The organism is Bacillus cihuensis, from assembly GCF_000504145.1.
Lineage (GTDB): Bacteria > Bacillota > Bacilli > Bacillales > DSM-1321 > Peribacillus > Peribacillus huizhouensis.
Genome location: NZ_KI632500.1, coordinates 1 through 57,671, shown reverse-complemented (window position 1 = coordinate 57,671; position 57,671 = coordinate 1). Strand labels below are relative to the sequence as shown.

Genomic DNA, 57,671 nt, shown 5'->3' with positions numbered 1-57,671 from the left:
AAATCCGCTCCCTCAATCAATCAGAAAGTGGAATACTATTGGATGGCTAGAGGAATTAAAATCTAGTAAATATTTTTTGAGTCTTCAAGAATTAAATCCTGAAATGGTTTATGGAATCTCGAGAACTGAATTATTAGAAGCTGAGTTCATTTACAGATTAGATCATTTTGAACATTACTATGATGTTGCTTTTATATTTGGAGAAGAAGGAGCGGTATCTACATATCAACGTCTAAGATCGCATCATATACGAACAACCGGTCAGTCGAGGTATGGAGAAAAAATAGACCGTATAATCGTTATCTATTCAGAGTATGAACAAGCAGAAGCAGATATTTATGGAGCGGATTGGACGAATGTATGGATCAGTGACAAAGAGGTTTTGAAAAGAAAACAACCGATACAAAAGATGTTACGAGTCAAATCACCCTTTAAAAAGGAGTTGAGTCAATTTGAATAAAAGCTCAGCTTGGAAGCACCGATTGCCGCTCTATATCGTTACTTTTTTATTTTTGGTGACCTTATATAGTATGTTCTATTCGTGGTCTAAAGTGACATCAATGATTGCCACCCAAATAAGAGGGGAGAATGTAACATATGCTTCTTTTTTATTCGGTAGCAATCTGACCCCCTCACTCATTATTTGTATTCTATTAGCCATTATTAATGTCATAAGTTGGCTAATGAGTACACGAATCAAGTTCTATCAAAAGAAGGCCATGCGAGTTATTACTTTTTATGTAACTTTATTTAGTATTATTGGGAGCCTAGCTGCCTACGGAATGGGACAAGCAAGGTTACGTATAATTCCATTTTTTGAAGAACGACTGAACAATGTAATCGAAACAAGCGGATTTTTTGAATCAATCGTATTTGAACAGACGAATGGATTTTTCTTAATGGTGCTAACATTACCAATCATTTTATTGGGCTTTATTGCACTTTTCTTATTAGGCAAATATATTCAACATGATCAAGAGTTAAATAAAGCTTTTTTTGAATTCCAATGGGCAGGAAAATGGCAACAAAAACTTTCAAAACTTGAAAACAAAGAAATGTGGCCAGACCTAGAATTGGGACTTAATTCAAAAACAAAAGAAATGGTAACTATACCAGGAAGAGACCGCACACTGAATACTAGTATAGTAGGTTCGATAGGAACAGGGAAAACGGCCGCGCTTGGTTTGCCTACACTAAAAATGGATTTAGATCATGTGACGAGTTTCATAAATGATTATCCTTCAATTTACCAAAGAGAGGATTTTCATACCGAAGAGGTTGAAGGAAGATATATGAGCGGTATTTCAGTAATTGAACCTTCAAATGACCTCTGTATGAAAACCTTTCAACTAGTTAAGGCACATGGAATTCCCGATGAGGCGATTACGTACATTAATCCACTCGACCCGGATTCTCCATCCATCAATGCTATGCGCGGCCCCGTCGATAAAGTTGCTGAAGTCTTTGCCTTAGTTATTGCTGGTTTGAACGATTCCAAAGATGGAGGGAATTTCTTTTTTGAACAAGCGCAAAGAAACCATCTCAAGCATTATATCTATCTATTAAAATTGCATGATGAAGAAAAAGACGTAGAATTAGATGATCTATTAAAAATGTACGACAATCCACAGATTGTACATGAAATGCACAAGAAACTACGAAAAAGAATCCCTAAAGATATCAATGTTTATGAGAATAGAGATGAGCGGAACTATTGGAACATTGTTAAGGGTATAGATGATTGGTTTACACAAAATCTACTACCAAAACAAAATAGACAGGGAATCGCGGAAAGAAATGCTGATGGTGAAATTTTATATTACGATGCGATAGAAGAACATGTACGAGGATTACGAAATATCTTAAACGATATTGGAGCTAACATTCTGCTTCGTCGAGTACTATTTGGTAAAAGTGATTTTGACTTCGATCTTCACATGTCTGTGGGGGGAGTCCTTTTGGTCAATACTGCAAAGGGTGAGTTAGGAAATCTACATCGAGTTCTAGGGAAAATAGTTTTAATGAATCTTCAAAATGCAAGTTTTCGTAGACCACCTATGGTTTCATCTTTTCATCATATCCTGGTTGATGAAGCACCGGACTATTTATACAATGCTTTTAAAGGGTTCCCAGCTCAATCTAGGAAGTACAAAGTAATTATTACCTTGTTATATCAAACCATTGCACAATTAGCTGAACAATTTGGGGAATATTACATGACTACCATTATCGGTACAATGCGGAATCGTATGGTATATGGGGATGTACCTAGCTATGACGCTAAATATTTCTCTGAAATGTTTGGTGAGAAATATGTATATTCAGAAGGACAATCTGAAATGTCTGTTTCTCCGCTTCAAGAAAATCCTGTATCCCGCTCAGGTTCTTCCTATTCGAAAACTAAAGAGCAAGCAATGAGCACAGGCGATATTATAGACCAGGAAGCATTCCAATGTGCTGTAAAAGTTGTTGTAAATAATAAACCGATGCCTGTAGTTCAAATTAATGCCAACTTTGTACCTAAAGAAGAGTTCTTAGAATCAAAACACAAAGTAAATCCTGATAGTTTAGATGTTTGGATAGAGCAGCGGCGCTTATTCTTAGAAAAAGGTAAAGAGGTTCAGAGTACAGAAAATAAAGAGAGCCAGATTAAAAGCATAGAAGAAACTGAGGTTTTACAAGTAGAAGATTATATAGTTGAACAAAATAATACATTCGCCATTGAACAATCTTTGGAACGTGCTATAACTTTTAAAGCAGAACCGCATCCACGTGATCCTGTCATTTATACAGCTGCAGAACCACAACCGGTCATAACAATAACTAAAAATGACAACGTGGTATCTCCTGAAAAAGAAAGAGATCTCGAAGATTGGCAGACTGCTTTAAAAACACCCATTTCAAAAGTAGAAAATTCTAATCAAAATGATGAACTTATCGATATAGGAGTAGTAGAAAAACAAAAAGAATCAGAATCAAAAGAAAGTCCATATAAACAAAGTGATATGTCTCCTGAGCAACAAAAAGGCCTGATTGATACTATTTTTGAAGAGATGTAAGCTTTCAATTACATATAAAATATGAGAAAACACTTGCACATAGCTGAATGGATTTGTAAAATGTAGCTATTGAACACGAATCTAATTTTAATATCTAATAGGGAACACCCCTAAAGTTCGGCTCTATCTGGAGCTGTCTTTTAGGCGGTGTTCTTTTTTTGTAGATTCGACAAAAATGGTTTTTAAGAGTCGTAAATATACAATACGGAAGGTGTGGTTTATACATGAAATCATGGAATGACCAAGAGGAATTAGAGGATTTAGCGAGAAAGGCTAGAATAGGAGAAATCGTTCAAGGTGTGGTTCGAAGTTCATCTTTCATGAAGATTCCAGTAATAAGAGGTAATGGACAAACTCAAATGGTTGAGGAAGAAACACTAATTATCGCTTTACCTGGAGGGATTACTGGTTATTGCCCAGCTTCTGAATTCTGGGATCGAGATTATAGTTCCATGGTTAGATTCATTGGAACAACTCAAAACTTTATTATCACAAGATTAGATCAACCTACACAGATGGCACTATTATCAGAAAAACAAGCGGGTAAACAAATTCGAGATAGTTTTTGGGATGATTTAATCGAATTAGATAAAAACGACAGCCTGCAAGATGAAACGTATGATGCAATTGTCGTGGGATATAATCAACAAAAAGGTGTCGTTCATTTGCGTATTAACAATCAAGATGCTTATATGTATCGTAGTGAATGGTCTTGGTCAGAACGACCAATCGTTGATGCACAGAACGGTGAAAAAATACAAGTTAAAATTATTCAAATTGAACCAAACGAGAAATTAGTTCGTACTTCCCGTAAACTAGCACAGCCAGATCCATTTGATTTTATTACTAAATTGAAAGTCGGTCAGCTCATAGCAGGTAGAGTAGAAGCAGTACATCCAGTTCATGGCTTATTTGTTGAAGTAGAAAATGGAGTTGTACTTAAAGCTGGAAAAGTACGAGCATTAGAAGAACCAGAAAAAGGTGACTTTGTCACATGTCGTGTCCGCTCCATTAATGCTGAAGAACGAAAAGGTAAACTAATGATTATTAACTACCCGCGCGGGAAGCGGAAGAAAAAAGACTTAGGTTCCTTTTTGTTTGAATAATGATAGAGCCAACTGAAGAATTGCTCACCAATGCAATTCAGCTGTTCCCGAGAGAGGATAAGACCTTATGTTTTTGGGACCATCCTAACTTTAAGTCCAGTGTCGCACTTCCCGATGACTATTTTGCAATTACGCGTGCTGAACAGGGGTTAGAAATGATTCATCAAGGGCGTTTAAAAGAGGATTCTTTGATGGTTATGAAAATCGTTGGTGATGCAATATGTGCAAATGAAAATCAGTTACGGCGCTACTTAAGTAAGAGGCAGTCAGCCTCAAAAACGAGTTCGACCCTTAAAAGTTTAAGAAAATATGGGTTTGTTGAACGGCATAAAAGCCATCTTGCTTTTGAAGAGGATGATGAAATTTCTTACAAACCACCCGCTCCCTTTACACTAGGGATTGGGGGGTATAAGTTGATGAATCATTTATACCCTGAGCATTCCTTCACACAACCAGAACAGTGGAGCAAAAATTCATTAGCCATTCAAAGGTATGTAGCTATGAATGAAATGCGCTGTTTATCAGTAGAAGCTGGTGTACTAAGAGGTTGGAGTTGGAATCCTTATATCGGGGGCAGCGCTAAGTATAGAAGTCCATTAGCTGTTGCAAAGCTTGAATCTCCTCAAGGTGAGATACAGCTACTCATGGAACGTCCACAAATGGCACAAAACTTCATCGGTTATTACCGTACAAAACTTGAAGTGTACCGCTATTTATATGAACGTGACAAATATTTTAAAATAGATGGCTTTTCGAAAGCTAATCTTCAAATAGTATGCTTGTATGTTTCGTCTAGTAGCATGGCTAAATTTATTCAAGAAGAAATTCGTCTACATACTTTCCCGTTTGATATTTGGTTATTGTCCAATGAATGGATTTCAGAAGAAAAGGGTATGTCTGAAGCTTTTTGTACTGTTAACCAAGATGGATTGAAGAGAATACGCATTCCGTTTTTGGCACCTAAACAAATGTAAAAAAAGTATAAAATATATAGATATAAATATACAATAAAGAAATTGACATACTATGACTTTCCATGATAACGTTAGTTCAACACTCTTTTTCAATAGTTTTTTGACTTTTGAATAAGAAAAAAGGGAAATGCGGAAACATTTCCCTTCCCAATTGAAAACTTAATGAACCATAAATGGGAATACCCCAGAAGAGTAGAAAGCCTTAACGGTCTCTACTTTTCTGGGGTATTTTTGCTTTTTCTGAGATAAATAGAAAGGTGGAACGCAAGTGCGTGTTTTACTTGCAGTAGGTGAGCCAAATTTAGCAGATATTTTACGTAAGTTTCTAGTAGAAGCAAGTTTTGATGTTAGTAATAATGATATTCTCCATAGAGATTACTTAAAGGAAATCATGGAGGCTGAAAAACCTAATATATTGATTCTTCATGATACTTATTTACCTAGTAATTCACATTCTGAAGATATAAAAGACCTAGAAATGTTACAACTTATTGAGTCATGGAGAATAACCTACAACGATAAAATACGGGTTGTTTATCTATGTGAAAGAGATCGTCGTGATCCTTTCTTAGGACAGCTAGTCGCCAGGAATGTATTAGATATTTTTAATGAACGTCAAATTTCAGCTTCATCATTCGTTGAACAGTTAAATCATCCCGCTCAGTTTGCTAATGTACAAAAGTTTGGAGTAGGAGAAGTCACCGTCGAATTTGAAGAAATCAAGGAAGAACAGGACAAAGAACAGGAGACCGAACATTCGACTTTAGTTAAAAATGCTCTTCATAATGTGTCTCAACAACTTTCTGGTCACTTGAAAGATTTCAAAAACAAACGAATTGAGAAAAAACTAAAACAGACCGCTGATAAGGAAAGCAAGGAAAAAATGGAGGAAGCTGAAGCTGCTGTTGCGCTTGTCGAAACTCATGAATCAGAGCGGGAGCCAGCTGAAACCTATGAAGAAACTCCACCCATAGACGAACCTGGATCAAGGAGTAGTCGTAATAAGCAAAGAATAAGAATGCCTTCTTTTAATAGTGAAGATATATTAGACCTCATGCCTATACCTAAAGAGATCTACGTTCAAAATCGTGTTGTAGGAACGATGGTAATAGGGGTAGCAGGTGTGAAACCTCATATAGGGGCTACTCACATTGCTCAAAGTATAGCGAGCTACTTATCTTCTACAAAACATTCGGTTGCACTTGTTGAATGGAATGAGTCAAAAGATTTTGACCGTATTCACTCTTTATATGAAGGAGAGAGTCAGTACATAAATCATGTTAAAGCATTTGAGCTTAAAGGAATTGAACATTATAAGTATCGCAATTCCATGAATTTAGGTGAGATTTTCTCGAAATATGAATATGTGGTACTAGATATAGGTGAATTATCAGATTCCTTTTTTATCGAGGAATTTTTACGAGCCCATTTAAAATTCGTTATTACTTCACCATTTGAATGGAAACAACATTGGCTTGAAGAGTTTCGTACATCAATCCCTAAAACGGATGGTCTAACCTATTTGGTCCCATTTGCAAACAAAGAAAGTATTCGAGACTTAAAGAATAGGTTCCCTTCTGAGGAATTTAAAATGTTTCCCGCTGTACCTAATCCTTATGAACTTGATACGGAAGCGGATGATGCCATTGAAGAATTCTTAGATGGTTATCTGAAAGAACAAAAGACCATGTTTTCCAAATCAATGATTGTTATCGCAAGTATTGCAAGTATTGCAGTGACTGCTATTATTGCAGCTTTTCTGTTTTGAATAAGTGAAATACAAAGATTTTAACATGCAGCCTAAACAAGGAGGAAAGAAGATTGAATATACGGTTAAGAACAAAAAAGCTTATTATAGCAGGTCTTTGGGGAGCTTTAGGAATGCTTATCATAGCTTCGGTAGTTGGGGCAATCTGGTATCAATCGTCTCAAAAAAAGGAATTAGCATTACGTGCTCAATATGATAAAAAGATTCAAGAATATGAAGAATGGGCAGATGCGAATGTAGAAGCTTATTCTGTGAAAGATGATATTCGCGCTGGTACAAAGATCACGCAAGATATGATTCAAGAAGTAGTTGTCCCTAACCGGGCCGCTTCAAAAGATTTAATCGCCAGCAAAATTTTATTAGCAAGTGGACTTTATGCAAAAGTCGATTTAAAAGCAAATAGCGTTTTAACTAATGCAACGACTTATAGAGAAGAAATGCTAGAAAAAGATGTAAGGGAAATTGAATATAATTTTGTTGTTTTACCTACAAAACTAAAAAAAGAAGCATTCGTTGATCTACGAATTCAATTCCCGAATGGAGATGACTACATTCTTTTATCTAAAAAACAGGTTAAAGACTTAACTGATTCGACAGTATGGATGAATTTAAATGAAGGCGAAATTCTGATGATGTCCTCGGCTATCGTAGATGCCTATATGGAAGAAGCTAAAATTTATGCAGTTGAATATGTAGATGGATATGTACAGGAAAATTCTAATGTCACTTATCCAGTAAAAGCAAATGTACGTGAACTCATTACTGAAAGCCCAAATATTGTAAGCATTGCAGAATTAAATCTTGAAAAACAAAATCGAAAACGATTAGAGGACCAATTACATAAAATGGACGCAACAACTAAACAAGAGTTACGTCAAAATGAAAAAGCTGATAGATCTGAAACCAATACTGATGGACAAGAGCAAACTAAAGTAACAACTGAAGAAGACATATTTACACAGGCTGAAGGAGGTAAGGAAAAATGAAGCAACAAAAACACTATATTCTTATGTTAGGTACTCGAGATAAAACGGATTTTGGAATGTACTTATCCCATGTTTTTTCTGGACTTGATAAAAAGGTTTTGTTGGTAGATTCCACCGAAAAGCAGTTGTACAGAGACGGGTATACGACACTTGGAAAAGATCGATATTTATACGATTTTCAAGGAGTTGATATTTTAACCGGTGTTAAGGATTGGAACAGTATAAATACCTTACTTGAAAAAGAAGATGAAAAACTGTCCACTTATGATGTTGTTCTTGTTGATGTAGATAACCTACAGAACTCTCTTGCTGATTGGTCAGGTATAAACACTCAACTTTATGTAGGTGACTACGAAAGGATGAATATGCAAAAGGATAAGCAACTCTTAACTCGTTATATTGATGAAACAGGTAATAACGAATTCTTCCATATTAGTTACTATGTTAGAAATAAATTAGAACCTGATTTTTTTGACGAATTAACTGGATATCGAATTCAATGGAAATCTCTACCGATAGAAATTGAATTTGATGAAGTAGATTTACAACTAAGAATTATCATGCAGCATAATCTACAAATTCCTTTTAAACGTTTATCAAATGGTTATAAAGAGGCGCTAACTTCTATCGTCACAGCTATTTATGGTTTACACAAAAAAGAAGTTATGAGTGTATTCAACCATTCCTTTATGAGAATACCTCGTAAATTGTTAACTGCAGAATAATCAGAAAGGGGAGTTTTTTTTGAGTACGATTGTATCTTGGAGTCCAGTACATGGACAAGGAGCTAATACTACTAATACAGTGGCACTTGCTTCTGCCATGGCATTTGATAATTCATATAAAGCATTATTAACTTATACACAATTTGACAACTCTCCATTAGAGTCAATATTTAATGAGGACAAAGAAGGACAGTTTGATGATAAAGGGTTCGGAGCATTAGGTCGTTTAGTTAAAAGTAATTTATTAAAAGAAGATGCAATTATAGATTATACCGACACAATCATTCGTAATCGTCTTGACTTTCTACCGGGAAATCAACGAAACATAGAGGAAGAATACCATGAAAAAGTGTGGCGTAGTGTTTTAGCAATTGCCAAAAGTTCTTATGAATTAACTTGGGTTGACGCATACAGCGGTAAAAGAAACTTCATAACATCTACTTTACTCAGTGAAGCAGACTTAGTGATTGTAAATCTACCGCAAAATGCACATGTTTTAGATTTGTTCTTTAATGGCGATCTTATTCCTGAAGAATTACTTTTTACTCGTTATATGATCATTATTGGTCAATATGATGAGAAAAGTAGTTTGTCTTTAAAGAATATCAAGCGTAAATATCGTGTTAAAGTGCCCATTTATAGTATTCCCTATTTTACGGCCTATAAAGATGCTTTTAATAACCAAAGAACACAAGAGTTTTTCTATCGGGCTGTAAAAAGTGTTAAAAAAGATTATTCTTATCATTTTATGAATGAAGTACGGATGATCAATAAGCAAATAAAAAAAGAACTTCAGCTAGATAAAGCAGAAAAAGAAGATGAGGATTGGTCATGACACAGGAAGTGAATATCGTTCTAAGTCTCCTATTAATAGGATCTGTGATATTTTTCATTGTAATTCGCTTGTTGAGTCAAAAAAAGGTGACAAAGTCAGATGAAGTACTGGAACAAGAAACATTTCAACTGGATAAAGTCCATTCCTTTGTGAAAAAGAAAATAAATGAAATGACAAGTGTGAATCTTTACAATTTAGGGCTAGCTGAAGAAGCATTTATACGTCAAACCCGTAGATTGAATGAATTAAAAGAATCCTTAAAAATGTGTAATACAGGGGATATCAACAGCAAGACTTATGTAAAAGAGTTTTTATATGATTTATTGAAGGAGCAGTATGGATTCAATGAACAAAACGTAAATATCACAATACCATTCGATCAGCCACAGAACATGTCTGTTCGTGAAATGTTTGATACGCTGCTGTTTATTTATCAAAAATCTTATAAATTCAATGCTCTTTCTATGTTCATGACAGAAAATCACTTAGATGAAGAAAAAGAGGATGGAGGGTTTCGTGTCACTGCAGACGAAATTCGGCAGATTTATAAGAAAAAGGTTAAGAATTTAACATTTGAAGACAAGCTCAGAATTATTACTCAACGGATTTATGCTCAATATAAAGGGTTTGGAGTTATAGACGAAATCCGAGATATGAAAATTGATGGTGTTTCTGGAGGAGTATCTGGTCTCCCTAAACGCCTTGAAAACTTCGATGATGAAGAACTACTGGTTGACCGTTTAAAATTGCAAAAACAATCATTTGATAGCGTTTGGTTCATGTTTAAAGGGAAAACCATTCATTTATCATTCCTTTCATTCGAACATGAAGCAGAACTAAGACGAGTTGTGCAAAATGTTTACAAGTATAATCATCCAGGTCAATTATCAGAAAGCCGGCCATACCTAATCAATGAAATGTTTGACGGTTCACGTGTCGTAGTTGTTCGTCCGAAATTTGCAGAGTCCTGGGCATTTTTCATAAGAAAGTTTGATACAGCTACTATTGAAATCGAAAAGTTGCTGATTCATGAAAATAAAAACCTTCCTATACGCCTAATGTCTTTTTTAATGGCGGGAAATCGAATTACTGCCATCACAGGTTCTCAGGGTTCAGGGAAAACCACCTTACTTATGGCACTCATTCAATACATTCATAAATCACTTACACTACGGATCCAAGAGACTTCTTTTGAATTGAATTTACGACGTCTATATCCAGACCGAAACATTTTAAGTTTTCAAGAAACTGATATAGTAAGCGGCCAAGAAGGATTGGACTTGCAAAAGAAAACGGATGGTGCTGTGAACATTGTTGGAGAGGTAGCTACTGATGAGGTAGCCGCTTTGATGATTCAAAGTTCTCAAGTCGCTTCTCTCTTCACACTATTCTCTCATCACTCTAAGACATTAAGTGATTTAATTTATTCTATACGTAACAGTTTGTTAAAGACAGGAATGTTTTCTAACGAATCCATTGCAGAGCAACAAGTAGTGAGCGTATTAGAATTTGATATTCATATTGAACGTGATTACGATGGGACCCGGTATATTCAACGAATTACAGAATGTATTCCTGTTAATACCGATGAAAGTGAATTAGCGCTACCTGCACTTAACGAACTATCAAAGGAAGAAATGTTTTATGAAGCAGCTACTACCTATTTCAGGCAAGCAACGAAACGTCGCCAATTCCGTGAGCGAAATATTGTGGAATTTATAGACGGTCGTTATGAAGCTGTAAATCCTATCAGCAAAGAACGGCAAGAGGATATGCTAAGAAATTTACCTATCGCATTACAAAGTGATTTCCGCTCTTTCATAAACGAGTATTGGGGGGCTAGCGAATGATAGAAGTGGTTTTGCTAGCCTTTATCATACTAGCAATCTTATTTTACGCAGCATATATGATTTTAGAAATGCGTTCACCCAGTGATAATGCTCAGAAATACATTGATAAACCAAAGAGTGATTTTAAATCTCTTTATAATGTACAAGCTCAAAAGGCTTACGTCCTTTTTTTAAGAATTCCTATTTTGAAGAAGCTAGTTAAGACCATTCGTAGAAAGATGGAGACCGTTGCGAGTGTAGATGAATATTCGCTACGTCGTGAAATTATGACAACTATTTTCACGATTACCATCTTATGTGCTGTTATCCTTACAGGTTTTGCTGTATTTGCACCCGATTGGAACATCATGGTTTGGGTACTGATTGGTTTAGCGTTCTTAAGCTCCGTACTAATCGATCTATTTGTTTATCGAGTAGAGGAACGACTTTTAGTACAGACAAAAGAATATTTAGGTCACCTTCGCTATTTTTATCAGCAAACAAAAATGGTTGATGAGTCCGCTTATGAAGCCATGCAGATGTCAGGCCCTGTTATGAAAAAACAAGCGGACCGTATGTATGAAATATTACTGTCACATGAGCCTAACAAAGCTTTACAGGAATATGAAGACGTGGCTCCTAATCGGTTTTTAAAAGTCATAGCAGGACTATTAGTGTTAATTAAAGAGCAGGGGGATGTAGAAACGGATAAAGGTTCTGCATTCCTACGTGGATTAACGAGTATGACCCAAGAATTAAATGATGAGATCCTTTTTAGAAATAAATTACGCTATAAGTTAAAAGGACTTACTGTAGTAGCCATTATACCCATGTTCTTTGCATTACCCATCAAGTACTGGGCAAGCACATATTTTCCTTCTTTAGGCGCTTTTTACGATAGTTGGTTTGGTGTTTTCTCTCAAATAATCGTCTATGCATCTGTATTTATTTCTTTCCTTTTAATTCGGAAAATGAAAGAAGTAACTGAACCAAAATACCATGCTACTGTAAAGAGAAACTCTTGGGAAGAAAGGCTTTTAAAATATAAACCAATTTCTAAGTTTATTAATTTACTAGTTCCACACTATTATCAAAAGACGCATTATAAACTGACCAAATTGATTAAAGAAGCCAATTCGCCCATGAAAATTGAATGGCTTTACTTACAAAGAGTTCTTTTAGCATTGTTAAGCGCTGCTTTTATGATAAGCACGACCTTTATCATTCATTTCAATGAAAAAAACGATGTTTTGTATAAATCTACTCCTGCTTCCTTTTATATCGGAAAGCAAGCTGAGGATGATATAGCTAGAAATGAAGCATTAACTGCTTTCGACCGCGAAATTTTGTTAAAGACATCGGAATGGAAAGCTCCAGATCAATCAGATGTTCAAAAACTTGTAGCGACACAGATGGGCTTAGAAAAGGATGACCAAGAAGTAGAAACGATCACTAAACGTATCATGATTAAGTTTTCTAAAATAGAAAATGCTTTCGTGAAATGGTGGGAAGTCCTTTTGGCGATGGTTGTAGCGCTATTTTCTTATCAGTTGCCAGTTTGGATTCTTTACTTCCATCGGTTCATGCGCAAGAAAGAAATGGAAAATGAGGTTAATCAGTTTTACATTCTTATCGGTGTTTTACGTGAATTTGACCGGATGAGTGTTGAAACGATTTTAATATGGATGGAACGCTTTTCAGTCGTATTTAGGGAGCCGCTTAGAGAATGTCTACAGGAATTCGATAGTGGTCCAGAAGAGACATTAAAGAACATGAAGGACAAGGTTTCATTCGAACCGTTTAATCAAATTATCTCAAGGTTAGAACTCTCTGTTGTGCGTATCTCTATTAAGCAAGCATTCAATGATTCTGAAGTTGAAAGAGACTATTACATTGCACAACGTAAAGAGATCAATGAAAGGTCAATTGAAGAAAAGTCCTGGTTTGGAGAAGTATTAGGGTTAGCGCCTGTATACATACTCATTGGTCTATATTTAATTGCACCATTCCTTTACATCAGTATTACCGAGTCAGGAGACTTGTTGATGCAAATACAGTAATAAAAAAATCCCAAAGAGGAAAAGGAGAATGTTTACATGGATGCAGCAAAAAAAGCGTTATTTTTTGGAGCAGGGTTATTTTTAACGATTGGACTGATTACATTATTCGTTATGGTTTACGGAAGTGCGACAGAAGCTTCAAAATCTGCTCAAACCGAGTTTTCAGGTTTGCAAGCTGAGTTAAAAGATCAAAAGTATTTGGTTTATGATAATACTAAAGTTTCTGGTTCACAAGTTGTTAATGCCGTTCGTAAATTCAAATCTGAAGGTGAAGCTGGTAATATTGGTGTTTACATTGAAACTGGAAAAAACGGTAATGGTACAGGTACTTGGTATTACAGTAATGCATCTTCAGTTAATAATTTAGCAAAAGCTTCTGTGGATACAAGTAATTTAAGTGATGAAACAAATTCCAATTATGTTAATCCAAGCGGAATGTTTAACGCTACCATCGTACGTGATAGTAACAATGCCATTCGCGCAATTAAATTTGTTCAAGAGAAAAAATAATTTTTGAAGGAGGCGGAGCGGGTTTCCCGCTCCGATTGTATATGAACGTGCCACAAAGAGCCATTGGCTTATTTTTTTCATTGACAATCTTAATTTCTGGAATAGGTTTTAGCATTCCTCAATTACAAGATATATCAAAGGGTCTTGACCAAATAAAAAACCCTTATAAACCGATTGTTGAGGTCACAGAAATACCAAAAGCACCCTTATATTCTGGTTCACAGGTGATTGGTCAGCTTATCGATATAGGTACCAATAAAGCACCTATTCAGGTAGATGATGTAACCTTTTTAAATGACAGTGATGTTAAAAATAATCAAAATATAGTTGATTTACCCTCTTCTTATTTACAACAGATCGAGAGAAATCCTGATGGTACGATAAAGAAAATTATATTTACGAAAGAGGTTTAGATAAATGGGTAATCCAATATCAAAAATAGTTGCCTTTTTAATCGCCATTTTGTTGATAGTTTGGTTACCCATCTATCAATCTTTTGAGAAACAAGACTCCATAGCATATCACCATGCCTATCAATCGGTTACTACTTTTGTAGATAATGTACGCAACAAGGGATATATCACACCTGACATGTATGAAGATTTTCAATCGTCGTTAGAAATTGGGTCTTATTTATATGATATAGAAATGACGCACGAAGAAAAGGTTTATACACCTGTACATACCGATCCAGCCCAATCTTCTACATTTACTGGAGATTTCTTAGTCCAATACGACGAATATTATGAGTCTCAAATTCTTGAAACCTTATTTCCCGATACCACAGAGGATAAAGATTCAAATGTTAGAATCTATTATTTACATGTTGGAGACCGATTTAAAGTAAATATATCAAATAAGGTCAAAACTAAATCTTCTATGATGCGAGAATTTTTCACATTCGGAAAAACGGGAAATGAAGCAATCCTTGAGATTCCATATGGAGGCATGGTTCTAAATGAAGATTACTGACTTTGCGATAGTCTTCATCATTTTAATGGTGCCGCTCTTCTTTTTAATTCAATGGAAAGATGAAGGAGTTACGAAGACTGTACAATTAACTAATCAATATAATTCTGCATTAACAGCTGGAGTTCAAGATGGAGCATTTACTATGAGGATGAATTCAGATGCTAATTTCGAAAGTGGATATGGAACATTTAAGTTCAACCATGTAAATAAAGAAGAAGCCCTTTCCTCTTTCTTTGAAACGCTTAATTTGAACTTTGGTGCAGCTGAACCCATTGGACAAGATGTTCTCTCTAGATACGTCCCTGTCATTGGCGTAATTGACTATGATGGCTTGCATATTAATGCTTTTGATAAATACGAGAATGAACATGGCACAACTACTTGGAAACGTGTTTGGCTGCCGGAAATTCCTTTTACTTATCATGATTCTACTGGTAATATCATTAAATTTTCGATAGATGAATATGTACAAGTTTATGATCAAGCGTTACAAAAATGGGTTTCAGGGCCAAGACTAGAGATTGCTCCCCAAGTAACGATTCCCCTTTTAACAGCACCCAACTTTGAGGTCATTCGCCGTCAGGTCATTGTGAATACTTTACAAGATCAATTGGCGTATTATATAAATGAGCATAATACCTATACAAGAAAACTAGGGATCAATTATACATTTGCTTTACCTACGATTTCGCAAGAAGATTGGAATAACAGTGTTTCAGACATTAGCTTTTTTGCTTTTATTCAAGGAGTTCCCTTAGAACGAGACTCTATATATAATAATTATTCCTTTGCAGGCAGTCGTTTAACTAAAACAACAAACTTTTTTGGTAGTGTTGTAGACGGAAGAAAGATTTATTATAGAGAGAATAAGAATTGTGGGACTACCTATCCGATTGATGAAATATTTTCTAGTGCAAAGCAAGCTGCAAAGAAAGGATACTCTTATAAATCCTGTTCAAGAAATTGACGTTTTAAGTCAGTTTGATATAATAAGAGTACATTCTAATTTGCATTTACAAGAGGACCACCCTCAAATGCAGAACACATTGTTGTTCTGTCTTTGAGGGTGGTTCTTTTTTTGTATGGATAAAGGGGGAGAGATTATTCTTTTGTTTTTATTGCATTTCATAATATAATATTATATTATATGAGTAAGGATACTTGTTCTTTTAGGTAATCATACTCAGCTGAATGCCGATAAAAGAAAAGAAGAACAAATACATGAGGAGGATTTAATATGAAAAAAAATTCATCAATCTTTTTAGCAGCTATGGTGGCTTCAACGATTACACCTGCTGTAGTTGCACCAATCCAAGCAGAAGCGGCTGTCAAAGACTTTACGGATGTACCACCTACTCATTGGGCATACCAAATGATTAATGAAATGAAAGAAAAAGGAATCATCAATGGCTATAAGGATAATACATTTAAGCCTAATGCTACGATCTCAAGGGAACATGTAGCACTACTATTATCAAAGTCGTTGGATTTACCTGCAATTAAACCAGCTGTATCGTTTTCTGATGTTCCTAAATCATCGCCTTACTATGATGCAATCACAACAGTTCAGCGTGCAGGAATCTTTGATGGAGGTTCTTCAGGAAAGTTCAAACCAAAAGAACCTATAACGCGAGCTCAATTGGCTAAAGTCTTGGTTTTAGCTTTTGATTTAAAGGCCAAATCTAATACCACTTTCAAAGATATACCTTCTAATCACTGGGCTAGTGATTACATCAAAGCCTTAGCGTCTAACGGAGTCACAGTTGGGAATAACGGAAATTTCTTACCAAATGACCCTGTAACAAGAGCGCATTATGCTGTATTTTTACATCGATCTATTAATCTAGACCCGGACTATGTAGCGCCACCTGTTGTAAAGCCAGAGACGCCAAATGTTCCTCCAGTAACAGGAGAGGTTGTAAAACATGATCCTACTGCTACATATGAGCAATTGTTGAAAAAATACGGCAAGCAAGAAATTGTTTACCGAGAGGTAGTTCCAGCTCTAGACAGAGATAGATTCTTTGTAATAGATTTACTTCAAGATTTTTATGACATTAACAACGCAGCAGGTGTAGATCCAAAAATACTAATAGGCGAACAGTTTCAATTCCCTGCCTACAAAAATTCAATTGTGGATGGGTATATTGTTAATGCGATTTTTGCAATACCAAACACATTCCCAGTAAGTGAACTAGTGTCAATTACAGGAACATCGTTTTTGAATCATTCACAAACAACCGAGAATTTGAATGACGGAATTGTACCACCAAGAAAGTCTTTAACTTATGTTCCTAGCTATGAAAATAGTCAGTATGATCTGTTTGAAGATAAAGTATTCTCTTATCAACCAACTCAAAGCGGTCAAATTTTAGTTGACCTCCATATTAATTCGAAAAATGTTGTAGTTAATACAAAAGATAAAGTGAACACACAGGTACTAAGCAAAGCACCTGTATTATCTTCTAATTCATTTTTAGTGGATTCATCACTGTTTAAATCATTTGGAGACGTTATAGCATCTTCTACCAAATTAAAAATGACAGTAAATAATAATGTTTTAGAAATTACACCTAATAGCAAGCAAGCTTTATTAAACGGTAAATCTATCACTCTACCTTATACTCCAACTTATGCTAATGGAATCTATTATGTAGGAGTAGAAGAAACTGGAGAACTACTTGGACTACAAGTAAGAAAAATGTTAGATTTCCAGAAAATTCATATTGGTAACTTCTCTTTAGGCGGAGATATTGATCTATAAACAGAGGGAGGTATCTAATGAACAATACGATTTACAAAACAAGCAGAAAACCATATTTGATTATGGTTCTGCTTACCCTTTTAACGTCGCTATTCATCGGCTATCCGACTGCAATGGCGGAAACAGTCGATCCGCAATTTTCTAAAAAGAACTATGTACCAAGTAAAGACCCTGTAAGCCCAGGTATACTATGGCCAGGGTTTATTACGACAATCAATACGAACGGATGGGGATATCAATCCCCCTCTTGGTCTTCACCGACAGTGGATCAATATGAAGGGCAACAGGTACAATTCCCTACGAATGACCCGTTTATGGCTGGTGATGGAACAACGAGAAATTATTTCTTTTCCCGTTACATGTACGTGAAAGTGGCTGAAGTAGTAGCAGACGGTACTTGGAAAACGCCACATAATTTATCCAGTAACTCACCAAAGCAAAACCATATTGTAGGGGATGGTCTCATGATGGTAGGACGTCCAAATTCTACATTTTATAGGACAGGAAGAACGATGTTTAATTTAAACAAAGTTACTAATTGGGCGAATGCTTTTAATGGAAATCCCGAGTATGTTGCTAATAATTCAACCACTCATTTAATTAGAGCGTCCGATGTTCGACCGAAATACATTAATAAAAACGGTACTTTTGACCAATTCGTTTATATTAGGGATTTGGTTGCGCTTTCTGGAGGGAAAGTATGGATAATGCCCGAATCTGAAACTGACGTCAATGGTGATGGCATTCAAGACTACAATATTGCTGAAGTAGAGATTACTGAAAAGCCATTTATCGTTCGTGCCCAAATTAAGCAAAATGGTAGTGTGAAGGGCGGATTAGATCGAAACGGAGCAACCTCCCCACCATCAACAAATTCTGCCTTAGTTTCTTTAGAAAAAAATACTGCAAGCACTTTAGAAGTTCAGCTTAGTGAATATGCTTATGATACAGATGCTCAAAGTTGGACGATTGATATTAGTGGACCCGTGACCGATCGTATTCAAGGCAGTGTTAATACCGGGACAAGTAACGGCAGAAAATATGGAACGAGACATATTTTATCCGTTCCAATTAAGTCATCGATTATGTCCACTCCTGGTACTTATACAATGAAAATAAATTCTAAGGATGGCGTAATGCGGAGTTCCACTCAAGTAACGCTTGTTTTCACAGTAGGAGATGGGGGAAGTACAGAAACCCCGCCACCAACACCTATTGGAGGTTCGTGTCCAAGAATCATTCAAGAGGGCCCTAACGGAGGTACAGTAGCCCAAACCTTAACTATCCCATCACCAAGCGGTTCTATTTCATCTGATAATGGAATTTTTGATGTCGTTAAAGGGATTCCTTCATCCGAATACTTAAAAATATATGCACAGAGTCATGAATATTTGGTAGACCAGAACTTTTTTCAAAAAACAGGGAAGGTCATATATACAGTCAAGGCTCAAAAGGTATTTACGCTAACATGGCAAGAAGTAGTTCCGGTTGAAAACGAGGAGCCTATTATCGTTCCTTATACAGAAACTGAGACAAAAGAGGTAACGGTTCAAGTTGAAAGGCCTTATAGCTTTTGGCAAATTGGTAAGTATACCATTCATCAATTAGAGGATGCTACGTTCTCAAATTATGCTTTGCCTGGGGGAGCGGTAACCGTTCCTGCTTATACTAATGTCACAGCTTCTGGAAATTTTGTTGCAGATATTAATCAACACGTTTTTCCAGCTTCATGTGAGAATATCAATTTACCGACTCAAACAATCAATGGAGGAAATTCAAAGCCGAGCACCCCTGATATTACGGGAGAAGCACAAGCTAAAGCGAATAGTAGTGTCGGACAAAATAATGTTAAAAATGATAATGCGGTTTTTAAAGGAACGACTATAATGAGCGATACTGTAGCTACAACAAACGGTCCAACTCCATCAAGTGTACCTTTACCTGGATACACTTCTATGTCTGAAGGTGGACTTTTGATAGATGCAGCTAAGACAAATTATTACCAATCTCCGAGTTCTGGGAATCTACGTTACAGCCAAGTAGTGAATATTAATGGAAGTGGTGGAGATAGATCTTTCCCGTTCTCTGTTAACCCAGTAACTGTCCATACACCAGTAGTAAGTTATGCGAAAGCTACGGATGATAAAGCTCATGATCAACGGACAGAGCCTCCATACAGGAGTGAACCAACGAATGCTGATACAGAGCGGCATGCATTTGTCTTAAATCGACCATTTACAGTAACACTTCCTACAACAGGAACACACAGAGCAATTCCTGGTTATGGGACAAAGGATTATGCAAAATATACCCGCTTAAAACAAGTTATGTTTCCATTTGATGTGTATAGCAAGGATAAGGTAACTTTTTATCCAGCAAATACATGGATAGAGATTCCGGTAGCTCAGAATTCTTCCGAATTTTATCTTCCATCATGGGTTCCTGAAGGAGCGTATACAACTTACTATCGGGTATTCGCAATTAATGCTCCTAGTTCAAACTTTGGAACAGAAGTGGAAGCGAACGTAAACATTCCTAATTCAGCTTTCAATATCTCACCTGCAGGTACTCGTTCAGCTGCACATGTTGCTACTGATACGATTGCTGTAGATGTAGTTGGAAGACTATATGATTTTAGGGTAACGGATATTTCGGATTATCGTTGGGAGAGTGTTTTTCGCGAAAATCTAGGAATGGCTAAACATAGCGGAAATGCGTTTTGGGTAGGGAAAAACGATTTAGAAGGTGCACCACGTGGAAATCAAAGCCCATTTGCATTACCTATCCGACAAGGAAGCCATCCTGATGGTTATAAAAACGTTGCCGTTAAAACCGGTTATCATTTCAAATTTGATTTAAAAACAATGGGGGATATGTATGGGAATAACGATGGCATTCGAATCACACCTACATTCCAGTTCGTTAGTAAAGATGGGGAAACAAAACAAGATGTAGATTTATATTATCATTCTAAAAACGAACAATTCATCAAAGTTGGCGGTAGTGCAGATATTGCTACTCGTTCAACAGTTTTAAATGAAAGATTACGTAATGTACCTGATAAACAGCTGCTAAACAATGCTGATTACTACTATAGACATGGTTCAAATTATGGTATGAATCCATCTTCCGTTTTTGAATCAACGTTTATCGAGCAATATATCAACGACTTTACGAAAAGAGAAACCTTAATGGGAGCGTATAGTTGGTTGACATTACCATGGCAATTAAGGACATTCATCGGTCCAGAGAAATCTGACGTTCCTTCAAATGCAATGGTTCCTCAATCAGATGCCATTGCCAGTGAACAACAATGGTATGGTGAATATTCTATCCCAGCTGATGTATATGCAGTTGAGAAAGGAACGAATATTGCCAATTATGGTCGGGTTAATAAATTGAAGGACTCTTCTTCTATTTTCTTAAAAGATGGTTATATTATTGTAAATTTTAATATTGAAACCATTCAAAAGGGAAATACAGACCAACCATACTTACAATATATTAATACCCATTATCCCCAAGCAAACCAATGGAAGCGAGAAGGATTTGAGTACAGTTTTGTAGATCCATACGGACATACGTTTAATTTAGAAGACGGGGATGTCATTTTCTATCATTCGGATGAATCAAGTTATGATGACTTCCAATCTTCCGTAACACATTAAAAAAAGAGGTGAAAAATCTTCACCTCTTTTTTGGGGTACTTTATATTCAATATTAAATCCACTGATGGGATAATTAATAGAGTATATAGAACATTTCTCTTGCGGTGCCCTTAGAAGGAGACTCTCCCTTTTTACCTTTGAAATCAGGTTGAACCGTCTATTAAAAAGATGTACTGGAATTTCCTATCTCTATAAAAAAGGTATTTCGTTTTTTTGGTGAATTAACCTATTTACTGATAATTAAGTTATGCCATTAAAGGGCCAGATTGTTGAACAACTTCTTTATAAAAACATAAGGATATTTATGTTAAAATTTAAGTGAGTTTGTGAAGAAATGTACTTAAACTAACGGGGCAGGATAGTTCCATAAGGAATACCTAAATATTAGATCTAACGAGGAAACTATTTTAAGGAGGAAAACATGAGCTTGGAGCATGTTTTTCACCTTATTTCTAAGATGATATAAACGTCAGTTCTATTAAAGAACGAAAAAATCTCTAATCTATACTTTTAGAGATTTTTTTAATGCAAAAACACAACTTTTATTTAGCTAATACGTCTAAGTATTGAACATTCAAGAAAAGGAGGGTTGGTAACTTGTCGAAGTACAGAAAAGAAGAAATTTCAGATTGGTATGACCAACATAGTAAATCTATTTTAAGCTTTATTTTATTGATGGTTAAGGATTATCAACAAGCAGAGGATTTGACCCATGATACCTTTGTAAAAGCGTATTTATATCATAATTCATTTAATCAGCATTCGAGTGAAAAAACATGGCTATTCAGTATCGCTCACAATTTAACGGTCGATTTTTTAAGAAAACGTAAACCCAGCAGGTTCTTTAAAGAAGTATTTCTTTTGCAAAAGGACAATAACTCATTGCCTGAAGAAATGATTCAAATAAAAGAGGAATCATTTGAACTATATAAAGCGTTAGGGGAAATCAAAGATACATATCGAAAGGTGATAGTTTTAAGGAAAATCAAAGGTTTTTCTATTGAGGATACGGCAAAGATATTGAGCTGGTCTGAGAGTAAAGTTAAATCGACTCTTTTTAGAGCTATTCCAGCATTGAAAAAACAATTAATAAAGGAGGGGTATTTGGATGAAAAAACAATATAAAGATACTGATTTTGATAGTTCCTTTAAGAAGTTAAATGCCGATCTAATGTGGAAAACAAAAGAAAAACAAGAACTGAAAAAACGAATTTTTACTGATATTGAAAAGTTGGAGTCCCAAAAGAGAAATAAGAATCCCCTCCTATCAACTCGTATCAAAAAAGTAAGTTTGATCAGAAAATTAACATACTCTGGAATCGCGTTGATATTATTATTGGGTTTATTTATTGGCTCTACATTTGTCTCTCCAGCTATGGCCCAAATTGCAGCTAAAATTATGCCACTGAAAATTACTTCAAGTTTTTCAGCTAATAATATAGATGAAAATCTTCATCAAAAACTGATAAAGCTCATAGAAAATCAAGGATACAAGGTGGACTCTGTAGGATCGATTTATGATCCATTTACTATTGATATTAGTCTCATACTCTCTAACGAACAACTAAAGGAAGCAAAAGAGCAACTTACTCCATTGGTGAAAGAAACATTAAGTAATCATGGTATTGACGACTACAATTTACTGATTAGAAATATTGAACCATCTGAAAAATCTACTAGCATATCAAAAAGAGATGTTAAAAGGCAGGTTATGTACGATTCTTTACGTCAAATCGTATTCGATGTTTTTACTAAATACGGATATGAGGAAGAGGCCAATTATGAATTAGCAGGTTTGGAACAAACATGGTTTTCAAACATTTTACTGTTAGATATGCCTGATCATATTAAAGAGCAAAATTCTATTATCTCAGATATTCAACAAGAAATTGAAGCACAAAATCTAGATATCAAAGATATTAAAGTCCATTCGTTTAACTTTGAACATCGAAAGCAAGACGGTCGTTGGTCTTATATTGCTAACGATCTCCATGAATCTCTAGCTGGTAAATCGACTTACAAAGTCACTGGCTTGTCTTATCAAGTGAAAAAGGGACATGCCTATATCGACTTAGGAACAAATTGGACTACTACACCTAGCACACAATTACAAGATGAGCTTGAAAATGCTATTAAGACGTATCTAGCTTTACCCGACGTGAAAAAACAAATGCAAGGAGATCCATATACAATCAAATTATTAATGGAAAATGGTGAAGATTTCATGGTCATTTCACCTGAGGGGTGAGTTCAACAAGGATTATAGATTTTTTATTATAAAATTAACTAGTGGGATACTTGGCAAACTCCTTTTAAAAACAGCTTTATTTCAATAAGGAAGGTTGTTGTGCTAGCCTTTTGCTTATAGAACTAACGGTGTGCAAGAGTTAAACAAGGTGTTGCAGTCGCAGCATCTTGTTTCTTGTTGTGCTAACTGAATCCGGTTCTCAAATGATTATATTCCATCCCCTTAACCTCCAGTATTCCCCTATTATATCAAGTTTCTGTCCTTTAAAGAAAAAAGCTCAGTTTATTATAATTACAACCGCTTAATATATTGGTAATATTTACTTATTAAAGATTATAAAAAGGAGGAAGTCATGGCCGGTTGTTTGGGGTTTATCATGCTGGTGATTGTTATATGGGTTTGGTTTTTGATATATAAATATATCGGTCACACCCCTTTAGTTAATGATTATTGTATTTATTTTAACTGTAGATTCCCAGACCATTATAAGAGAAATTGGTTCGGTGATATTTGGATTTACAGTCCATTGTGGCTGCCTGTTTTAATCCTTTTGGTGATATGGATAAAGAACAATTGGAAGTTCGTAAAAGAAGCAGTATTAACTAGGAAATTTAAAATCGCAGCTACTATCTTTTCTTTAGGTTTAATTGCTGCCCTTTATATATTTATTAGCCCCATTATTAAGGAGAAACTAGAGATAAAGAGAACTTATGATGTTGCTGCACTAGCTATGAAAGATGAAGATTATCTTTCAGCATTAGACAATTTCGAAAAAGTCGTCGATTATAAGGATTCTACAGAACAAATTGACAAGATTCACTCTAAATTATTTGAATTTGTGCCAGTTTTAATTGAAGAGAAAAGAATTTACGGAAATATGGATGTCTATTTGGCGATTCTATCATCTGTACCCAAATATAAAAATAGGGTTAATGAAATGATAAAAACAGTTGAAAAAGTTAAGGCTGATGATTTATCAGCAGCACGGGATAAACTTCGTAGAACGGAACCCTATGAAGGGATGTCTGAGTACAATATTAGTCTGTCTAGTTGGGGACCACCGACGGAAGTTAATAAAGATGTAAATTATGATGCTATGAGAGAAGATAGGAAAGTTAAACATTACAAATGGATTGAAAAAGATAGTCTTGGCAGAACCATCAAGATAAAAACGTTAATGGTAAAGCAAGGTCATGTATGGGGAGAACCAAAGGTTCATCATTATTATCAGAATAACTAATTTTGATTAGTTTCGTTAGATAAATAGATTTAAATAGGAGGATTAATTAAAATTCAATTTTACTTGTTGAGCTAACGGGTGCTTTACTTCAAGAAGGAGTAATGCCTATTTTCTTATCGAACTAACGAAACAGGTTAGTTTAACAACGGCAAATAGTTTTGATAAATAATCAACAGGTGAAGGTGGAGATTATTATTAGAAAATTTATGGTTATTTTAACGTTTATAGCCATTTTTTTCATAACTGCTTGTAGTGAAAAGGATAATATTGACCATTTCTCTTCTAAAGAAGAAACTTTGGAACATTTTGTTCAGAATGAAAATATTAAAGGGAATATTGATTTAATTACAACGACAAATGATGAAAGGTTATTAGTAGTACAGTCAAGTGGAAATACATATTTCGTCGGTGAATTAGTGGAGGACAAGGAAGGATATCACGCTAAGAGAATATCAGACAATGTTGAAATGACAATAGGTGCAAGTTGGGAACTAAATACAATGGATAAGAGTGAGTACACTATATTTTTTGAAAAGAACAAAGAAGATGCGAATTACATACAGTTCTCTAATGGAGAATATGATATCTCGCTTGTAGAGGGACATACGATAAGTGAAAACACCTTTGCTTTAACAAGTGCGATAAAGGGAGTTGAAATAGTAAAAGATTAATTCAACTAACGAGGTGCTTTAGTTTAATAACGATCTTCCACAATCGGGCGCAATTCTGTAGCAAGAATTGTGCCTTTATCTTTAGAGTAGGTCCAGATTGTTGAATAACGAACTTAAAGTAAAGAATGAATATTTATGATTCTCTTGAAAAAAGATTGTTAAAAAGTATAGTTAAAGTAACGAACAGTTAATAGAAATTGAAATGATTTACCTTAGTTTAGGTAGAAGTTAGGAGTATTAAATGGAAGAATTAATTTTACTGTTATTTGGAGAGAATATTCCTCCACATCGACATTTACATAAACTATCAAATAAATTCATCAATATATTCCTTAAAGAACGTGAAAAAGTTAGAGAATCTGATTACTATTTAATTTTTGTTGAAGAACGATACTTTGGAGATCAACAGCGAGAATATATTAACGCCCCAGCCATTCCTATACACAAAGATTTTTTACATCAAGTTGAATCTATTTATGCTAATTTAAATGCTGAGATGATTCTTTGCACGATGCAACACGAACATCCTACAGTATATATAAACGAAATCGAATATGAAGGATATTGTTATTATGCGAAAAATACTAATGACAAGATCCTTTTTTTTGAGTCTGATATAGAGCAGTTAAACAAGAGTTTCATAAGAATGTCAAAAGAAGCAAACACAGAACAAGTTATGAAAAATTGGTTAACTAAATCAAAAATATAACCTTTTTGCAGCTTTCGTGTTATTCGGCAATCGGACGCGATAGTTGAACAACACAGCTGGAAAATGAACAAACTTTAGGCTATAACTTTTTTCTATATAACAGTTAAATAATCATTCGACTGTTTTTTTGATTAATTTCAATATTTAGACAATTATTTATGAGTAAAGCACTCTATATTGTATAATTAAAGAAGGAATACCAAATATTTTCATTGCGGTTATATAAATAAATGGTAAGATAAAAACAGTTACATTTTTTTGTCCTTTATACATAAATTGGATTTTTTATATCATATAAAAAGGCTAATTGGTTTCAGATTGCCTTAATGACAACCTTTTATCTTTAGGTTAATGTTAATGTGAAAATATCGGTTCATAATATTTTTTGGTGAATTTTTTTGAATATGAATGAGCAAATTTTAGATATTCTAGAGAATTAACAAAGAAAAATAATAGTTTGAATCTGTTTTTAGCAATTTTAGGATTATATGATACATCTACTATATTTTTTACACCTTCTATTTTTAATTGAATTTTCACTCGTGACTTCTATGGGGACACAAAAAATTTAGGATATATAATTTCTCCTTTTTTAATGTTTTTATAGTTTTAGCTAAGGAAAAATTGATAGACAATAACTAAAAAAGAGATTCAAACTATTATAGATATTGACTATAAGAGGGATTCAATAACATTTACTCGTGGATAATAAGGTTGTGGCTTTGAATAAGTTTTTACCAATTATAAAATATTTGGGATGTTGTATAAAAAGATTGATCAAAATATTAGTCAATTACTATCAATAATGCTGTTAAATAAAGATTTGTAATTTATTTTGCTCAAACTTTATAATAAAATTTCATCAGAAATATGAAGAAAATTAGAGTGTTAATCAATATTATTCCAAATTTTTAATATATGCAGCATTGATAAATCAATATTTACAGCCTACTATTAACCAAATAATTTATAAAGTTACTTTTGTTTTTATTAGGATATCCTTATCATAGGGAAAGTAGTGGAATATGATCAATGACAAACTTTTTTATTAACCGAGGGAGTGAATTTGAAATGTTGCATTATACAACAAATGATTACTCATATTCTCGGATAAAAAATTTAAGAGATGAAGAAGGTACAATGTTTTTCTTTGTGGACCTCACAATCATTCAATATCAAAGATTAGGGGACTCTGTGAGAAAAAAGGTTAATCCCATTTTTGCACATAGTAAGGTTTTTCCTATTGGAGAATTGCCGAGAAAGTATAACTCACTTCCTGATGATGTAGTTTACTATTCTATTACAAAGGAAGAATTTACGAAACTATTATCATTATCAACAGAAGATCCAGACAAGCTGTTCTTCTTCCATAAATAATTAAAAATATTGATTTTATTAGTGAATGGAAAAGTAATCCTGTATTATTGTGTATAGCATTTTTTTTTGTTAAAATTATATCATACCTTTTTCGTTTAATTTCTTTGCAAATCTTTGTGATTTTGCGGTGAGAACTATAATTAAAGCCTTTGGGTTTTTGAGATTCGTAGCATATTTTTTGCTATGTGACCAAACTACCCAAAGGCTTTTTTGTGTTTTTATTCAGAAAAAGGTCAAAATTCTTTGGGAAAGGGTGTGTAGTTATGCCAAATCGGTATAACCAATTATTTCAGAAAACAGGAGGGCGTGTTAATGAACTCGTACAAGATTGTATGAGGTTAACAACGAAAGGAGGCGTTGAGGTATGTTTCGAGTGACATGCTTTGTCAAAGAGAAACCTGCTACTTTATTGCCTTTATTCCTCCCGCTTCGTTTTGTGTGGACAAAAAAAAATGGTGTAGTATGGAAAAATGAAAATGTGGAATTTAGGATTCAACCATTTACGAGTGAGGGAAGAGAAAGTCATGGATACCGTATCTTTTTTTGTGGAAATCCAGAAGCATTTCAGTATTTGTTTGATCTATCAATTGGACAATTCTCTCCAACTATTACTGGAGTTGAGTATACCGGTGAGAGTGAAGAGTCTCAAAATAGCTTAGTACGTCTTGCTGAGAAAAATGGTTTCTCACGTGGAAGTTTATATGGAATTTATGAACATAAAGGTATTGGAGTTGTCCTATTACCTTCTGGGGAATTTAACTTACAAATTCGAAATAGGAAATTGACGTGCTCATCTATTAAGAATGTAATGAATAATATTGAAGAAGTTGCTGAAGTATTTCGACCAGATCACTACGACCTCTTTTCTTTCTTAGAAGAAACGGCGGTGACTGCATAATGAAAGTTGAAAAGGAATTATTACCTTCAGAGAAGCTCGAAGTATTTATAACTTCTTCTGAATATAATTTATTGAAGCAGAATACATCGTTTCTTAAACAAGCTAAAAAGCATTTAAGAGAGCAGTTTTCACATTACGAAGGTAAACGTCATGAATTTAAAGATATCAATATGTTAGCAAAGTTTGTCCCAGTTAAGGTCTATGAAACAGACCATAAAGGATTAATACAGGAACTTCTTTGTTATGTACGTCCTGATGTTATTTTCCCTTTAATACAATTGAGCGGAATCAAGGAAGAGGACAAGGATTTGCCTTTTAATAGCCTTAAATATACTTTTCCTAAAACCTATTACGTTAAGCCTTTTTTTAATAAAATAGGGAAGATTTATAATCAAACAACGGACTACCTCTTTGGGGGTCAAACTACAGAGCAGCTTCTTGAGGAAATAAAAGACTCAAGTAGCACGCTTAAATCATTGGAAGAAAAGTATGATAATTTAAAAAACTATGCAATAACTTGTTCAGCCTTTAATGAAAAGAATAAGATATTAACTAGTTTTGGTAGTTTATCTAAAATAGAGAATAAAACGCTATGGGACATTGAAAAGCTTTATAATGAAGGGTTTGAGGATACCATACTTCAATACGGAAAAATAAGTGTTTCAAAATTAGACGATTTAATATTGTCCGGTGCTGTGCCTAATAAAGTCATACAGGATTACCGTAAGGTTGTAGATATTCGTTTGGATTTTATGGTTATGCAACTGGATACTGAAGAACGGATTTTAGGGATTCAGCAACGCAAAAAGATCCAATCAAGTCTTAAAAGGCATGCTTAAAATTATTCACAATTCTATTATTAAATTTTACCATTTTATTCATTTATGATAAAAAAGAATAGATATTTAGGAAAGAATTGAGCTCAAGCATAATTTTGAGCTCTTTTTCTATGCACACAATCACTTAGTCAAGCGTCCTGAAATTTAATATCTAGAATATCTTCTAACATTACCGAATCAATTTTCTCTAGTGGGGTTAAAATTTTTATGGTTTTACTTATTTCATTAAAATATTGAATTAGTCCAACCGTGATATACTTTCTTTGATCTCTAAAATACGTTATAGCAACCAATGACGTTTGTTTCATACTCTGACATATGACCTGGTTCATATACTCGAATTGTTGTTCATCAAGTTCAGGTTTAACTTCGGCATAATACTCCCTATCTGCACCTTCAAAAGCTTGCAAAAGTTCAGGAGTCATAAAAGCAGGCTGCCACTTCTTATGTACTCCACGATCTATAATAGCCATTTATACCCCTCTCACTTTAAGAACATTTGTTCTAATCATACGCCACAATTTCTATAAATTCAATGTGAATGTAGTTCTAAAAAAGTTGAAATATATAACTTGCTAAGAAATTATTCACTTTAAACAACCAGAATATTCTATAATTTGGTACATTTTGTTATTGTTTTTTATTTAACCGTGTTTTATGCTAATTTAGCAATTGGTTCTAAAGTCCTCAATTAGTAAATGAAAGGTTTTTTAACAATTTTATCTAGAAAACCTCTTTTTTTGATGACTAGTAAGTTGAGAACCGACTGTTTATATAATGCAATCTGATTTATAAAATAATTTTAAAGGGGAAGAAGTATGTAAAAGGAATAAGGCGACCATATTACAAACTATTAAATTTTTTTATGCTAAAGGTTATAAAACATAATTTAGTTTTGTGTAAAACACCAAAGAAGAGAACACTTGGAAGAGGTCAATTTATATGATAAGGATTTTTGGAAATAAAAAAACTATAAGAGCTAAATTAATTCTTGCTTTCTCCTTCATACTAATCATTCCCTCAATTAGTATTGGGATACTTTCTTATATAACAGCAAAAGATGCAATTGAAAGTGAAATAATGGATGGAATTGGCGGAAGTATTGACTTATTAAATACATCGGTCGATGATACTATTCAACCTAAATTACATGATATAAATAGCTTTTCCCAGGCTGTAACATCTGAGATGTCTAATGAAGGTAGTGACATAGAATTACGGAAACAATTTGATCAGTATGTCCAACTGCATCCAGAAGCTACAAGTATTTATATAGGAACCCAGACTGGTTCATTGACACAAGTCCCTAAAGTACCACTTCCTGCTGGCTTTGATCCAAGAGAAAGAGATTGGTATAAAGAAGCATTCAAAAATAAGGGGAAATCCATAATATCAGAACCCTATATCTCTGCTGACACAAATGAAATGGTAATAACTATATCACAAACAACAAAAGACGGTTTGGGAGTTATAGGTCTTGATATTAGCATAAATAATATTCAAGAAATAGCAAAAAAGGTGAAAATAGGTGAACAAGGATACGTACTTCTTTTAGATAAAAATAAAAAGTACATCGCTCATCCTACTAACAAGCCTGGAAGTGATGCGAGTGAAGACTTTTACAATGAAATGTATAATCAAAAAAAAGGACAGTTTGATTATGAATTAGAAGGCGAAAAGAAATCAATGAGTTTTGTTACAAATGAAACAACTGGTTGGAAAATAGGAGGTACTGCAGTTTCTGCAGAAATATCTAATGCAGCCGCTCCAATATTCCAAAAAACGTTAGAAGTCATAGTGATTGCGATGATTATTGGAGCAATTATCATATTCATTATCATAAGAGCTATCATTCGACCTATTAATAAATTAAAAGAACAGGCCATTACCATTAGTCTTGGAGATTTGACCCAAGAAATTAAAGTACAATCCAATGATGAAATTGGACAATTAGGGTCTGCTTTTAATGAAATGCAAGAAAGTCTTAAAGCTTTAGTTCAAAAAGTAGAAGAGAGTGCGGAACAAGTTGCATCTTCTGCTGAAGAATTGTCTGCAAGTGCAGAACAAACAAGTGCGGCTACTGGACAGGTAGCCACTTCCATCCAAGAGATTGCAAGTAACGCTGAGAATCAAATGCATAGCGTGGGAAAAAATGCTCAGTCATTTAATGAAGTTTCAGAAGGTGTATCCCAAATTGCTGATAGTTCTATGAAGGTATCTGAACTTGTGCACCAGACATCTATCCAAGCTGAAGAAGGAGGAAGGTCGGTTACAAATACAGTAAATCAAATGAAAGCAATACATAGTTCCGTTATGGAATCAGATGAAGTGATAAAAACCTTATATGAACGGTCAAAACAGGTAAGTTCTATTTTGGATGCGATTACTGGTATAGCAGATCAAACCAATCTACTTGCTTTAAATGCTGCTATTGAAGCGGCAAGGGCTGGAGAACACGGAAAAGGTTTTGCTGTAGTTGCGGATGAAGTACGTAAGCTTGCAGAACAATCCCAGCATTCAGCAAAAGAAATACATGAAATAGTACAGGGAATTCAAAAGGATACACAAAATTCAGTTCAAATTATGATTCGGGTTACAAAAGATGTTGAGGCTGGCGTAAAAGTAGCGAATGATGCAATCGAAAAATTTAATATTATCGTTAAGAGTTCAAAAGAGATTACTCCTCAAATGGAGGAAGTTTCAGCAAGTGCTCAACAAATGTCAGCAGCAGTGCAAGAAGTCACAGCGATCAGTAATGAACTAGCCAAAATTGCGAAGATAAATGCTTCAACTTCAGAAGAAGTTGCCGCTTCTACCGAAGAACAATTAGCTTCAATGGAGGAAATTTCTTCATCTTCAAGGTCTCTCTCTTCTATGGCTGAAGAATTACAGAAATTAATTACACAATTTAAATACTAATTTCAAGCTTTGAAGAATCAAGCCAAACTTTATTAAAATCGTGCTTAATTTAAAAAGGAAACTCCATTTTGATCAAAGATTTTATCAAAATGGAGACTTTTTATTTTTTATCAAATAAAGGTTTGTTACCTCTTTTTATTCAAAATTTATTCCAAACCTACAGTGAATTCACCAGTAAAAATCTAAAATTTTACTAAGTTGCTAAAAAATAAATATATTTAGATTAAATATGTTATAATATTGTTATTCTTATTTTTCTATGTTTAGTTTGCGATACTTATTGGTATCTGCGGTGGTAACTATTAATTTAAGCCTTTGGGCTGATTGTGTATATGAATGTACTTTTCATTCATTTAATCAATCTCCCAAGGGCTTTTTTGCATTTAAAGATAAGGAAAAACTATTGGGAAGGGTGTTAAGTAAATGAGTAAATTAGCGATTTTGTCTGAACGGACAGAAACAACAATGGCTCGTATTAATCGTGAGGTATTTGGAGGTTCAACTGATTGTAGAAAGGTCCGGATGGAGATTCGTACTCCTGATGGCAATCGTCGTATCTACAGTCTTAATGCTGTAACAAAAGGTGAAGCTAGAGAAGAAGCAGTTCAAATTGTGAAAAGTATGGTAAAAACTTTCAATGACGAGCGTGTTATGTGGAGGATGGCTGGAGACCGAGTTTGGTCTTTTGGAGCTGCTGGAGTAGCCAGTGGACCGAAACAGTCTGTATTTAAACGGTTTTTCGATTATTTCTTTGAATTAAACGAGGACTGATACATTCATTTTTCACATAACGCTCATAAATCCACACCTTTTGGGTGGTTGAGTCATGGAGGTACATTATTCTGATGAATTGTTCCAATCTGGTAGGCCGCTTAACAAAGAAACCTGATTTACATTATAATCCAAGTGGAGTACCTGTAGCTAACTTTACACTTGCTGTAAACAGACCGTTTTTAAATCAACAAGGCGAAAGAGAAACTGATTTTATTCCGATTGTCGTTTGGAGAAAATCGGCAGAAAATGTAGACAGATACTGCCAAAAAGGTAGTCTAGTAGGAGTAACTGGTAGAATTCAGACTCGTAATTATGAAAATAATGAGGGGAAACGTGTCTATGTTACTGAAGTCGTTGCTGAAAGTGTTCAATTCCTTGAATCTCGTAACGATTCTTCAGTGGATAATAATGAAGGTACCTCAAATAACAGTCGTAGAAGTAATTCTAATGGCCAAAATAATCCAAATCAGCGGAGTAACAATTATCAAGACTACAAATACGCACCTGCAGATGATGATCCTTTCGCAAATAGTGGAAGAACCATTGATATAGATGATGATAGTTTACCCTTCTGAATATCGCAGACTGTGTAATTCGTGAAAATAAAATTTAAGAATAAAGAGTATCTACATATTCGTAGATACTCTTTTTTATAAAAAACTATAACAGTATTAGGAGTATAACCATGACAAATAGAGAAATTAAAGTCTTAGTGAAGACACCATATAGGTATTGGAAAGAGGATTCTTCATTTAAACATCAGAATTTTGTGAAGCAAGATGTTAAACCTATTCCTTTACCTGAAAATATTAATCTCTGGGTACGTGAAGCTTCCGCTCACCCTTCAAATATCAATTTATACCTTATTGATGATATGTCGATTGAACCTCTATATGGAGACTTGTTTGCTTCTGGAGTTAATGATATGGGAGAACCTATCTCTTTAACTACAGACCAGCAGCAATGGTTAGCAAATCATATCGGTTTAGTGGACTCTACTTATGAAGGTACGGTTTTAGGAATAGATATTCGTAAAAGCGGGGTGTTAGTATGAGTCACATCGGCAATAAGCTTCTCTCGGGTTTCTATGCTACTCCTGAACAACAAGGTGTCTATCTATCATCTCTAATTTCGTTTGTAGGAGAAACGGCGGTCTTCGATCCAACTTGTGGGGAAGGTAAAATCCTTAAACAACTTGCTGAAGCGTCTGATTTTCCTATTAAGACATACGGGGTTGAATTAGATAAGCGAAGAGCAGCGACTGCTTCAACTGTATTGGACCGAGTCATTCAGGCACCAATTGAAAGTATGGTTATTTCTCATAACGTTTATGGCATGGTCTTCCTCAACCCTCCATATGATCACACAATGATTGGAATTGGAGATGATGAAGGTTCTGACCGAAAAGAATATACAGAGTTAGTTAGAAATACAAAGTATCTTGTTCCTGGTGGGTTAATGGTCTATATTATTCCTTCTTACCGCTTTGCTGATACTAGGATATCTCGTTTTTTAGCTACTCATTTTGAAGACATAGGAATAGCTAAGTTTTCGGACGAGGACTATGAGGACTTTAAGCAGTGTATTTTTATAGGTAGAAAGAAAAGTTCCCAGCACAAGAAGGTAAATACCAGTTTACTAGAATTCCTGCAACAATTAGATAATGAGAGCTTTGTTCAGTCAAAAGTAACACCTATAAATATTTTTATAGGGCATAAAAAGTGGGAAGTTCCTGAAACTCACCTAGAAATCCCTACATTTTATTCGAAAATTGAAAATAAAAATGATTTTATTGATATGATTCGAGCAAATAAGGGGTTCCAGGCCTTTAAAGAGCGTACGAAGCCCAAACAGCTTGTAATTGGAGGAGAACCTATCATTAACATCGCACAAGGCCAGATGGCTCTGCTTCTGGCGTCAGGAGCTGTGAATGGGATAATAGGGGAAGGTGATACTCTCCATGCTGTTCAGGGAATGGAAATCGTAACTAATGTTACTACTGAAGAAAAGACAGAACATACTATTATCACGAAAACTCGTACTAAAAGGGAAGTTTCGGTAAAGGTCATTTTGCCATTAGGCAAGGTACGTAAGCTCGTTTAAAACGACTGATAAAAGTGTAGAGAACAAATAAAGTTGGAAACGTACAAATAAAGTTGGAAAAGGAATAAATAAGTTGGAAACACGTATTTTAGAAAGCTGATTTATCAAGATTTCTAAAATTTATGTAATGAAAATTTGCTTTCGTGTTTCCAACTTTATTTCTAAAACTAACTATTATAACAACCAACAAGTCCTTTTAAACTCAGACTTGTTGTTTCCAACTTTAATTGTCTTAACAAGAAGTGTAATAGCTCTGAAACCTGCAATTTATTAGGGGCTATATTCCAACTTTTATTAACCTAAACAGACAAAAATTGTGTGATAAGAATTGATAAATTTCTAATTTTATACAGGGGGAAATAAAAGTGAGAAATAAAAAGTTAATGGAAAAAGTAATTGATTTAGATACTCAAGTTTTATTAACAAGAGCGCAGAGTTTGAAGGTAATGGTGCAAATCGCAATAATTAGGCAAGCATTTGGAGTGAAAAACGATGAAACCTACAAGCCTGTTAAAGATTATGAGAGAGATACTATTCTATCCGATGATGAAATAAGAAAACAGTTCAGTAAGGATTTAGAATGGCTAAACATAGCTAAAGAAAGAAGTGATTTCGGGGACGTAAAAGAGTTTGAAAATCGAATTCACTATTTTATTGAGGCAGTCAGATTTTTTAACGCTAACTTAGCAGATGAATTTAATAAATCTATGAAAGTTGAATGAAATGTTGAATTTATCTATAACAAGAAGATCTTTTAAATACGAAATAGACTGTAGAAAAAATATGACATAGAGGATGTATATAGATGATGAAACCAATTTCCATTATACAAGCTGATATTATCTTTAAAGCTCTATATTACACAGCACGTAATGAAGGTGTTGAATTACCAGATGAGTTGACTGAAATATATGAAGTATTAGCAGAAGAAAATCCGAAGGAAACACATGTAACAGATGCTGTGGATGTCATGGAATATTTAAGTGAGTTTATTAAAGATAGTAGTGAGTATCAAGAATATTTCATCAAAGAAGATGATTTAGATGATGAAATATAAAAAGAATGAGTCTGTGAAGAATGGATCAACGATTATGTAATACATTTAGTAAAAATTTTTCTTAATGGTGAACAGTACGAACTTAGAAAAGACCTAAAAACGAGATTACTCTTGTTTTTAGGTCCTTTTTTATTGGGGGCGATCTTTATTTGAATGTTCATCCTTTACTTTTTCGAACAATTCATATAGAAACTTTGCACAAGTAGAAAATGTGGCTTTGAAATAAAGTTGAACTGTTTTGAAAAAAGATGAACCCGAATTCCCTATCTCTATAAAGAAGGGATTTCGGTATTCTTGTGGATTAAGAACCTGTTAAGTGATAATAAGTTATTCCATTAAAGGGACATTTCCTTGAATAAGTGAAATAAGGAAATTTGTAAAATATGTTACAATTTAACTAATTTAAGATAAAGCAAGGGAATTGGCATTATGTTTTTAAATCTACTTCTAAGTTATTATCTTGAGCTTGGATTAGAATCTATATTAAGTATAGTGAAAAGGGAGAATTAACTCATAAATTATCATTTAGGGCTGCATTTTTATTACAGTATTCTTCTTTGGGAGAGACAAAATTAGAGGTTTGTAAAAATATGAAGTCAATTTATGATTATCGCTCTGCGATTATCCATGGTGAAAATCAAAGTAATTTGGATAAAAAGAGATAGCTATCTAATTTAAACGAAGAGGCAAAATTAGTTGTAGAAGTCGCATAGGCATATTAAAAGAATGTATAAAGTTTTGACACATAAACTAAAATTTTTAAAATCTAAAAATATTGATGAAGGAATACTTGGAAATTAAGAAGAATACAGAGAAAAAGAGGATTGATTATTACTATGTCTAATGAAGAGGTTTTATTAAATAAAGTTTTAGATGCGAGTTCTAATACAATTTGGGATGAATTGAAAAAGATAAGAGAGTCTTCAGAAAAAGAAAAAAAGACTATTAGACGTAGATGGATATGGGAACTTATTCAAAATGCATCAGACTGTACACCTAAAGGTAAGAAAATAGATATAAAAATAGATTACTCTAATAATCAAATCATATTTAGTCATAATGGACTGCCATTTTCGTATGAAAATTTATTAGATTTAATCACACAAATTTCCTCAAAGCAAAGTTCAGAAGAAAAGAAAATAGGCAAATTTGGAACTGGTTTTATGTCAACTCATTTATTATCAGATATTGTACAAATTCAAGGGTCGTTTATTCAAGAAGATAATAAGTATACAAAATTAGAGTTCACTGTTGATAGATCAGGAGATGATTATAGCGATATTAAGAAAAAAACAAAAATTATGTTAGAACAATTAGATCTTGTAAGCAGAAATCAAGAGGAATTACAAGAAAAGTATGAGGATACAAAATTTATTTATTCATTAGAGGATCATGACATAAGAGAAGCAGTAGAGGAAGGGATAGTAGATTTAAAAGAGACTATTCCTTATGTATTAACTTTTAATAAGAATATCAACTCTATTACATACAATGGTAATTGTTACAAGAAGGGAAATGAAAAAACTTCAAGTAAAAATGACAAGCTAACAGTTGTTCAAATTAACGATTCTGATAGTAATAAAGAGTTGCTAATATTAAATGAAAATAATGTAACGATTGGTTGTGCTATTGAGTTTAAAGACGATAAGTTATATTTCTTACCAATTTCCAGTACTACGCCAAAAATTTTCTGTGAATTTCCTCTATTAGGAACTGAAGAATTTAGTTTTCCTATAGTCGTTAATTCAAATTTATTTGATGTAAAAAGAGATAGAAATGCTATTAGAGATAGCAATCAATTAAATAACGAATTAATACAAGTAGCTGTCTCTTTATACAAGGAATTAATAGATTATTGTTCAAAAAGTGCAATGACAAGAAATGAATTCAATATATGTATTTTAAAAAAATCAACTTCATCAATTATTCAAAATAATAGTTACAAAGAGATCAAAGAATATATTGATAAGAGTGCAATCATTCCTATTCATAATCATACGGAAGGTTCAAAGCGATTGGCATTTAAAAATAGTGATGGACAAATGGTAATAGGCATACCATCAACAGAGGAAAAGATTCATCAAGACTTATTTTGGGATATTTTATCTAATTTAAAAACGTTTCCGATACCAACTAAAGATACTTATAAAGGTTGGGATGCGGTGTTTGAAGGTAATGTTCGATTTTCTTGGATAAACGATACTTATTTAAAAAATTCAAATATTGATAATTTAGTCGCCTTTTTGAAAGATACAACCCAATTTTTAGATTGGTTGAATGCTTTTTATGCTCTCTGGATTAAGGATGAAGGTCTTGAGAAAGTTGTAGAATCAGTATTTATACCGAATCAAAATAATAATTTTGTGAAATTTGATAAGATTTACTCCGATAAAAATATAGATGATGAACTAAAACAGATTTTAACATTATTGGGTGGGAATATTAAAGGGCAGTTATTACACCAAGAAATTAACTCATTTGAAAACTATTTTAAAGAACACCCCAAAAAAATTAAGACTAATGAAATATGCTCTGATCAGATTGAGTCTAAAGTATCGGAAATTCTAGGTAAGGAAACTGTGGATAGGGCAGAAAGAGAAGAATCTACTCAAAGGGTATTTAATAGATTAACAAATTGGTTCCTATCAAATCCTGAAAAATCAAAAGAGTGGTTTGAAAATTTATATCCGAAGAGAATGATGTTGTCTTCCCCAGAAGAAAATCTAAGAAGATATAAAATAGCCGAGAAAATAGAAGAAAACAATATTAAGTATGAAGAATTAGATGAAATTATTAATAATCGAGATAAAATAATGGAGATTATAACTAACTCTGAACTGAGTAAAGAAGATATTATCAATCAATTAAAACATGTTATTACCTCATCCGAAGAAATGAAACGCTATGTTGAGAATTTACTACATAGAAGTACAGAAAATATTTTTAAATATTTAAGCAGACTTAAAGATTATACACTTCCAGCAACTTTAGAAGAATGGATGAATGAAAAGTATTCTGATACGGTATTTCCAGCTAAGTATAACGGAAATGATTATAGAATCATTATTCGTCCAAGTGATTATCAAAAAATAATATTTTATTATGATGAAGAATTAGAGGCTTTAGATGATGTCAACTATCAATTGTGGACGGATGATGGAGAAGTACAACGAATGGTTACTTTAGGTGATTTGCTTAAAACAACAGGTATATCTAAAATTCCATTGACTAAGTTATAAGAGAGGTAATTCTTAGTGTTTAGAACAATTAAAGATATTGAAAACAAAATAAGTACAAACAATAGACAGAATACAACATATATACACCCAATTGCGAGTCATGAAGAAATAGCAAAATTAATTGTTGCATACTCAAACAGTAACGGTGGAGATATAGTCTTTGGAATACGAGATGATGGTAAAAGATTAGAAATAAAGAATTTTCCCTTTAGATTTGATTTGGAGAGAGCTCAAAATTTGATAGAGGGTAATATAGATATTAAAAGTGAGTACTTTACTTTAAAAGGCATTAAGCTATATTATATTTCTATTAATAAAGCAGAGGAATTAGTAAAAGTAAATAAAACGATTTATAAAATTGGTGATAGTGGAGTGGCTGAACAGATGAAGAACCAGAAGATATTTATTTCATATTGTTGGAATGATATAGCGTTTGCTGATTTAATTGATAATGATTTCAAAAATATAGGGTATACTTTGACTAGAGATGTTCGAAACATTGAGTTTAAAGATAGTATTAAAGATTTCATGAAAACTATTGGGAAACACGATTTTGTTATTAGTATTATTAGTGACCAATATTTAAAATCAGTAAATTGTATGTATGAAATATCTGAAGTTATGCGTTCGCATGAATATAAAGAGAAAATGTTATTGGTAATACTAAAAGATTCTGATAAAGAATTTTTACCTTCACTTTCAGAGATACCGTCTACAATTGCAGCTAATATATATTCTTTTGAGCAACGGATAGGATATATATCTTATTGGGAAGAGAAAGAGAAGGCATACTCGGAAATGATTCGGAAAATAACTCAAGATACAAATAAGATTGAACCTTTACAGGAGTTAAAAAGAATAAAGAGTATCTCAAATAACGTCAGTGAATTTTTATCTGAAATAAGTGATTGGAACAATACTAATTTAAGTGACCTAAAAGCATCTGACTATACTGCTTTTATAAAAGAAATTAACCAAAGTGTTAACTAAATGATTGCTTTGAATTCATTTAATGCTATATACATTAGTGGATAATTGATATTTTAGTCAATCTTTTTTATAAAACCAAACGCCACACAAAAATCAAACCCACACATTTTGATCAATCTTTGTTCAAAATGTGTGGGTTTCTTCTATTATAAAATCAACGTTTGCAAAATGTTTTTAATTGAACTTTATTCGAAAGCTACAGCACAATAAAATTGCTGAGTAACTAACCCACATTATAATACCAGTCTATTTATATCTTTTATAATAATTATGATTATGTTATATTTTTAGTATAACTTTTCTTTTTATTTATTTGCAGATCCATTTAGGATTTTGCGGTGATGACTATTAACAAAAGCCTTTGGGCAGTTTGAGATTCATAGCTTTTTATTTTGCTATGTAACCAATCTGCTCAAAGGCTTTTTTGCGTCCATTAAAAAGGATAAGTCAAAATTACTTTGGGAAAGGGTGTTTAGTTTGAATATTACTAAGTTGGAGGAACACTTTAACGAGCAAAAAAGAATTTTTTTAAATCAATTACGAGATTATGGAGTCTTTTTAGAACATTGTAGTAAGCAAGGCTTCTTGTATCAAATTACTAGGTCTATAAAAGGTAATTTATATCAATTTACAGTAGCCTTGCATAACGGGAAAATTAACATTATTCAAATGGATAATGTAGCAAATTGAACTTCATAGATTGAGAGATAAATAATCAATAATATTATCAAGAGTAAATGGACGTCTATTACTGATGTCCATTTTTTTATTTAACTAACCATTATTTATGAGCGGGACAATAATAAAATATCAGGAGTGCTTAACATGAATCAATTATCTATTTTCGATACCGATACACAAGATACACATAATTTTAACAGTGTTAAAGATGTAAGAACGGATAAGCAGGAGAAGAAAACCGTTGCCTATGATGTAGGAGCGACGATAAGTGGTGCTAGGAAGCATTTAGTAAAAAGAAAAATGAATTTCCTAGATAATCCGAACAAAGCCGATTTACATGCATTTGAGGATGAAGATGTAGTCACCGCTGCGGAGGTTATCACACGAGACACATTCTTTAATTGGTTTTCCTTTAATGATTGTAGAGAACGCGGGGTAGAACCTATGGCAGCAAAGGCTATGCAATTACTTATCCATCGTATGCCGAAAACACCTGCTGACAATAGGGAAAGCCGCTTAAAATATATGAATGCCTGCTTATATATTTCTGAGCTATTCAAAAATATAACAACCTGGATTTCATTTCAAGAAGCTGAATCAGAGATTAGTCAAATGCTTTACTATGAAGCCCAGATAGATTATTTAGATAATAAGGTAAAAGCGATTAATGAAATGATTTCAGCTGAAAAGGATCCTGATACACTCGAAAAGCTAGAGAACCAAAGAGCTGAATACCATAAAACCTATGGGATTGTAAAGAAATCCAATGCTGTATCTTTATCTTCGTTGGATAATTCTTTCCGAAAGTTCTTCCGTGACCGTTCATCTAGATCAAGCGCTTATAAAGCTATCGGTAATCATTCTACTTGGGATACCTTAATCAAAGAACCAGGCATAAGTACTGATAAATCAGTGAAAGTGAAGCGTAAACCTGTATGGGAAAGAGAACTTCCAGAGAGACCAGACCGTTTTGGAGGAAAGATTATTAAAATAGAAAGCCCTGAAGAATTGATAAACCATTTTAATTTTAAAGCAGTAGAATTTGGGCATTATCTCGATGATGAAAAAGGCAGAGAGCATTTATTCCGCTCAGCAGAAGCATTTACAGATTTAATAGCACTGCTTAAAATTCCATCACATTCTATAAGCTTGGGCGGAGAACTATCAATTTCATTCGGCTCCCGTGGGCGCGGATCGGCTAATGGCCATTATGAACCAGCGAATAAGGTCATCAATCTTACTAAAGAGAGAGGGTCACTTGGTATATTAGCCCATGAATTTTTTCATGCCTTAGATCATTACCTATATAACTATTCATATGACTTTAAAAACGGGAAATATGGTTTCTTATCTGATAAGGTATATGGGTCAAATCTTCCATTAGAAATTCAACATGCAGTTGATGAATTAATGGACGTGATAAAAGAAGGGAATGCCCCAGCCTATATAGATGTATCTAAATGTAAAGGAACCTATAGATTTAACCGTGTATTTAAGAGACGTTATCAGGATTTTAATGGAGAACTTCAAGATTTTATGGACGAAGTGATAGAGGAGTATGATGAAAGAATCAATAATCTTCTATCTTTTTATGTAAATAAATCCGATCGTGAAGCTTATCTATCCAAAAATGAGCGGAAGCGGAAAATGCATATTAAAAAACATGCGGAAGCTCTTGCACAGTATCATCAAGAAATAACCGGTGAAGAGTTAACACGTATTCCATACTCATCTGACCGATCTTTGTATTATCAAACAGCTATAGATTTAGACAAGGGGAAGGTCAAATATTGGGCGTCGAATGTGGAACTTACCGCTCGTGCATTTGAGGGCTTTATATTAGATGAATTAACTCAAATCGGGTGGGTAAGCGACTATTTAGTATGCGGAGCTCGTGATCCAATATTTCCTCAAGGCGAAGAACGACAAAAAATAAATTTAGCGATGGGGAATTTCATTAAAGCGATTCATCCAATCCTAAGTGGAAAAGATTTAAGTAAATAACTGAGAAGAATGGAGCAACAAGAAAATGATTACTATTGCGAACAGAGTGTTACTAAATTCAAAGGAAGCGGAATTTGTACAGTCCGCTGCCAGTCAAAAAAACCATTATAAAGAAGAGAATCTTGAACGTTTATTAGCACTTATTCCTGGCGAAAAGGAAGCGGAGGCCCTAACATATTATAATTTTTTAACAAGTGTTTCAGGTAGAAAATCCTTTGAGTTTGAATTTATCATGGATCACATATCCGGAAGTTTTATTTTCCATAACTGTACCGTTGATGAAGCAATAACTAATGGATTTTTAAAACTTGAAAAAGAACACCCAGACTTGAATTTGAGCGCTGAACTGGAGATCTTAGTGTATCCTTCAGTGGAAAACCTTCCGTATGAAATGTTTATAAAACATCATAAAAATGAGGGAATGTAAACCATAATAGACAGAGGAAAATCTTGTCTTTACAAGGTATTCCACCTTTGCTATACTTTAACTATTAATTTGCGACATTTTTTTGTCTGCGGTATTGAACATCAAGCTCTTTTGGAGCCACTTTTTTGTGGACCCCAAAAGAGCTTTTTCATTGAATTTTTATGAAAAGAGGGAGTTATATGCAAACTACATATATACAGATAGAGAAAATTGATACCTTTGAATTTGGATATGCCATTCATAAGGAATTTGTTGAAATTATTGCAATTGATCACCAAAAAAACTATATACGAACGATTGGAAGATGTACAAATTCAACTAATCCAGATTTTCTTTTAGAGTCTCGTATCCGAAAGGGATTTAATGAAAAAGGATTAAAATTTCAAGGGAGAAGCGGTTATCGTCTCCAACGATTACTTGATAATAAAGAAGCATTGTAGTTTTTTATTATGATTTCATATATAATATGTATATACTTTTTTCTTTTCTTTTATTTGCGACATTTTATGTCTGCGGTGATGACTACATATAATAACCTTTCGGGTTAAATTGGATGATAATAGGTACTTTACTATTATTAATAATCAATTTTTCCTGGGAGGTTTTTTTTCGTTTTCATCCACTAAAATATGGTGAGAAAAAGTAAAAAACTATAGGGAAGGGTGTTAGGGTATGGCTAAAAAAGGATTTATTCGAAAGTCAGCCGACGAAAAAAAACAAGAAGTGGAGAAATTATTAGAAACATTGGACACAGGTGTTAAAAACTTTGTTTATGATCCGGAACGCTACAAAGCACTATTGGATATGGTCACAATGATGCCCAATTATTCATTTAATAACATTGTGCTTGCCAAGCTACAGCTTCCTTTCGCTAGATTTATTGCTCCATACTCAAAATGGAAAGAATTAAATCGCAACGTAAAAAAAGGAGCCAAAGCACTGCGTATTTTAGCGCCGCGTTTTAAGAAAGTTTTAGACAACACAACTAATGAAGAGGAAACCAAGCTTATTGGGTTTGTTAGTGTCCCTGTTTTCGATTGTACGCAAACGGAGGGAGATCCGTTACCGATAGAAAAACATAAGCTTAAGTTAGACGGAGAATCCGAAGAAGCCAAATCTATTCTTTCGTGTGTAATTCAATTAGCAGCGGAAGATGAGTGTAAGGTAGATATTGATTATGCCGAAGGAGCCAATGGCTTTTACTCACCTAGTACACACTCGATTGTGATTGACTCCTCATTATCTGTTAATCACAAAGCGAAAACAGGAGTACATGAACTAGTGCATAGTCGTATTCATCGAGACACTAAAGTTTCTCCTGAAGAATGTGAGTGTGTGGCTGAAGGTGTTGCCTATATTGTTTGTTCATATTTTGGATTAGACACTTCTTCTTATTCATTTGAATATGTAAGGGGCTGGTCAAGCGATCAGGGAGCATCCTTATTAAAATATGGAGAGACAATTCAAAAGGCAGCAAGTCAATTAATACGAGATTTTGAACGAATGGCCGAGGTAAACCTTGTAGAAGAAGATGCAGTTATTCAAAATGAACTTTTATCTGCATAATTAATACGTATTTGCGATGTTAAAACCAACTATTTCATACAGAGACCGAGCAATCTAAGGATTAAATTCTTATCCAAGAATTTAATTAAGGTTGTTTTTTTTATGGCCGAAAGGAGAACATAATGAATTTTAATATTGAAACAGAGGACAATCCTAAATTATTTCAGGTATATATCAATTCCGCTTGGCATGAGGTATTTTGCTACGGGCTGGCATTTGAAGAATCCAACCGTTCCTACGATAAATTGCTATTTACAATTGTAAGCGGGAGTGATACGGCTTTACAATCCATAAAAGCAGCTATAGATATTGGCTCTTATGGAGGATTAAAATTTGGTTATGGAGAAAAGGAATTAACCGGATATAAGTTTTTCACAGAGAAGACGTTATTTGGAGAAAAAGGGAAGTATGAAAAATTCTCCATGACTCTCAACCAAAACCGTAAAGCCCTAGCAATCGTGCACGAGGATGTTTTAAATAACAGTAAATACGTTCTGTCGTTTGATGGAAGCCCTGCACATGATATTGCTCAGTTATTAGGCGGAGCTAAATTTGGACTCCACATTCTACCTGAATGGGAAGAAACGGTCTTGGAGGAATTGATTAATCGCAAATATTTAGTTGAACATCAACTGTATTGCGATTCATCGCTATTTCCTGAAGGATTGAGTCTTTATTCTATTGATTTAGAAGAAGTGGTAGCGGATCGTTTCATTGAAAATCTATTACAAGAAAAACTTATTTCATTTCCACGAGAAGGAACAGGTACCAAATTAGAGGAACTTGAAGGTCTGACTTCTTATTTGATGGATTTTAATGGTGCTATGGTGGAAAAATTAGCGGAAACCGTAACGCCTACTCATAATCCATTAGAGCATGAATCGTTAGCTCATTATTCCAGTTATCCTCGTGAACTCTTTCCTGTACAAGCGCACACTGCTACTGCAGTTGCAAAAAGACTGCGAAATCGAAAAAGTAAGTCAGTTCTTATACAGGGCGAAATGTCTACGGGAAAATCTAGTATGATGACAGCGATCGCTGATGGGTACCATCATTTAAAAGGAAAAAAAGGGTACCACGCTTGTTTAATGTGTCCTCCTTCCTTAACGAAGAAATGGCCGGATGAAATTCGTGAATTAATACCACACGCTAGTATTCATGTTATTTCAGATTCGAGTCAACTCATTGCCTATCATTCAGAATGGACGAGACAAGGGCGCCCAGAACCTACGGTACCTACTTTCTTTATTATCTCATTTACAACAATGCGCGGTGATTCAAGAACCGTACCTGCCGTTCATTATGTAAATAAATTAACTTCAAAACAGAGGTTAGATAAGGAAACTAATTCCTACAAAAACGGATTCTATTGTCCTTCTTGCGGGAAACCTCATCAAACAGTTGATGGTAAAACAAGTGAGCTTGATGAAAATGGGAATGAAGTAGTGAACCTTTCAACGAGTAGTATGACCGAAAATGAATTTGGAGACACTAGAAGAATCAAATCAGGGGTTAAGCCAGCAAATGCTTTTTGTTTCCATTGTAATGAATCCCTTTGGACAAAAAAAGTTCCAAATCGTTACTCAGGGTTCAAAGAGTGGGCCAGCCATGAAAAAAGAGTAATCCATGCTCTTGGACAAAATAACAAGCGCTTGATTGCGCAGGTTCAATCAGAACAACCAGAATTCCCAAAAGTAGTCGGAATGCCAAGACGTATAGCGACGATTGAATATATCAGAAGAAAAATGCGGAAATTTTTCCATATATCCATTATCGACGAGGTGCATGAACTAAAAGGGGGTATGTCTGCACAAGGTAATTCCCTTGGTTCGCTAGTAGCAGCTTCAAAGAAAGTTGTTGCAGGCACTGGTACTTTGTTTGGCGGGAAATCTGCCGATGTCTACTTCCTCCTCTGGAGATTATTGCCACATGAATTGGTGGCAAGCGGATATCGATACGAAGAATTTACCCGTTTTAGTGAAGAGTATGGAAATATTGAGGAAACAGTCTACACACGTAGAGATGGTTCAAAGGAATATTCCAATACGAATTCTCGTGGCGGTGAACAGCGTTCTTCTAAAAAAATAATGCCAGGTATATCACCATTTATTTTCGGAAGATATATGGTACAAAACGTCATCAGTGTTCGACTGAAAGATGTATGGCCAGATCCAGTAGAATTGGTGGATACTCCAACTATCTTTGTACCAATGACTGAAGAGTTACGAGAAAACTATCAAGTTATGATTAATACTTTTGAAACAGCGATTAAGAGACTTAAAGATGGACATAAACTGTACATGCCTATGACGGATTACGGAATTGCTTATCCGGATAATCCCTTTACATTTCCAGATGCAACATTGCTAACGGAAGAGGGAGATCGGGAAATCATTTGGCGTGCTAAACACATAGGCGAAGACTGTACACTTCCTAAAGAAGCTAAGCTTCAAGAAATCATTGAAACAGAATTAGCAGAAGGAAGAAAATCCATTGTTTATGTGAGAGATACGGGCACCTCAGTTTCTGAACGCGACCTTCGTCCTCGACTCAAGAAAAAACTTGAAGAGATCGGTGCTAAAGTTTGTATCTTAGATGCTAGTACAACTAAAACAAATATGCGAAGTGACTGGCTAAAACAAAAGATTGAAAAAGAAGGCTACGATGTGTGTATCGTGAGTCAGGAATTAGTAAAAGTTGGTCTCGACCTCCTTTGCACTCCTACTCTAATATACTATCAATTCTCCTGGTCCTTGTTTACTATCAATCAGTCATCGAGAAGAAGTTATCGTATTGGCCAAACTCAGGAATGTAGAATTTTCTATCTTGCATACGAAAACTCTTTCCAACAAAATATGGCTGAAATTATCGCTATGAAGAATCGTGCAACGGCTGCTATTAATGGTGAGGTTTCATCAGACGGACTGTCCGCTATGCTTGGCGATGAGGGAGATCTGCAATCCATGTTGATACAAAGCGTTAAAAATGGAGGAGATATCCTTAAAGGCAGTGCCGAAGATTGGATTAACCAAACTACAGACAGGGCTCGTGAACTTTTATCTGGGATCGGTAGGAAAAATCGGAAACTATCCGTTATGGAGCAATTTACTAATTGGATTGATACTGAAATCAAAGGGCAAACATCTAAAGAAGCCATGTACCGCATGAAAGAGGAAATGGTTGAGAATATTCAAAAAGGGATTGTTCCAGGATTTGTTGTCAATAATGGGGTTCTTGAAGTAGACATTGTAGGAGCATTTGGTATTGCTCGAGAATTTATTTCAAATGGATTCATTATTGAGTTACTAATTAAACCAACAGTGACTGAAAAATCGAATAAAAGTACTAAAGAACCAGTTGAAATTATTTCAATTGTCGAAGTTAAAACAGAGAGTAAAGGAAGGAAAAAATCAAAACAGCGCGCCGCAGAGGGTCAGCTTGCTTTTGATTTATTTGCCTAATAAAACTTAACATTTGGAGGAGCATACGATATGAGCTTTATGATTGAACCAATTCAAATAAATTTGTTTTTAATTACTTATTTGTTAATTGAAAACTACATCATGTACCATCAAAGGTTTAGTACCTCAATGGATAAAGAAGCTATTGAATATATTCCATTATGGGGAATGCCGAAAGAAGTTATTAGTGAAGATGAATTAAAAGAACAAAATGAAATAGCGGCTGTGTATAGTCCTTCAATTATCGAAGAAGAACACGAAGCATATTTCCAAAACTTCACTAAGGATTTATTAGAGGAAGATTGTATAAATGTGGAGCCCCCGCATTCCTATTTTGAACATGAATATATTCATACCGAACAAACATGGGAAAACCTTGTTGAACCAGTTCGAAATTTGGATCAACAAGCTGGACCAAACGAACACTCTGATACATTAACAATGGATGATTGGAACGAAGATCTAAGTACAAACGTATCTAACCAACTCAGTACCAAAGCTAATGCTAAAATTGAAGATTGTTTGTTAGGAGAACAGCAATGGGTGGTTGAATTAATAGGACAAGAACAAGATTTTATACATGTTTCAGACGGGACAGCCCGTGCATGGATTGATGCAAAAAATCATATTGACCTTAATAGAGGTGATATTCTATCAATTTTGGTCGATAGAATCTCTTTTATAGAGATTGAGGCTAAAGCAATTGATATTTTACAATCACGCTCTATGGAGTTCATGATTCTGGATGAACCTAATTACCAAGATTATCAAATAGACATTACAATATCTGCTTAGTAAAGAAATAAGAAGTTATCCGACTTTAGTCGGATTCTTCTTATTGATTAAAATGATATTTTTTAATCAATAAGAAGAATTTGTATATACATTAGTTATAAAGACCTATTTATATTATATTTCACTGGAAAACATTGATATGTAACTAGTTAATTAGTAATATAGGTACGGGAAATAAGGGAGGAATATTCAAAAATGGAAAAATGTATGTCGAAAGTTGTCGAAATTCAAATTGATGAACTAGCTACTCTAACAAAGGATATTCGAGATAAGGGCTTTTTGCTAAAAGAAATAGAATTAGAGTATCGTAAAAAAAGCGACCTGGTAATAGTTCGTATTATCGGATATAAAAATAAGAAGCTTTCAGAAAAATACTACGAAACAATTGAACAAAATATTCAGCAGCTTGATGGACAATACATAAGTCTACTTATTAAACAAATCAAGGCCAACTTTACAACCAAAATCTTAGTAGATACCCATGGAAGGCTGTCTTTACATCAAAGGCTAATCGATATCAAAATAGATTGTGAGAAAGGGCTAAATGCCGATAAAGTATTCAGGAAACCATTTTTGAGTCTTTTACCTTTTGCTGAATATATAACCGAGATTGAGTTTCGCGGTAATGCATACCAAGTAAAAGTGATGGATGTTCAATTACTTATTACAGCTGAGGATCTTGCTGAAATAGTGGAATATCCTTTAATTAGTCCTAGAGCAGAACTACAATGGACTCAAATTGGTAACCAAGTATTTAAAGAACTTACTAGTGAATTTAATTCCCATATCATTATACCTTGTATTGAAGGTGAATTATATTGGGAAAGCAAGCTTGATACGGTCCAATTGCAAAAAAAGAGCAGTGGGAGCTTATAAATGAAAGAATATACTGGTGCACTCATATTATTTCTTGGTCTTTTCTTTGCCCCACTTGCAGTAACAGCTAGTCCGCTGCCTTTTATGCCTGAAATGGATGAGAATAAAAAAATAGAATCAACTACGTCAGATTCGTTATTCCAAGGATTATTAAGTGATTTTGGTGGTTTAGTAAAACCACTATATGGTTGGGGAATTGATTTAGTTACAGCACTCTTTGTTATAGGAACAGTCGTAATGATTATGTCCATTCTATTTAGAAATGGACAATGGCAAAAGTATGCTCAAGGTACAATGTTTATATCATTCATAGTTATGCTCACTCTACGCGGCCTCCCTATCATAATCTTATCTTTAAAAACAGCAAAGGATATCGATGTATTAATAAGTGATTCTGTCTCTACTTTAAGTTTTGTAGCTGTATTTTTAGGTTTAATTAGTATTTCTGTAAGCTTTCTTTTTCGATTCGGATATAAGCTCATTGAACATCCGGAATTTCACAAATGGTCAAAAAACTTAATTAGCGTTTCTATTCTTATGATGGCTCTTGCTCTAACAATTCCATTTCTATTCCCACTAATTTAAGCCAAATTAGAATGTTTTTCATGAAAAAATTTGTTATAATTAACTTATTATACGACAGGGAATACCCCTTTAATGAACATGGAGATCAATCCGTGGTTATTAAAGGGGTATTTTTGTGTTTTTCGAAAGGAACTTTTTATGAATATGCTACTAGTTGGACCCCAGGACTTACGTATGCGTTGGCACTCATTATTTGAGGTTTTTTTTCCAAAAGTAAAGATTCTTGAAGAAGATACTAAAGATAATATCCTAAAAGAAACTAATGAAGTATTCAAGCTTGTCGTTTTCTTACCTCAAGAAATGGATAATTTTTTCTTGCAGTATCTATCTAGCCTACAAAACAAGTCTGTTCCTATTTTATGTATGGTAGATAAAGTGAATTTTAAGGATTATCACACTTTACTAAGCAACGGAGTGAGCGGCATCATTTCTCAAGATTCTTCTTTGGATATATTGCGTAACGCCATTCATCTAGTCAGTGATGGAGGAATGTACTTTGAAGCTAGTATAGCTTCCCATGTGTCTTCCTTTTTAGAAAAAGTATGCAAATAGGATTTCTAAAAACTCACCTTTATTTTTTAATTGCATTACATAATATAATATTATATTATATAGTGTATAAAATATAAGGAGTGAATTAAGTAATGAAGAAAACAACATTAGCGATAATTGGTGGTTCACAAAAACAAACGTTTGAAAAAATAGGTGCAAAACATGGTTGTGCTGTGTTATTTCATGACGGAAAAATTAGAAATGGTGCAGTAAAAAAAGATTTCAGTCCAATCGTGAAAAAAGCGGATTGTGTCGTTGTTTTACTGGGTGCATGCGGTCATGTAACTATGGATGTCATTAAAGAATTATGCAAGGAAAAAAATACACCGGTTGTTTACCATCAAGGTCGCGGAGGGAGCGGGGCCATTAATTCGGGATTAAATCTTTTAAACTCCAGGATTGCAGCATAATAGAAGAAATGTTTTCAAACAGGTAAGAACGAGCTATTACTCAACATAAAAACAACCTATAAAGGTAGAGCGCTCAAATAAAACGTATGATAAAAAACAGTTGAATTAATTATATTCAAATTTATGTAAAGGAGAGCAGCCAGTGAGGATCTTAGCATTTGCAGATACAAGAACATCTTTACAACTGCCGGATGAAAATCCTGATTTAGTTCTATTGTTAGGAGATATTCCTTCGATCATGGTATCTCGTATTGACCGTAAATATAATTGCAAGAAATTTGGTGTGCTAGGCAACCATTGTCACCCAGAGGTTTTTGCTGGTACTAATGTCCAAGATATCCATAACATCATTGTTACGCACTGTGGATTAACATTAGCTGGTTTTGAAGGTTCACCTAAATATAAGGATCGTCCCTTTGGACATCATTCAGAAGAAGAAGCTGAATTGTTTATTGCAACTGTCGGCAATAAACACATTGATATTTTAATAACTCACTCTAATCCAGCTTATGGAGATATGGAGTTGGATTACGCTCATAGAGGATATCAGGCGTTTTCACAATTGATATTAAAAGAGCAAATTAGTCACTTTTTTCATGGTCATTTACATGACCCGTTTAACAAGAAAATAGGTAAAACAACTATACATTCTGTTTATCCTTATTTATCACTTGAAATCTAAATTCTTAATTTTAGTAATGTAGAGGAAGAAAAAATGAAACCTAATAAAGTTGAAGTAGCTAACCGATTAAAAGCAATCCGTTCAAAGTTAAATTTAACCATTTCAGAATTTGGTTTAAAAATAGGCCATGTGCCAAAAGGAACGGCTAATTCTTGGTTGCGAGGATTGGCGCTACCTCCCAAAGAAAAATTAATACGAATTGCTTTCCTAGCTGATACAACTACTGATTGGATCTTATGGGGGGACGAAAAATCGATCCCAATGGTTCAAACATCTGTTATAAAATGCCCTTATTGCTCCATAGAACAGCAAAGCAATATATACGATTTGACGAAGAAATCGAGGGGTATGCTGGGTAATTTCCAACATATATGTGACCACTGCCACAAAGATTTTACAGTCGAATTTGAGTTTTACCCTTATATCAAGACTGTCAGCAATGTGTGAAATAAAAAAATGGAGGAAACGCCACCACAAATTACGAAACTCGAGAAGGGCGTCCATCATATTCTAGATACCAATTGAACATAGCTAATCTATTAAAAAAGGATGAGGTGAGTAAATTGAATGAACTGATCAAAACCTGTGTCGGATGCGGAAGTGAATATATGACATATAACGATGATTCTTTATTTTGTACACCCACTTGTAAAGAAAACCATTCAATTTTCAATGATGCAGAAGCTGTAGAAGCGAAGGAAAAGTCGGAAGTTTAAGGGGGATAGAAAAATCATGCACTCAGCATTTCTGGAAAACGGCAATCTTATTACAGCGAAGGAATATATTCCGGATTTACATGGTGTTCAGCTATTTTGCTTAGATAAGGTCTGTAGGGTGCCTCTTATATTTGTCCAGGGAAACGATGATGTAAGTCCACACTTTAAAACAAGCGGTAAGAATGATTCAGTACATAAAAAAAACTGCGGTTTCTCCAGAAAACTTTCCTTTCAAGAGTCAGTAAATAAAGTAGCAGAGTTTCAACAAGATTTAAAGAATAAAGGGTCAAAGGAGTTATTAATTCGGCTGAATTTGAATGCTATCGATCCTGATTATGTGGCTAAATCGATTGAAAGAGATGAAAAAGAAAAGGATCCCACAAACCAAGAAGAAATTAAAGTAAAAAAAGATTCCGGTACTCCTCAATCAATTGGATCATTAAAAGCAGTTAAAAAGTTATTTCTAGGTTATGAACCTGACATTTTAGCATCCATTATTATTTCAGTAAAAGGGAAGAAGATAGCAATATCTGAACTGATCCGCTCCCACGAAGAATCTCACAAAGCCTTATGGGAATTTAACACCTATGAAAATGTTCCGTATTTTGTACACGGTACTGTTGAACGAATTATTAGAAGAGATAAGGTTTGGTTTATTAAGTTTGATTCATCTTTTTCTCTGGTAGTATTTGATCGATACTTTAAACACTTTACCTATAAGGACGACCAATTAATAGGGAAAAATATACTTGCTTATGGATATTTGAAAAAGAACAATTATAACCCAGATAAACCATCTACAGAAATGATTATTAAGTCGAATAAATATCTAGAATTCCTTTAAGCATTGCATTAAGATCTATAATTCGATTTTATGAAGAAATTATGATTAGGAGAATCATCAAATGGTAGGCAACCTTATGTTAATCCTTCTGCTTATTTTAAGTGGTGCCTCTACTGCAGTCGGCATTTCAGAAGCAGAAACTTCAAGAAGTAATACATGCGTAAAGTGGTTATGGCATGGAGTATTTCCGTCATTTTTACTATTTTTGATGACAACCACCATTTACTTAATTCTTGTATTATCAGTAAATGGTCAATCAATAATGTTATTGTATGGTATTTTCTCAAGCGGACTTCTATTCTTCCTATTTAGCTTAATCTTTCTAGTTTCAATATATTCTATAAAATGGAAGAACAAAATTATAAAAATAGGACTATAAGATTAAACTATTATAGTTTCTCAATAAAAGAAACATCTACTAAAACTATGACTTATACACATGGAGAAGAACCAGTTTTTACAGAACCAGAACCTACTCCAGACCATACTGGTGAAAAATACTCATTATGGACTCCAGAAAATCCAGAAGGACCATTTGTATCTACAATGGTACCAAAAATTACAATAATGGGTGGAAAATCAGTAGATTCGATTATCTTAGATGATATCGTATTATCATTCGCTGAACCTATTGAAACTGAGTTAGGAAAGATAACCTTAACACCAGATGGATCAGGAAATACAATTGTAAGTATTCCAGATGGGTTAGGGACAACAGCGACAGACCGGACATTAGATGTAGAATACGAAGGAACAAAGTTCTTGAAGGTAATTGTAAAGCCGAAGCCATCAATCAATTTCAATTTATCATTTTAGTTATTAACTCGAAAAATCAAATATAAACTTTTTTAGTGTAGCACAGCAAAACGCATTCTTAATATGTTTTGCTGTGCTACACATGAAGCTATGTACCTCGATATTCATACAAATCAAAATATAGATTCACCAGAGGGATTGTGACATAGAATGGTATCTACAAGGAAACTAAGAATTATAAATAGCACTGAACAAAAATATAAAAATATTAAGAGTGAGCAACTCAAAGAAATTTCCATACTCAATAAGAGTTTTATTGAATTACAGAATAAATGTTCATTCTATAAAGACGATGCCAAATTAGCCAGGCATACATTAAGCGAATATAGCGAAGCATTATCAGAAAAGAAAAAAGAATTACATAATCTGAAATTTAAAATTAATAACATAATTAATAATGATGCTCTTATAAACCATCAAAAAGTGAGACTCATCGAGGCTCTACTATTAGAAGACTCGAACATTTTGAGAAGGTAATTTTATAAAAGTTTAATGCATTCAGGTTGAATTCTAATATGTAACGTAGCAAGAAATAAGTTTAAGTATGAATCTGATCACCATACTTAAACTTATAGGGGCAACCACATTTACATTTAGCCTTATTTTAACTGGGATATATTCCATTATTGTTCTTCTTCTTAATCATTATTGGAGCCAGCTTCTGCGGTGGATTTTTTTGATAATAAATAACAACAAGGACGCCATTGATGGTCGTCCTTTTTTATTTATAAAATTATTAATTTAGGTATTAATGAAGCATTTTTTTATTATTTTGCTCTGTTTTCATGTTAAATATTCATAACTTATGATAAAATGTTATTAATGGATAACAAAAAATGTTATCCGTGAATAAAATATCGTATGACTGAGAACACTAGTCTTAATATTGGATGTGGTTTTAATTGGCAGCATTCAACGGAGCTACACAAGCCCAAGTTGAAGACATTTTAAAGAAGATTGTTGATTGTATTCATCGGGGAAATGATCATTTTATCCTTTTAGCACAAAGAGATAAGAACGAAGCTACTTTGTTGGAATTAGGATTTAGAGCCGCAGATGTAAGACGAATTGTTGAAGAAGAACTAACTTATGAAGATTATTACAGAGGACCAAATCCAAATGGGAGCAGTAATGTTCCTCCACGATTGCGAAATAGTGATATGTGGGAATTTGGAAAGGTCGTTACTGGATACGAAACGATGGAAGTTTACATTAAGTTCAGTTTTATTGAAGACAATGATGGCCCTTTTACTTGTTGTGTCTCTTTTCATAAACCAGATCGTACAATTACATACCCTCTTAAGGCATCTTGAGTGGGGTGTAAGGAGGAAATAGATATGACGTTACAATTAAAATTCTGTGTTCATTGTTTTGAACGAACTCCAGTTGAACATAAATTTGTAACAGATAAAGTTGAATTGCATGGTGAAACTATCACATATGAAGCTGAACGTTATAAGTGTACAAAATGTGGACAGTACACAGATAACGACGAATTAACAGATCGAAACTATAGTACGATTTATCGTAAATATCAGGAAAAGAAAGATATGTTAAAAGCAGAAGATTTTCGTTATGTTCGTAACGAACTTTATCAGGTAAGTACGCGCGTAATGGCTAAATTAATTGGATGGAGCCCTGCTACTATCTCTCGTTATGAAAATGGAAGTTTACAGACGAAAAAACATGATACTCATTTTAAAACATATTTAGATCCACGCGCGATGAAACGAGCATTTGATAATAATCGTGATGAACTTGAAGAGAAACCTAGAAGAGAACTTGAAGATAGGTTATCTTTTTTATTAGATACTGTAAAATCAAGTGAGTTATTAAAGGGATTAGATGACAGGCTTACTTTGTTAAATATAGAAGATATAGATGATAAATGGCACATGACTTCTACAGAATCAGTAGAGATGTTTTTTATTATAAAAGGGCAAGAATTTAATGAGGAAGATGAAGACGATTTAAAAGTTTCTCCTTTAAAACTTCAGAAATTAATGTATTTCGCTCAGGGATGGAGCCATGCTTTCACTGGACACGATTTATTTGAAGATAATTTCCAAGCATGGAAACATGGTCCCGTAATTCCTGATTTGTACCATCGCTATAAACCGTATGGTTCAAAGAGAATTGATAAAGATTTTGGTGTATCGATTCATGACTTAGGTTTAACATCCGATCAGTTGAGTATATTACATTGGATATGGGATAAATATAGTAAATTTGAAGCGAAATTTTTAGAGGACTTAACACATATGGAGTATCCTTGGAGAAAAACGCGCGCAGATTTGCCTGATGATGCGAGTTGCGATTGGGTAATTAAAAAAGACGATATTCATCATTTCTTTGATTCAATGTATCGAACATTAAAATTGCTTCAGAGAAATTAATCTAAAGTTTATGTAGTCTAAAAGCCGATTTCTTGTTCTTCAACGGAAATCGACTTTTTTTATTCATACGAGTGAACCATATACATTGTCTTCGTGTTCTGCCCAAATACAACGACCGAATTTCCTTCTTCTAAATAAAGACGAACTCGATTGTGTATTTCACATAAAATTGAATTGATTTCAGAACTAGTGTTCGTGTATAATTTAGAAAAAGGAGATGGTTGATGTGTTAAAAGATAGAGGTACTATAAAATGGACCGGTCTGATGCTACCTGAGCATGTACAGTCCTTAAAAGATGCTTTGGTGGATGAACACCGGATAAAACAACCCATACTCGATGAGCAAGAATTAGAAGCTATAGAAATAACCATTTGTGAAGCAATGGAATTTAATACACCTGTTACATTTAAGCTTTTTAATAATGGGTTCGTACAGCAACTAACTGGTACTACTCATTACATCAATCATTTGAAGAGACAAATAATATTTCAAGATGGTGATGGTAACTTCCATCATATACTTTTTAAAAATATCATTAG

53 protein-coding genes (1 of these 53 running past the window's edge) are annotated in these 57,671 nt (G+C 34.0%); 52 read left to right on the top strand and 1 reads right to left on the bottom strand.

Annotation, left to right across the window (positions count from 1 at the left end; all coding sequences use genetic code 11):
* From V179_RS0125260 to V179_RS0125140, 24 genes are all read left to right on the top strand, one after another.
* Positions 1-460: the 3' end of a replication-relaxation family protein gene (locus V179_RS0125260; protein ID WP_028393936.1), read on the top strand. Its footprint begins 848 nt before the window's first position; only the last 460 of its 1,308 coding nucleotides appear in the window; its start codon lies off the left edge, out of view; its stop codon occupies positions 458-460.
* The gene (locus tag V179_RS28755; RefSeq protein ID WP_051405136.1) at positions 453-3,059 is read left to right on the top strand and encodes a type IV secretory system conjugative DNA transfer family protein; all 2,607 of its coding nucleotides are present in this window, start codon (positions 453-455) and stop codon (positions 3,057-3,059) included. Before V179_RS0125260 ends, V179_RS28755 begins: the two co-directional genes overlap by 8 nt.
* A 224-nt stretch (positions 3,060-3,283) precedes the next feature.
* Positions 3,284-4,165: a hypothetical protein gene (locus V179_RS0125250; RefSeq protein WP_028393935.1), complete on the top strand. Its 882-nt coding sequence runs from the start codon at positions 3,284-3,286 to the stop codon at positions 4,163-4,165.
* A gap of 155 nt (positions 4,166-4,320) precedes the next feature.
* Positions 4,321-5,139, top strand: a complete 819-nt coding sequence (locus V179_RS28750; protein WP_152534824.1) for a hypothetical protein — start codon at positions 4,321-4,323, stop codon at positions 5,137-5,139.
* A gap of 268 nt (positions 5,140-5,407) precedes the next feature.
* On the top strand, positions 5,408-6,907 hold the full coding sequence (locus V179_RS0125240) for a hypothetical protein (protein WP_028393934.1): 1,500 nt from the start codon (positions 5,408-5,410) through the stop codon (positions 6,905-6,907).
* Between the two features lie 53 nt (positions 6,908-6,960).
* Positions 6,961-7,893 carry an SAF domain-containing protein gene (locus V179_RS28745; protein WP_051405134.1) on the top strand — a complete coding sequence of 311 codons (933 nt, stop codon included), beginning with the start codon at positions 6,961-6,963 and terminating at the stop codon, positions 7,891-7,893.
* Complete coding sequence (locus tag V179_RS0125230) at positions 7,890-8,618, top strand: hypothetical protein (RefSeq protein ID WP_028393933.1); 729 nt, start codon at positions 7,890-7,892, stop codon at positions 8,616-8,618. Before V179_RS28745 ends, V179_RS0125230 begins: the two co-directional genes overlap by 4 nt.
* A gap of 19 nt (positions 8,619-8,637) precedes the next feature.
* On the top strand, positions 8,638-9,453 hold the full coding sequence (locus tag V179_RS0125225; RefSeq protein ID WP_028393932.1) for a hypothetical protein: 816 nt from the start codon (positions 8,638-8,640) through the stop codon (positions 9,451-9,453).
* A complete protein-coding gene (locus tag V179_RS0125220; RefSeq protein WP_028393931.1) occupies positions 9,450-11,303 on the top strand; it encodes an ATPase, T2SS/T4P/T4SS family in 1,854 nt (617 codons plus the stop codon). The genes V179_RS0125225 and V179_RS0125220 overlap by 4 nt, the downstream gene beginning before the upstream one ends.
* The gene (locus V179_RS0125215) at positions 11,300-13,342 is read left to right on the top strand and encodes a hypothetical protein (RefSeq protein WP_028393930.1); all 2,043 of its coding nucleotides are present in this window, start codon (positions 11,300-11,302) and stop codon (positions 13,340-13,342) included. The genes V179_RS0125220 and V179_RS0125215 overlap by 4 nt, the downstream gene beginning before the upstream one ends.
* Positions 13,343-13,378: 36 nt before the next feature.
* Positions 13,379-13,852 (top strand): hypothetical protein, encoded by a 474-nt coding sequence (locus V179_RS0125210; RefSeq protein ID WP_028393929.1) that lies wholly within the window; start codon positions 13,379-13,381, stop codon positions 13,850-13,852.
* Positions 13,853-13,887: 35 nt separating this feature from the next.
* A complete protein-coding gene (locus tag V179_RS0125205; RefSeq protein WP_152534823.1) occupies positions 13,888-14,265 on the top strand; it encodes a hypothetical protein in 378 nt (125 codons plus the stop codon).
* A 4-nt stretch (positions 14,266-14,269) separates the two neighbouring features.
* Entirely contained in the window at positions 14,270-14,824 is a 555-nt protein-coding gene (locus tag V179_RS0125200; protein WP_028393927.1) for a hypothetical protein, read from the top strand.
* On the top strand, positions 14,811-15,791 hold the full coding sequence (locus V179_RS0125195) for a hypothetical protein (protein ID WP_028393926.1): 981 nt from the start codon (positions 14,811-14,813) through the stop codon (positions 15,789-15,791). The genes V179_RS0125200 and V179_RS0125195 overlap by 14 nt, the downstream gene beginning before the upstream one ends.
* Before the next feature lie 270 nt (positions 15,792-16,061).
* Positions 16,062-17,588 (top strand): S-layer homology domain-containing protein, encoded by a 1,527-nt coding sequence (locus V179_RS29370; protein ID WP_051405133.1) that lies wholly within the window; start codon positions 16,062-16,064, stop codon positions 17,586-17,588.
* 17 nt (positions 17,589-17,605) lie between these two features.
* Entirely contained in the window at positions 17,606-21,256 is a 3,651-nt protein-coding gene (locus V179_RS28735; RefSeq protein WP_051405132.1) for a DUF5704 domain-containing protein, read from the top strand.
* A gap of 597 nt (positions 21,257-21,853) precedes the next feature.
* On the top strand, positions 21,854-22,381 hold the full coding sequence (locus V179_RS0125180) for an RNA polymerase sigma factor (RefSeq protein WP_028393925.1): 528 nt from the start codon (positions 21,854-21,856) through the stop codon (positions 22,379-22,381).
* Complete coding sequence (locus V179_RS0125175; RefSeq protein ID WP_028393924.1) at positions 22,365-23,504, top strand: DUF4030 domain-containing protein; 1,140 nt, start codon at positions 22,365-22,367, stop codon at positions 23,502-23,504. The genes V179_RS0125180 and V179_RS0125175 overlap by 17 nt, the downstream gene beginning before the upstream one ends.
* A gap of 352 nt (positions 23,505-23,856) precedes the next feature.
* Positions 23,857-24,744: a hypothetical protein gene (locus V179_RS0125170; protein WP_028393923.1), complete on the top strand. Its 888-nt coding sequence runs from the start codon at positions 23,857-23,859 to the stop codon at positions 24,742-24,744.
* 158 nt (positions 24,745-24,902) lie between these two features.
* A complete protein-coding gene (locus V179_RS0125165) occupies positions 24,903-25,415 on the top strand; it encodes a hypothetical protein (protein WP_152534822.1) in 513 nt (170 codons plus the stop codon).
* 241 nt (positions 25,416-25,656) lie between these two features.
* Positions 25,657-26,124, top strand: coding sequence for a hypothetical protein (locus V179_RS0125160; protein WP_028393921.1), 468 nt, complete (start codon positions 25,657-25,659; stop codon positions 26,122-26,124).
* Positions 26,125-27,195: 1,071 nt separating this feature from the next.
* Positions 27,196-27,501, top strand: coding sequence for a hypothetical protein (locus V179_RS0125155; RefSeq protein ID WP_152534821.1), 306 nt, complete (start codon positions 27,196-27,198; stop codon positions 27,499-27,501).
* A gap of 364 nt (positions 27,502-27,865) precedes the next feature.
* Positions 27,866-28,399, top strand: a complete 534-nt coding sequence (locus V179_RS0125145; protein WP_028393919.1) for a hypothetical protein — start codon at positions 27,866-27,868, stop codon at positions 28,397-28,399.
* Positions 28,399-29,238 carry a hypothetical protein gene (locus tag V179_RS0125140; protein WP_028393918.1) on the top strand — a complete coding sequence of 280 codons (840 nt, stop codon included), beginning with the start codon at positions 28,399-28,401 and terminating at the stop codon, positions 29,236-29,238. Before V179_RS0125145 ends, V179_RS0125140 begins: the two co-directional genes overlap by 1 nt.
* Before the next feature lie 128 nt (positions 29,239-29,366).
* On the opposite strand, the gene V179_RS0125135 is transcribed toward V179_RS0125140, so the two are convergent.
* Positions 29,367-29,711: a YolD-like family protein gene (locus V179_RS0125135; RefSeq protein WP_028393917.1), complete on the bottom strand. Its 345-nt coding sequence runs from the start codon at positions 29,709-29,711 to the stop codon at positions 29,367-29,369.
* A 469-nt stretch (positions 29,712-30,180) separates the two neighbouring features.
* Between V179_RS0125135 and V179_RS0125130 the strand changes: the two genes are divergently transcribed.
* From V179_RS0125130 to V179_RS0124985, 28 genes are all read left to right on the top strand, one after another.
* Positions 30,181-32,157, top strand: coding sequence for a methyl-accepting chemotaxis protein (locus V179_RS0125130; protein WP_028393916.1), 1,977 nt, complete (start codon positions 30,181-30,183; stop codon positions 32,155-32,157).
* A 423-nt stretch (positions 32,158-32,580) separates the two neighbouring features.
* Positions 32,581-32,928, top strand: coding sequence for a DUF6018 family natural product bioysynthesis protein (locus tag V179_RS0125125; RefSeq protein WP_028393915.1), 348 nt, complete (start codon positions 32,581-32,583; stop codon positions 32,926-32,928).
* Between the two features lie 71 nt (positions 32,929-32,999).
* Positions 33,000-33,506 carry a single-stranded DNA-binding protein gene (gene ssb, locus V179_RS0125120; protein ID WP_028393914.1) on the top strand — a complete coding sequence of 169 codons (507 nt, stop codon included), beginning with the start codon at positions 33,000-33,002 and terminating at the stop codon, positions 33,504-33,506.
* Between the two features lie 110 nt (positions 33,507-33,616).
* On the top strand, positions 33,617-33,985 hold the full coding sequence (locus V179_RS0125115) for a hypothetical protein (RefSeq protein WP_028393913.1): 369 nt from the start codon (positions 33,617-33,619) through the stop codon (positions 33,983-33,985).
* A complete protein-coding gene (locus V179_RS28730) occupies positions 33,982-35,034 on the top strand; it encodes a DUF6094 domain-containing protein (protein ID WP_028393912.1) in 1,053 nt (350 codons plus the stop codon). Before V179_RS0125115 ends, V179_RS28730 begins: the two co-directional genes overlap by 4 nt.
* Positions 35,035-35,399: 365 nt before the next feature.
* Entirely contained in the window at positions 35,400-35,756 is a 357-nt protein-coding gene (locus V179_RS0125105; protein ID WP_028393911.1) for a hypothetical protein, read from the top strand.
* 83 nt (positions 35,757-35,839) lie between these two features.
* Positions 35,840-36,091, top strand: a complete 252-nt coding sequence (locus V179_RS0125100) for a hypothetical protein (protein WP_028393910.1) — start codon at positions 35,840-35,842, stop codon at positions 36,089-36,091.
* 836 nt (positions 36,092-36,927) lie between these two features.
* Complete coding sequence (locus tag V179_RS0125095; protein ID WP_028393909.1) at positions 36,928-39,330, top strand: ATP-binding protein; 2,403 nt, start codon at positions 36,928-36,930, stop codon at positions 39,328-39,330.
* 15 nt (positions 39,331-39,345) lie between these two features.
* Positions 39,346-40,320, top strand: coding sequence for a TIR domain-containing protein (locus V179_RS28725; RefSeq protein ID WP_051405131.1), 975 nt, complete (start codon positions 39,346-39,348; stop codon positions 40,318-40,320).
* Between the two features lie 825 nt (positions 40,321-41,145).
* Positions 41,146-43,005, top strand: a complete 1,860-nt coding sequence (locus V179_RS0125080) for an LPD1 domain-containing protein (protein WP_028393907.1) — start codon at positions 41,146-41,148, stop codon at positions 43,003-43,005.
* A 25-nt stretch (positions 43,006-43,030) separates the two neighbouring features.
* Positions 43,031-43,432 carry a hypothetical protein gene (locus V179_RS0125075; RefSeq protein WP_028393906.1) on the top strand — a complete coding sequence of 134 codons (402 nt, stop codon included), beginning with the start codon at positions 43,031-43,033 and terminating at the stop codon, positions 43,430-43,432.
* A 179-nt stretch (positions 43,433-43,611) separates the two neighbouring features.
* On the top strand, positions 43,612-43,872 hold the full coding sequence (locus tag V179_RS0125070) for a hypothetical protein (protein ID WP_028393905.1): 261 nt from the start codon (positions 43,612-43,614) through the stop codon (positions 43,870-43,872).
* A gap of 232 nt (positions 43,873-44,104) precedes the next feature.
* Positions 44,105-44,998 (top strand): ArdC family protein, encoded by an 894-nt coding sequence (locus tag V179_RS0125065; RefSeq protein ID WP_051405130.1) that lies wholly within the window; start codon positions 44,105-44,107, stop codon positions 44,996-44,998.
* Positions 44,999-45,120: 122 nt separating this feature from the next.
* Positions 45,121-48,459, top strand: coding sequence for a helicase-related protein (locus V179_RS0125060; protein ID WP_028393903.1), 3,339 nt, complete (start codon positions 45,121-45,123; stop codon positions 48,457-48,459).
* 30 nt (positions 48,460-48,489) lie between these two features.
* Positions 48,490-49,254: a hypothetical protein gene (locus V179_RS0125055; protein ID WP_028393902.1), complete on the top strand. Its 765-nt coding sequence runs from the start codon at positions 48,490-48,492 to the stop codon at positions 49,252-49,254.
* A gap of 195 nt (positions 49,255-49,449) precedes the next feature.
* Positions 49,450-50,130: a hypothetical protein gene (locus V179_RS0125050; RefSeq protein WP_028393901.1), complete on the top strand. Its 681-nt coding sequence runs from the start codon at positions 49,450-49,452 to the stop codon at positions 50,128-50,130.
* Complete coding sequence (locus tag V179_RS0125045; RefSeq protein ID WP_028393900.1) at positions 50,131-50,715, top strand: hypothetical protein; 585 nt, start codon at positions 50,131-50,133, stop codon at positions 50,713-50,715. It begins immediately after the preceding gene.
* A gap of 138 nt (positions 50,716-50,853) precedes the next feature.
* Positions 50,854-51,267 carry a response regulator transcription factor gene (locus V179_RS0125040; protein ID WP_152534820.1) on the top strand — a complete coding sequence of 138 codons (414 nt, stop codon included), beginning with the start codon at positions 50,854-50,856 and terminating at the stop codon, positions 51,265-51,267.
* A 92-nt stretch (positions 51,268-51,359) separates the two neighbouring features.
* Positions 51,360-51,677: a DUF2325 domain-containing protein gene (locus tag V179_RS0125035; RefSeq protein WP_028393898.1), complete on the top strand. Its 318-nt coding sequence runs from the start codon at positions 51,360-51,362 to the stop codon at positions 51,675-51,677.
* A 142-nt stretch (positions 51,678-51,819) separates the two neighbouring features.
* Positions 51,820-52,359 (top strand): metallophosphoesterase family protein, encoded by a 540-nt coding sequence (locus tag V179_RS28720; RefSeq protein WP_034302601.1) that lies wholly within the window; start codon positions 51,820-51,822, stop codon positions 52,357-52,359.
* Between the two features lie 33 nt (positions 52,360-52,392).
* Positions 52,393-52,806: a helix-turn-helix domain-containing protein gene (locus tag V179_RS29365; RefSeq protein ID WP_051405129.1), complete on the top strand. Its 414-nt coding sequence runs from the start codon at positions 52,393-52,395 to the stop codon at positions 52,804-52,806.
* A gap of 116 nt (positions 52,807-52,922) precedes the next feature.
* Entirely contained in the window at positions 52,923-53,075 is a 153-nt protein-coding gene (locus V179_RS31145) for a hypothetical protein (RefSeq protein WP_154664025.1), read from the top strand.
* Between the two features lie 16 nt (positions 53,076-53,091).
* Positions 53,092-53,919 carry a hypothetical protein gene (locus V179_RS0125015; protein ID WP_028393897.1) on the top strand — a complete coding sequence of 276 codons (828 nt, stop codon included), beginning with the start codon at positions 53,092-53,094 and terminating at the stop codon, positions 53,917-53,919.
* 61 nt (positions 53,920-53,980) lie between these two features.
* Complete coding sequence (locus tag V179_RS0125010) at positions 53,981-54,298, top strand: hypothetical protein (RefSeq protein WP_028393896.1); 318 nt, start codon at positions 53,981-53,983, stop codon at positions 54,296-54,298.
* A gap of 47 nt (positions 54,299-54,345) precedes the next feature.
* A complete protein-coding gene (locus V179_RS0125005; RefSeq protein ID WP_028393895.1) occupies positions 54,346-54,735 on the top strand; it encodes a hypothetical protein in 390 nt (129 codons plus the stop codon).
* A 902-nt stretch (positions 54,736-55,637) separates the two neighbouring features.
* Positions 55,638-56,048: a type II toxin-antitoxin system MqsR family toxin gene (locus V179_RS0124995; RefSeq protein WP_028393893.1), complete on the top strand. Its 411-nt coding sequence runs from the start codon at positions 55,638-55,640 to the stop codon at positions 56,046-56,048.
* Positions 56,049-56,072: 24 nt separating this feature from the next.
* Positions 56,073-57,131, top strand: coding sequence for a type II toxin-antitoxin system antitoxin SocA domain-containing protein (locus tag V179_RS0124990; protein ID WP_028393892.1), 1,059 nt, complete (start codon positions 56,073-56,075; stop codon positions 57,129-57,131).
* Positions 57,132-57,357: 226 nt separating this feature from the next.
* Positions 57,358-57,671, top strand: a 314-nt coding sequence (locus tag V179_RS0124985) for a YolD-like family protein (protein ID WP_028393891.1), incomplete at its 3' end; no start/stop codon positions are given.

Excerpts from the sequence above, each read along its gene's own strand:
- V179_RS0125250 (WP_028393935.1), top strand. The coding sequence starts at position 3,284 with ATGAAATCATGGAATGACCAAGAGGAATTAGAGGATTTAGCGAGAAAG.
- V179_RS28750 (WP_152534824.1), top strand. The coding sequence starts at position 4,321 with ATGATTCATCAAGGGCGTTTAAAAGAGGATTCTTTGATGGTTATGAAA.
- V179_RS0125230 (WP_028393933.1), top strand. The coding sequence starts at position 7,890 with ATGAAGCAACAAAAACACTATATTCTTATGTTAGGTACTCGAGATAAA.
- V179_RS0125220 (WP_028393931.1), top strand. The coding sequence starts at position 9,450 with ATGACACAGGAAGTGAATATCGTTCTAAGTCTCCTATTAATAGGATCT.
- V179_RS0125215 (WP_028393930.1), top strand. The coding sequence starts at position 11,300 with ATGATAGAAGTGGTTTTGCTAGCCTTTATCATACTAGCAATCTTATTT.
- V179_RS0125210 (WP_028393929.1), top strand. The coding sequence starts at position 13,379 with ATGGATGCAGCAAAAAAAGCGTTATTTTTTGGAGCAGGGTTATTTTTA.
- V179_RS0125200 (WP_028393927.1), top strand. The coding sequence starts at position 14,270 with ATGGGTAATCCAATATCAAAAATAGTTGCCTTTTTAATCGCCATTTTG.
- V179_RS0125195 (WP_028393926.1), top strand. The coding sequence starts at position 14,811 with ATGAAGATTACTGACTTTGCGATAGTCTTCATCATTTTAATGGTGCCG.
- V179_RS29370 (WP_051405133.1), top strand. The coding sequence starts at position 16,062 with ATGAAAAAAAATTCATCAATCTTTTTAGCAGCTATGGTGGCTTCAACG.
- V179_RS28735 (WP_051405132.1), top strand. The coding sequence starts at position 17,606 with ATGAACAATACGATTTACAAAACAAGCAGAAAACCATATTTGATTATG.
- V179_RS0125175 (WP_028393924.1), top strand. The coding sequence starts at position 22,365 with ATGAAAAAACAATATAAAGATACTGATTTTGATAGTTCCTTTAAGAAG.
- V179_RS0125170 (WP_028393923.1), top strand. The coding sequence starts at position 23,857 with ATGGCCGGTTGTTTGGGGTTTATCATGCTGGTGATTGTTATATGGGTT.
- V179_RS0125160 (WP_028393921.1), top strand. The coding sequence starts at position 25,657 with ATGGAAGAATTAATTTTACTGTTATTTGGAGAGAATATTCCTCCACAT.
- V179_RS0125155 (WP_152534821.1), top strand. The coding sequence starts at position 27,196 with ATGTTGCATTATACAACAAATGATTACTCATATTCTCGGATAAAAAAT.
- V179_RS0125145 (WP_028393919.1), top strand. The coding sequence starts at position 27,866 with ATGTTTCGAGTGACATGCTTTGTCAAAGAGAAACCTGCTACTTTATTG.
- V179_RS0125140 (WP_028393918.1), top strand. The coding sequence starts at position 28,399 with ATGAAAGTTGAAAAGGAATTATTACCTTCAGAGAAGCTCGAAGTATTT.
- V179_RS0125135 (WP_028393917.1), bottom strand. The coding sequence starts at position 29,711 with ATGGCTATTATAGATCGTGGAGTACATAAGAAGTGGCAGCCTGCTTTT.
- V179_RS0125130 (WP_028393916.1), top strand. The coding sequence starts at position 30,181 with ATGATAAGGATTTTTGGAAATAAAAAAACTATAAGAGCTAAATTAATT.
- V179_RS0125125 (WP_028393915.1), top strand. The coding sequence starts at position 32,581 with ATGAGTAAATTAGCGATTTTGTCTGAACGGACAGAAACAACAATGGCT.
- V179_RS0125115 (WP_028393913.1), top strand. The coding sequence starts at position 33,617 with ATGACAAATAGAGAAATTAAAGTCTTAGTGAAGACACCATATAGGTAT.
- V179_RS28730 (WP_028393912.1), top strand. The coding sequence starts at position 33,982 with ATGAGTCACATCGGCAATAAGCTTCTCTCGGGTTTCTATGCTACTCCT.
- V179_RS0125100 (WP_028393910.1), top strand. The coding sequence starts at position 35,840 with ATGATGAAACCAATTTCCATTATACAAGCTGATATTATCTTTAAAGCT.
- V179_RS0125095 (WP_028393909.1), top strand. The coding sequence starts at position 36,928 with ATGTCTAATGAAGAGGTTTTATTAAATAAAGTTTTAGATGCGAGTTCT.
- V179_RS0125080 (WP_028393907.1), top strand. The coding sequence starts at position 41,146 with ATGAATCAATTATCTATTTTCGATACCGATACACAAGATACACATAAT.
- V179_RS0125075 (WP_028393906.1), top strand. The coding sequence starts at position 43,031 with ATGATTACTATTGCGAACAGAGTGTTACTAAATTCAAAGGAAGCGGAA.
- V179_RS0125070 (WP_028393905.1), top strand. The coding sequence starts at position 43,612 with ATGCAAACTACATATATACAGATAGAGAAAATTGATACCTTTGAATTT.
- V179_RS0125065 (WP_051405130.1), top strand. The coding sequence starts at position 44,105 with ATGGCTAAAAAAGGATTTATTCGAAAGTCAGCCGACGAAAAAAAACAA.
- V179_RS0125060 (WP_028393903.1), top strand. The coding sequence starts at position 45,121 with ATGAATTTTAATATTGAAACAGAGGACAATCCTAAATTATTTCAGGTA.
- V179_RS0125055 (WP_028393902.1), top strand. The coding sequence starts at position 48,490 with ATGAGCTTTATGATTGAACCAATTCAAATAAATTTGTTTTTAATTACT.
- V179_RS0125050 (WP_028393901.1), top strand. The coding sequence starts at position 49,450 with ATGGAAAAATGTATGTCGAAAGTTGTCGAAATTCAAATTGATGAACTA.
- V179_RS0125045 (WP_028393900.1), top strand. The coding sequence starts at position 50,131 with ATGAAAGAATATACTGGTGCACTCATATTATTTCTTGGTCTTTTCTTT.
- V179_RS0125040 (WP_152534820.1), top strand. The coding sequence starts at position 50,854 with ATGAATATGCTACTAGTTGGACCCCAGGACTTACGTATGCGTTGGCAC.
- V179_RS0125035 (WP_028393898.1), top strand. The coding sequence starts at position 51,360 with ATGAAGAAAACAACATTAGCGATAATTGGTGGTTCACAAAAACAAACG.
- V179_RS29365 (WP_051405129.1), top strand. The coding sequence starts at position 52,393 with ATGAAACCTAATAAAGTTGAAGTAGCTAACCGATTAAAAGCAATCCGT.
- V179_RS0125015 (WP_028393897.1), top strand. The coding sequence starts at position 53,092 with ATGCACTCAGCATTTCTGGAAAACGGCAATCTTATTACAGCGAAGGAA.
- V179_RS0125010 (WP_028393896.1), top strand. The coding sequence starts at position 53,981 with ATGGTAGGCAACCTTATGTTAATCCTTCTGCTTATTTTAAGTGGTGCC.
- V179_RS0125005 (WP_028393895.1), top strand. The coding sequence starts at position 54,346 with ATGACTTATACACATGGAGAAGAACCAGTTTTTACAGAACCAGAACCT.
- V179_RS0124990 (WP_028393892.1), top strand. The coding sequence starts at position 56,073 with ATGACGTTACAATTAAAATTCTGTGTTCATTGTTTTGAACGAACTCCA.